Source organism: Agrobacterium deltaense RV3, from assembly GCF_900013505.1.
Taxonomy (GTDB): Bacteria; Pseudomonadota; Alphaproteobacteria; order Rhizobiales; family Rhizobiaceae; genus Agrobacterium; species Agrobacterium leguminum.
Map to the genome: position 1 here is coordinate 1044940 of NZ_LT009745.1, position 57243 is coordinate 1102182.

Here is a 57243-nt window from a genome sequence, read left to right on the forward strand (position 1 = left end):
TGCCGCCTTCCTTGGTCTTCTCCACCAGCGCCTTCCAGTCTTCCGGCAGCTCCGGCGCCAGAATGCGGCCAAGGTCCTTGATCGCCACATCACGCATGGTCGCGGCGAAGCTCATGGCCTGGTCGCAGCCGGGATAACGCTTGCGCGAGGCCTCAGCCTCGGCCTTGCGCTTGCCGGTAATGGCGTTGCGTTTCGATTCCGGGATGACGAAGATGACCTGCTGCAGGAAATATTCCGTGGTGACGGGCTTGTCGCCGCGTTCCTTCAGTCGGGTAACGAGATCCTGCGTCGACATCTTGCCGCGTGCGCCATAACGGGCGTTGACAAGGCGCGGCCAGCTCATCTGAACGGCGATGAAGGCCTTGAAATGATCGGCGCCGACACCCGCCTGCGCAAGCACCTTCGTCAATTGCTGCGGGGTCATCTTGTTGTTGCCGGCAAAGCGTGCGAAGGCCGCATCGACATCGTCGGTGCTGACCGACATCTTAACGCGGCCGATTTCCTCGCGCTTCAGCGCCTCGTCGACAAGCTGCTCACGCGCCTTTTCATTGAGATTACCGGACTGGCGCTGCAGCTTGAGGAAGGCGACGCGCTTGGCAATATCGTCATTGGTGATGGGTGTCTTGTTGACGACGATCTTGACGGTGCTATCGGCGAAGGCCTGGCCGGCATAGGGCACAACGGCCATGGGAACGGCGAATATCGCAAAGGCGAAAGCAGCGCCACGCAAAGCCGTCTTTCCGAAATTCATCATATCCTTCTCCCTTTCGTCGGGCAGGGTCCTGTTGCCCTGTCCCGCCAATCTGTTTTGCCTGATGAGGGGAATATTGAATTGTCCCGCTTTTCAGACCTGCAACTGTGCATCCGCACCGCGAATTTGCCACGTATATATCATCGCGATCCGCAAGACGGCAATGTGTCGGTTTGTTGAAAGAAAACCCGATAGGTTCCATGCGCGGCCGGACATTGGCGTGTTGTTGCGGCGAAACCGTGGCTTTACTGGCCAAATGGTAAAAAGGCAGGTCACGATGCTGCGTAACCTGCCTCTAAACTCAGTAGTTGTTTGGCTTCCAGCCAATATCCATATCGTTCCAGTCCTCATTGGCTGAACCGACGCTGATATCGCCGAGCGTACGGAAGGCCAGACGGGCATTGATTGACCAGTCATTGGCGGCCTGACGGCTGGAATTGATATTGCCTTCGTCGGAATAGCTGACCGTCAGGATCGTGCACTCATCCTGATAGGCAATGCCGATGCGGCGTTCGGCGGCAAACTTCCCGTTGAGATCGTAATTGATCGAACCGAACAGCGACCAGTTGTCGTCCATGCGCAGCGAACCGGACGCCTGGATGATATCGCGGTCTTCGTTATAGCCGTATTTCGGCTGCGCCTTGACCTGCGTATAGCTGAGCTTGCCGGTAAGGCGACGGTCCGAATAGCTGATACCGGTTTCCGAGCGGTTGATGTCGAAATCGTCCTTGTCGAGACGCAGGCTCGACGACAGCGAAAGTCCGATCGGCGCATCGAAAGCGGCCATGGCGACGTAATCCGAACGGTCGGATTCGAGGCCCGAATTGGCGCCTGCATTGACGAGATCGTAGGAGGCGAAGGAATTGTCGCCCGCCAGATGGAAGGACTGGCCGGCAATGGCGCGAACGCCGTAGCCATTGTCGAACGTACCGTTATAGCGGAAGCCGATATTGGCGCGCGTGCCGCCTTCGATCCGGTCGAAACCGGAGAATTTGTCGCGTTCGAACAGGTTGGTCGCGTCGAAGACGAATGCCTGTGCATCCTCGTTCGGAAGGCGGCCGGCATATTGTTCGTTCGGGCGCACGAAAATCTGTGCGATTGGCTCAATCACGTGGCTGCTGTTGAGCGCCGTGAACAGCCAGGGATAACGCACTTCCAGACCACCGGTGACCATGCCGCGGAAAGCCGCGCCGTCATGCATCATGCCCTCATAGGCATAGGAGGTCCCGCCCGAGGTGAAGGCCGCAGGAGACATGTCCGTCCAGAGCGCGTCGCTGCGCGCAGCAAGGATAGGCGTGATCTGCAGGCCGCTGTCCATCGTGAAGGTGCGCTTCCACTCGGCTTCGGTGGAAAGGCGCGTATAGTCGCCCTCAAGCCCGCTGAAACGCGGATAACCGCCGAGCGCGTAAGCATCCTGCCGCAGGCGCGTGATGCTCGTCAGGTTGGTGGTCAGCAAAAGTTCGCCGCCATAAACCGGATCCGGCACGAAATAACGGTAGTCGACAACCGGGTGGACGATTGCCTGTTTGCGTTCCTTGGCTTCGGTATTGTCCGTATCCTGAACGTTGAAATAATAACCGCGGGCTTCGAAGCTGTTACGCTCACTCGCACCGTTCAGATAGATCTGGTTGGTCTGAACGTCGTTTTTATAACCCTTCAGCCCGTAGGTGCGCGAAAAGTTATTGTCGGTCTGCACCATGGCATCCCAGCCGAACGCCCAGCGCGGGTTGATCGAGAAATCACCCTTGCTTGCGATCATGCCGCGATTGTCGTTGAGGGCGTCGCTGGTGCCGGCCGTGAAGGTTTCGGACTTTTGCTGGCTGATGCCCGCGATCGTGACCGTGTGCATGCCGGTTTCGAAGCGCTGGCGCAGTTCTGCCTGCAGCAGCAGACCCTGCGTCGTGTAATAGGTCGGCGTGACGGTCACGTCCGAGGTGTCGGACAGAACGTGGAAATAGGGGACGCCGATACCGAAACCGAGATTGTCGGTAATGCTCATCTGCGGGAACAGGAAGCCGGATTTACGCTTCACCGTATTGTCCGGAACCGTAAGGAACGGCAGATAGGCGATCGAATGGCCGAAAAGCTGCAGGCGGGCCTTTTCCAAGCGCACCGTATGGGTCTTGCCGTCCTGAACGACGCGCTCGGCCTTGACCTGCCACAGCGGCGCCTTTTCGGGCCGCTCGGCGCAGGGCAGACATGCGGTGTAGACACCGTTGTTGAGCACCATCAGGTCGCCTTCGAGACGCTCGGCGCTTTCACCGGCAATACGGGTATTGTCCGTGGTCTCGACGCGCAGCGCATTGACGAAGCCCTGACCGAAATCGTCGGTCACGTCCATCTCGTCGGCATAGATCTTGTTGCCGCCCGGCTCGATCAGCTCGATGTTGCCATGGGCGATCACGCGGCCGGTCTGCTGGTTATATTCCACTTGCTGGGCCACCATGCGGTAGCCCGAATATTTCATGCGAACCACGCCCTTCGCGATCACACGCTGGGAATCGCGATTATAGGTCAGTTCATTTGCTGTAAGCAGGAGTTTCGAATCGTCTTGGCTTGCCGACGCAAGCAAACCATCCTGGCCGATAGCGACCGGGCTGGATGCCAAATACGCGCACACAGCGGCACCTGTCAGAAGGGCCGTCCAAAGCCGCCTGATATTCCCGCGGTCATATACCGCCACTAGCCGTCCTCCTGATGAAGCAGAATGGTTGCCCCCAAAGCCAACGCCACGATGACTGGAACCCAGACCGCGACGGTGGGAGGGACAACGCCACCACTCCCGAATGCCCTTACGAGCACGGTTACTACATAAAGCACGAAGCCGGAAACGATTCCACCCAGAATCACGGAGCGCGATTGGGCGAAGCGGCTGAACTTTAATGAAACGGTCGCGGCGATCAAGGTCATCGCGACCAGAAGCAGGGGCGTCGATAGCAGGAAATGATACTGCGTCTCAAGCGCCTTCGAAGATAGTCCAAAGGACTTTGCAACTTCGATCTTGTGAGAAAGGTCAAAGAAAGCAACGGTTTCCGTCTGCGTCATGCGCTCCTGGACGAATTCCCGTCTCAGATTGGTACTGATCCGCGTGCTTTCTTGCCGAACTGGCACATGCCCGGCGCGCGTTTCCGAAACGCCGTTAAGAAGCCAGTAACCATCTTCCAATTTAGCCGACTTCGCATCCTTACGGGAGACGATGTTTCCGTCCTTGTCGATGTCGATCAGAACCACGTCGAGAAGCAGCGTTCCATTGTCCTCGAAGCTCTTGGCGCCGATGATCGTATCCTGGCCGCCGCTTGCCTGGCGCATCCACGGAATGATCTCCTGCTGGCGGCCGCCGCCCGCTTCGTTGCGCAGGCCGGCTTCCATCGCCAGCGACTTGTTCTGGCCCCATGCCGCGATGGGGTTGAGGATAGTGACCGACAGGATGCCGATGAAAACCGCGCCGAGCACGAAGGGAAGGATGAACTGCCATGCGGAAATGCCGGCGGCGCGCGTCACCACCAGTTCGTAACGCCGGTTGAGCGAGATCAGCGTCGTCATGCCGACGAAAAGCGCAATGAAGGGCACAGTCTGTTGCAGGATCAGCGGCAGGCGAAGCGCCGTCAGGCCAAGGGCGGCCGGAACGGAATAGCCGGGCAGGCCGGACATGCGCCGTGCCGTTTCGCTGAAGTCGGCGAGGTAAATGATCGAGGATACACCGAGCAGGAACCAGATGGCGGTGATCAGATATCGCTTCAGGAAATACCGGGAGAGCGTGTTGAAAATCATGCGTTGCCGCTCCCAGAGCTTTTCGCCATCCGGCTGGAGAAGAGACGGCGCAGACGACCCATCGCATCGGCGATGATTTTCGGCATTTTCGGCTTGCGACCGGTCAGCAGAATGAAGGCGGCGGCCCCGCCGCTAAGGCCCGGAACGGCATAGACCAGCGGAATGAAGGCCGCGCTCTGCTTGATCTGATTGGTGACGTAAAAACCAAGCCACCGCAGCATGAAGGCCGTCACCAGTGCGGCGACCATCGGATGCAGGCGCGCTTCGCGGTGCGAACGGGCATCGGCGGCGATGACCAGCGAAATCAGCGCGAAGGAGAAGGCGAACATCCAGTCCGACAGGCGCTTGTGCAGCTCGCTGCGGAAGGCTTCCGGCGAGCGCTTGTAGCTCGCATTGTTCTCGTCGGGCGAGAGAAGGAAACCGAGGCTGGCATCGCCCGGAGAGAGCGACGGCTCGGAATCCTGCTTTTCCGACATGGTCGAAAGGTCGAAGGCATAGGACAGGAACTTGACGATCGAGACCTTGCCGTCCGGCGTCTTCTGCTGCACTTCGCCGTCGCGCATGGTCAGCGACGTGCCGCTTTCATCGATCATGCCTTCCTTGGCATAATAGATGAGGTCGAAATTCGGATCGCGGCGGTCGGCGACGAACAGGCCCTTGAGGATACGGCCCTGCCGCTGGGCGATCTGCACGTAAAGACCGTCCTGAATGGTGCGGAAAGTCTTTTCTTCAATCACCGAGGACAGAAGGTCGGCATATGCGGCGGCCACCATCTGCCGGGCGGAGCTGCGGGCGGGCGGCTCGATGAAATTGGTGATGGTGAAGGAAAGCGCGCTCAGAATGGCGGCCAGAATGAGAACCGGGCGATACATGATCGAACGGGGCGATCCGGCCGCATCGATGATGGCAAGCTCGGAATCGTTGTTCATCGTGGTGAAGATCTGGGTGATGCCGATCACCAGCGCGAAAGGCAGGACGACCGGGATCAGCGTCGGCAGGATCATCGTCGCGAGCGCCATGAAGGAACCCATCGACTGGCCGGTATCGGTGACGAGATTGATTCTCTGGAGAACCTGGATGGTCCAGATGATGGCCAGCACCGGCAGCAGCGCGACCAGAAACATCTGCGTTGTCCGCCGCAGGATATAGTTCTCGAGAAGCTTCATACGGCCCTGTTCGACATTGTTTTTCCGTGCGATCGCTCGCCGAGTTTCCGCCTATCTAATCGCATCATTTGCAATTGGCTATTCCGGCGTGCTCACAAATATGTTTTGCGCGATGATTTTTCCATCGCCTGTGTCTTTTTGTGGAACAAGCTGTCGGTTTCATGACGCGACTTCGCATTCCACAAAAATGCCTTTCCTTTAACGACTGTAGGCCTTTAAAGAATGCGGGGTTGCGCCCGGGGCCGAAAAGGCCATGATCATGCGCATCGTGCAAGTCATAGAAGAAGAGCAGGAAAACATGTCCGCCAAATTCGATATTTCTTTCGCCAATTCCGCCGCGCTTGAAAACGCGCTCGCCGTTGTGCTGCAGGCCTCGGGTGAGGCGCAGGCAGTCGCCGGCGCCTCCGAGGCCGATCCGGGCGGTGTGATCGAAAGGGCGGCGAAGATTTCGGGCTTTTCCGCAAAGTCCATGACGACGCTCGACGTGATCGCGCCGCAGGGTTCCGCCGCCGACAGGCTGCTCGTCATCGGCCTCGGCAAGCCGTCGAAACTGGTCGCTCATGACTGGCTGCGCGCCGGCGGCACCGCCGCCGCCAGTTTCAAGAAAGCGGACAGGGTCGTCATCTATCTCGATGCGCCGGGCGTAGAGGTCGGTGCGCAGGCGGCTGCGGATTTCGCGCTTGGCCTGCTGCTGCGCGCCTATAGCTTCGATGCTTATAAGACCAAGAAAAAGTCCGACGAAGAGAAGACGCCGAAGAAGGTGGAGATTGTCATCGTCACGGCCGCCCATCAGGAAGCGGAAAAGGCTTTTGCCGTCTCCGAGGCCGTTGCGGGCGGTGTTACCCTGGCGCGCGATCTCGTCAACCTGCCGCCGAACGCTCTCGGTCCCGTCGAATTTGCCGAGAAGGCGGAGGAGCTGCGCAAGCTCGGCGTCGAGGTGGAAGTCCTCGGCGAGAGGGAGCTGAAGAAGCTCGGCATGAATGCGCTTCTCGGTGTGGCGCAGGGATCGGCGCGCCCGCCCAGACTTGCGGTGATGCAGTGGAACGGCGGCAACAAGAAGGATGAGCCGATTGCCTTCGTCGGCAAGGGTGTCGTTTTCGATACCGGCGGCATTTCGCTGAAGCCCGGCCTCAATATGGAGGATATGAAGGGCGACATGGGCGGGGCCGCCGCCGTCACCGGCCTGATGCATGCGCTGGCCGCCCGCAAGGCCAAGGCGAATGTGATCGGCGTCATCGGCCTCGTGGAAAACATGCCTGACGGCAATGCCCAGCGTCCAGGCGATATCGTCACCTCCATGTCCGGCCAGACCATCGAGATCATTAATACCGATGCCGAAGGCCGGCTGGTTCTGGCCGACGCGCTCTGGTACACCAAGGATCGCTTCAACCCGAAATTCATGGTGAACCTTGCCACGCTGACGGGCGCGATCACGGTGGCGCTCGGCAATCTTCAGGCCGGTCTATTCTCCAATGACGACGAGCTTGCAGCGCGCCTCACGCAGGCGGGCGATGTGACGGCCGAAAAACTGTGGCGCATGCCGCTCGGCAAGGATTACGACAAGATCATCGATTCCAAATTCGCCGACATGAAGAACAGCTCGGGCCGTCTGGCGGGTTCCGTCACCGCTGCGCAGTTCCTCAAGCGTTTCGTGGGCGAAACTTCCTGGGCGCATCTCGATATCGCCGGCACCGCCATGGGGTCGCCGCTGACCGAGATCAACCAGTCCTGGGGATCGGGCTACGGCGTCCGGCTGCTGAACGAACTCGTTCGCGCCCATTACGAAGATTGAAGCGAGCGGAGCGGCACGTCTGCGGATGACTGAAATTCTGTTTTACCATCTGACGGAATCGAAGCTGGAGGATGCGTTGCCGCCCTTGCTTGAGAAATCGCTGGAACGCGGCTGGAAGGTCGCGATCCAGACGGTGGGCGAAGAGCGCCGTGATTTCCTCGATACGCACCTGTGGACCTTTCGTGACGACAGTTTCCTGCCGCACGCCACCGATACTTCGCCCGCACCGCAAAACCAGCCGATTCTCCTGACGGCGTCCGACGAGAACGCCAACGCGGCAAGTGTCCGCTTTCTCGTCGATGGCGCCGAGCCGCCGGCGGTTGAGGCCTACGAACGTATCGTGTTCATGTTCGACGGATACGATGCCTACCAGCTCGAAATGGCGCGGAATCACTGGAAAAGACTGAAAACAGAGGGACATTCCCTGACCTACTGGCAGCAGTCACCTGAAGGCCGCTGGCAGAAGAAGGCCTGATCGCACCCCCCGATTGTGCATCCCGACGATTGGTTCCATACGCAAACAGACCGGCAAAAATTCGCACGTGGCGTCAATTGCGGGTTTTTGCATTATGCGCTCGAAGGAATCCCGGGGGAATGGGCTTTCGCTTCGAGCGAGGCGGCTGGTTTGACCTGCTCTGCCTCGGGCGGCTTCCTGTAACGCAACAGCAGAAGGACATGAGTATGGGACAGGCGATATCGCGACCGGAGGGAGAAACCGAGCGTCTGGTCGCGGTGCGGTCGATCATGTCTTTCAAGAATGCCGAGATGCCGGAGCTGAAAGTGCTGTCGCAACTGGGGCAGGGGGTTTTTGGCGTGGCGCGTGCGGCGGTCAGTATTATCGATGAGGATTGGCTTCATATCGCTGAGCAGGCGGGAATGCAGCTGTCGGAATGCTCGCGCGATCTGTCGATCTGCAACCGCGTCATCGCCAAGCAGGATGTGGTGGTGATACCCGATCTCACCGAGCATCCGCATTTCCGCTTCATGCCCTATGTGAAAGAGGGGCCGGAGCTGCGTTCCTATGCGGGTGCGCCGATCGAACTTGAGCCTGGTCTTGTTGTTGGCGCCTTTTGCCTGGTCGATACGGTGCCGAGAAATTTTTCCCGCATCGAAATCGACAATCTCAGACATTTCGCGTTGCTGGCGGCTGCATTGCTGCGGCTTCAGAAAGCCAATTTCACCATGAGTCTGGCCGAACGCGAATTGCGCGATGCGGCGATGACCGATCCGCTGACCGGGTTTTATAATCGCAAGGCGCTAGAGGCGATTGTCGACGGCCAGCTCGGCGCGGCCCTGCGTGCAAACGAGGCCTTCGGTGTGCTCTATCTTGATCTGGACGGTTTCAAGACCATCAACGACACGTTCGGCCATCCTGCCGGTGACCGCGTTCTGACCGCTGCCGCCGGACGTATCCGCAAGGCAATCCGCAAGGAGGATATCGTCGTGCGCATGGGCGGCGATGAATTCGCGATCTTTATACCGCGGCCCCGCAGCCCAGATGTCATGAGCGGAATGGCGGACCGGCTTCTGGCCGCTTTCCGAAACCCCTTTGACGTGGACGGGCAGGAGGTGGACGCCCGTCTCAGCATCGGCGGCGCGCTTGCTCCGCAGGCGGGTGCCGACCGGGCAACGCTGCTATCCAGCGTCGACGAAGCGTTGTATCAGGCCAAAAAATCAGGGCGCGACCGTTTCGTCAGCCGCGCCCTTTGAGGCATTGTCCTTCGGGAAGCGCTTCTGCTTCTCAGTCGTAGAAGGAATCCACGAATTTGTGGCGGCCGAGCAGGAAGGCGTCGGCTACGTGGGTCAGCGGCGCGAGATCGACATCGGAAAGGCCAGCCTTGATGATTTCCGAGAAACGCTCGTAAAGGGCAGGATATTCCCGCTCCGGCTGGGAGAGTTTTTCTTCGCCGTTGATCGAAAGCTTGGCGCCGCCTTCCGAAAGCACCATCCGTCCCGCTGCCGTCTCGGCAACGATATCCCAGCTCTGCTTGCCGGTCTGGCGCCAGTCGAATTCGGCATGGACGGGCGTTTTCGCCACATCGGAAAAATGCAGGTCGGCAGCGATCGGGGCGTCGCGGTTTTCCGGGAACTCAAGCGTCGCCTTGGTCAGGAACAGCGCGCGCGGCAGGATATGGGTGATGATCGAAAGCGCGTTGATGCCGGGATCGAACACGCCGAGACCGCCCGCCTGCCAGATCCAGGCCTGGTTCGGGTGCCAGTGGCGCACATCTTCTTTCCAGATGACATGCACGCTCTCGATTTTGGTGGAAGCCAGAAACACCTTCGCAGCCTCGACCGCCGGTGCATAACGCGAATGCCAGCTTGCAAAGAGCGAAAGGCCCTTCGAATCCGCCAGCCGGACGAGATCCTGCACCTCCGAAAGGGTGGCGCCCGGCGGCTTTTCGAGGAAAACGTGCTTGCCCGCATTCAGCGCCGCGTAAGCCGCCTCGTAACGATATTGCGGCGGCATGCACAGCGATACCGCGTCGATGGCAGGCACGGCCTCCAGCATGGCCTCGATGGTGCCATAGGAAGCGACGCCGTCCACGGTGCCGTGGCGGCTTGCGGTGCAGATCAATTCAAAATCCGGATTGCCTGCAATGGCGGGAAGATGCTGGTCGCGAACGATTTTGCCGACGCCGACGATGGCAAGCTTGGTGGCTGACATGAAGTGGAACCCGTGTGTGAGTGCTGTCTGAGATAAAGTGTGATTTTTACAGGTTTTTAGCAGAAACGCCCGAAGGAGCAAGGCGATCGTTTCGGCGCGAATGGTCTTTCCAGAAAGCGCGACGTCTCGACAGTATCCGACAGTGACTTCGCATTTCCACGCGACCTAAAATATATAAATTAATATTGCATTTTTATTGGAATTTTTCCTTTTTTCGGCTATTGAGATGCGGATTTTGATGTATATCTTGGTATTAATATAATTTATTTATTCTAATATAGTTATTTCAAAGATCGGATTGTGGTGGTTTTGTTTAAATCTGACCGATTTTCTGGCTTCGTTCAGAAAGTCAACGAAAGCAACCACCAATTCAATACATATGGGCTGATTTTCGGCGTCGTCCTCTACAATCTCTACATATTGGTGGATCTCAGTCTGGTGCCCGAGATCATCTGGCTTGATCTGGTCGTCCGCCTGATTATTGTAACGCCGATTTTATTTCTTTATTTTCCGGTGCGATATTATGCGATCGGGCTGCGGCCGGATGCGGTCGCCCATGAGGTGCTTCACGGGCTGGGCTGCATGTTGGTCGTCGCATCGATCATGTTCATCTATGCCAATGCTCGGACGTCATCCGCGAGCGAATATTACATCGGTATCGTTACCGTCGTCATTTACATGAATACGATCCATCGCAAACCGTTTCCGCTCGCCGTCATGGGTACGGTCGGGTGCATGATAGTATTCATTGTCGTCATGCGGTATGTCACGGTGACGAGCGAGGTCGCGAAGCTGCCCGCGATCATGTGTTCCGTTGGCATCAGCGTCGTTTCGCTTTTTGCGGCCTATCGTATCGAGCAGGTGGAAAGACGGGACTATCTGGCGTCGCTGCGCGAAAAAATGTTGTTGCAACAAATTCAAAGTGCAAACCAGGAACTTCAGCAGCTCTCCAATACCGATCAGCTCACCGGTATCCGCAATCGCCGCAGCTTCGACGAGGCGGCGAGCGAGGCTTCTGCCGGCAGCGGCAGGCCGCGGGCTCTCATCCTTCTCGATGTCGACTATTTCAAAAACTATAATGATTCCGAAGGCCATATTGCCGGCGATGACTGCCTGCGCAGGATCGCCGGACGTCTTCGCAGCGCCCTGCGCAGGGACGATGGCGACAGAAGTTTCGTCGCGCGTTACGGGGGCGAGGAATTCGTCGTCCTGCTCGACGATTGCGTCACTTCCGCTGCACTGGCGATAGGGGAAAGACTGAGATTGGCTGTGATCGACGAGGCAATACCCCATCTTAACCGCCCCGACGGGCGGGAAATCGTCACCGTCAGCCTCGGGATCGCAGTCTCCGGTGACGGCGGGGAAGTTATCTACGACATGGTCAACCGGGCCGATACCGCGCTTTACGAGGCCAAGCGCCATGGAAGAGACCGGCTGGTGTTGGCCTCCGGCCCTACGGAAGCGATTGCCGGGCCAACAGGACCTTATGACGCCGAAGCCGCAATGTCGGCATAGGCGGCTCAAGGCTGGGCGATGTTTGATAAGTCCTGCATGGAGCGGGAGTTGTGAAGTCCATGAACCGGAATTCCGGTGCCGCAACACATGACGACAGGTAATGCAGATGATGGAATTGATCGCCGCACAAGCGGCAGCATCCGCTGCCGAACTTCCCTTCCTCCTGCTTCAGGCGGCAGCCGTTGTCGGCATGGTGTCCGTGCTGATTCTCCTCCGGCGAAACATCGCCCTCGAGGATCCCCGCTATAAGATCTATTATGGCATCGTGTTCGGCATGGCAGGGTTTCTGCTCGCGATGCTGGTTTCCGAATTCATCAAACTTCCCTCCAAACCCTATATCCGCACGGAATTGCTGTTTCTTGCCGGGGTGCTGGGCTCATGGCAGGGCGGGTTGATCACCCTGGTTTTCGTGGCGGTCGGGCGATATGTCTTTGGCGGTCCCGCGCTGTTTCTTGCGGCCTTGCAGGACATGGTCGTCATTTCGGCCTGCGGCATCGCCATGTATGGCTGGATGCGCAACCGGCGCCTCGCCGATATCGGAAATCGGGATATTCTTATCGTCTGTGCGGCCAGATTCATGACCGCACTGCTGGCCATCACAATTTCGTTCGCCCTGGGTTTAATCGATCACGCACTGTTCGTAAGCGCACTCGGTCGCCGGACAATAGGCGCCGCCTCCATTGGTTTGCCGATGATCGTGTGCCTGTTCATCCTCTTGCGCAGCGAAGCGCGGGCCCGGGAAGAGGCAAGGAAACGAGAGGAGGCAGCAAGAACGGATTCGTTGACCGGTCTACCCAACACGCGGGCGCTTAAGGACCATATGGAAAAAGTCATGCGGCCGGAACCGGCGGTTCCCCACGCCCTTGTTCTGATCGAGATCGTCAATATAGCCGATGTCGCCGCCTGCGAGGGAGAAGACTGGAGCGATCTTTTCTGGCCCCGGCTTGCGCGGGAGATCTGCGACGGGGACTACGGCGTCCTTTGCGACACCAATGCGCCCTGTAGCTTCATGTTCGGCGATACGACACTCGCAGTCGTCATGCAGGGGATTTCGCTTGAAAAGTCCGAAAGTACGAAACTCATAATGCGTCTGCATGAGGGTTTGAGCACGTTTTGTCGCTCGGCGGAGGCAGGGCCGGTCCCGCATCTCAAAATCGGCGCGGCAAATCTGGACAAGCTTTCGCAACGGAACGTCGCCTCATTCCTCAGGCACCTCAGCCTGGCGCTCAAGGGCAGCGATCATCCGGTGCAGATTTTCCCCTTCTCCTTTGCCGAGAAAGCGACACTGGACGAGGCGGTGCGGCAGATGCTGGTCAACTGGATCAAATCCGGCACGCCGCCCATTTGTTATCAGCCGAAATTCGAAATGCGCAATCGCCGCATGATCGGCGCCGAAGCGCTCCTGCGCGCGGTCGACGCGCGGGGGCAGGCGCTTTCGCCTTATTATGTGCTGGAAATCGCCGAACGCCATCGGCTGCTGGTGGAATTCGAATGGTCGACGATCGAGGCCGTCGTGCGCGATCTTCGCGACCTGCACGGCCTCGAGGCGGATTTTCATCTGGCGGTGAATATTTCCGCTTCGTCCTTTGCGAGCGCGCATTTCGCAGACCGGGTCGTGGCGCTGCTGCACGAAATGGCGGTGCCGGCGTATCGCCTCTCAATCGAAGTGACGGAGATGAGCAGGATACCGACCACCGATGTCGTACAGCAGAATTTCGATACGCTGATTGCCGAAGGCGTCCGGCTGGCGCTCGATGATTTCGGTACCGGTTATGCCGCCCTTACGTTGCTGGCGCGGTTCCCGTTCGAAGAGGTCAAGATCGATCACTGGATGACATCGAGGCTCGACCAGTCGCGGTTCAGGGAGGCCATTGCGCTCGCCTTCGAGAGTGCGGAGCGTTACGGCGCAAAGCTGGTAACGGAAGGCATAGAAACCGAGGAGCAGAGCCGGCTCCTCATGCAGATGGGCATTCGCTTCGGGCAGGGTTATCTTTATTCCCCCGCCGTACCGCTCGACCGCCTGCAACCGCGCAGGGCATGCGCCTAGGACATATCCAGTTTAACCGAAAGCGCAGTCGCGCATCACCCCGCCATTGCTTCTTCATATTCACTCGAAAGCAGCAGCCATTGCTCCTCCGCATCCGAAAGCTTCGCGGCGGCCTCGCCACGCTCCTTCACTTTCTGTGCGGCCTTGGCGGGCGCTTTTTCGTATAGGACGGGATCCGCCAGCTCGGCGTCGAGCAACTGAATCGTTTTCTCAAGCTTCGCCGTCAGGGATTCGATTTCGTTGATCTTTTTCTTGAGCGGCGCAAGCTGGGCGCGCTTTTCCGCACTGGCCTTGCGTTGATCGGCTTTGGAAGCCTGTTCGGCCACGGCGTCGGTCTTGTCTTCCTTTTTCTTGCCGGAGGAAACGACGAGATCGCGATATTCCTCCATGTCGCCTTCGAAGGTCTTGACCGTGCCGTCAGCCACCAGCCACAGCCGGTCCACCGTCGCCTCGATGAGATGGCGGTCGTGCGAGATGAGGATGACCGCGCCGCTGTAATCGTTCAGCGCCTCGATCAGCGCCCTGCGGCTGTCGATATCGAGATGGTTGGTCGGTTCGTCGAGGATGAGCAGGTTCGGCGCGTGGAAGGCCGCCAGTCCCATCAGAAGACGGGCCTTTTCGCCACCGGAAAGGTCCTTTGCCGCCGTCGCCATCTTTTCGGTTGCGAGACCCATCTGCGCCACGCGGGAGCGCACCTGCGCCTCTGGCGCCAGAGGCATCAGCTTGCGCACATGTTCGACCGGTGTTTCATCCGGCACGAGGTCATCGAGCTGGTGCTGCGCGAAGAAACCGATCTTCAGGCCAGGGGCGACGCGAAGATCGCCCGCCTGCGGCGCAAGCCGGCCGGAAATGAATTTCGCGAAGGTGGATTTGCCGTTGCCGTTGGAGCCGAGCAGCGCAATGCGGTCGTCATTGTCGATCCTGAGATTGAGCTGCTTCAGGATCGATTTGCCCGGCTCGTAACCCACAGCCCCGCCATTGATGGCGACGATGGGGGAGGCGGGCTGCTTTTCCGGCTCCGGGAAGGTGATCGGCTGGACGTGATCCTCAATCACGGCGGCGACGGTGCCCATGCGCTCCAGCGCCTTGATGCGGCTCTGCGCCTGCCGCGCCTTGGTGGCCTTGGCGCGGAAACGGTCGATGAAGCTTTGCAGGTGTTTGCGCGCGGCGTCATTTTTTGCCTTCGCCTTCATCTGCAATTCGTCGTTTTCGGCCTTCTGGCGCTCGAACTGATCGTAGCCGCCGCGATAGAAGGTCAGCTTCTTCTGGTCCAGATGCACGATGGAGTTGACGGCATTGTTGAGAAGATCGCGGTCGTGGCTGATGATGATGACGGTGTGCGGATAACGCCGGATATAATCCTCAAGCCAGAGCGTGCCTTCGAGGTCGAGATAGTTGGTCGGCTCGTCGAGCAGCAAAAGGTCGGGCTCTGCAAACAGCACGGAGGCGAGCGCCACGCGCATGCGCCAGCCGCCGGAGAAGGAGGAGGCCGGGCGAAGCTGCGCTTCGTGATCGAAACCGAGACCGGCAAGAATGCTGGAGGCGCGCGCTTCCGCCGAATGGGCGTCGATATCGACGAGCCGCATCTGGATTTCGGCGATACGGTGCGGATCGGTCGCGGTTTCCGCCTCGGCCAGAAGCGCGCTGCGCTCCTTGTCGGCCGAAAGCACAATGGAAATCAGCGATTCTTCGGTACCCGGCGCTTCCTGCGCCACTTGGCCGATGCGCGCCTGTTTCGGGATTGTCACCGAACCGCTTTCCGCCGAGAAATCGCCGGTGATAACCCGGAACAGGGTGGATTTGCCGGCGCCATTGCGGCCAACAAGGCCCGCCTTCACACCGGCGGGAAGCGTCACGCTGGCATGGTCGAGAAGCAGACGCCCGGCGATACGGGCGGAAAGATCGGTAATCGTAATCATGGCGCCGTTTTGGCCGAACTGTCTGGCCAAGGCAAGAGCGCCCGCGCCACATCGGGCGAGATTAAACTGTCAATCGCCGAGCTGCGCCAGATAGCTGCTGCGGCTATGCTGCGCCACCTCCCGCGAATAACCGACGACGCAGTTGCGCGTGCCGCAGCGGGCCGAAAGCAGAGCGAGTTCGGCATGGCTGAAAAATTCGGCGGGCGTTGCGGTTCCGTCCACCGCGGCGACGCCGATCGAAACGGTCAGATGTTCGCCATCTCCTTCCTGCGTCACGAAACGCAGCGCCTCCACGCTTTGCCGCAACCGCTCGGCAATGGCCTCGGCCGTGTTCTGCGGCACGCCGGCAAACAGGAAGGCGAATTCATCGCCACCGATACGGGCGACGAAATCGTCCTTCTTGATGGTTTTGCGAAACAGGGCGGCGAGACGCCGTAATGCCTTGTTGCCGGCGGCGGAGCCATATTTGCCGTTGATCTCCCGGAAATGGTCGATATCCAGCAGCACCAGCGAGGTGGCGGATGCGGCCCGGTCCTTTGGAAAAAGAGCGCCAAGCTTTTCGAGAAAGGCCGCGCGGTTTGGCAGTGCCGTCAGCGCATCGCGCAGCGAGGCGGCCTGAAGTTCCCCACGGTTTCTTTCAACCTCGCGGATTTTCACCAGTCCCATGGCGATGAAATGCCGAAGGCTCGTCTGTTCTTCGTGGATATCGCCCAGCAACTCCACGAAGCGCTCCGTTGCGGGCGGCTCGCCATCCTCATGCTGCTCTAGGCTGGCCAGAAAAGTTTCGGTGCGCTGAAGGCTCGCCTCCAGCCGCGCGGAAATCTGCGTGAGTGTATCGAAGGCGTCGCTTGCCATCTGTTCGGCTTCGATGCGCGAAAAGCCGGGCAGATTGTGCCGCTGGCCGATGAGGTCGATTTCATGCTGCTGCGGCGCATTGCCAAGAGCGAGAATGTCACGGCCCATGGCCGGATTGTGTCCGGACAATATTTCATAGATCAATTCATAATTGCGCGGCAAAGGTGCAATGTTCATCTTGGCGATGAACTGCGTGATCTTGGTAACGACCAGAGCGCTTCTTGCCTGCTCGCGTTTTTTATCGCCCGCCGATGTCGTCACTGACAGCCCCAATAGCAATGGATTATTATGAATGGACGGCGATAACCGATTGTTGAACGGCGTTATTCTTACAAGCGACGGTTTAAAATAGAATAAATCCACACAGAATTTTGCCGTCCCGAAGCATAGATTCCGCGTTGCGGAAGGCGGGTGTGCCCCAAGCGTTCCTTGATCGATAATATGACAAATCCTGATTTGATTTCGGGCGACGACCGTTTTTATATCGCTCCATCGATGTTGCAGAAGAGGGGCAGCCCATGACGACTTCCAGAACGCTCTATTCGCTATGCGGAAGCGACACTTCCCGGCCATTTTCTCCCCATTGCTGGAAAACCGTGCTTTCGCTGGCGCATAAGGGGCTGGATTTCGAGGAGCGGCCTTTACCCTTCACGGTGATCCCGACGGTGGAGGACGGTTTTTCGAAGACCGTGCCGATCCTGCGCGATGGCGACGAGCTGATAAGCGACAGTTTCGAAATCGCGCTTTACCTGGACGAGGCTTACCCGGAGCGGCCGTCGCTGTTCAACGGCGAGGGCGGCAAGGCCATGGCCCGTTTCGTCGAAAGCTGGTCGCAGACGGTGCTTCACCCGGCCATCGTGCGTATCGCCGTGCTCGATATCCACAATATGCTGGATGAGCCGGACCGCCGTTATTTCCGCGATAGCCGCACGAAAGCGCTCGGCCGTCCGCTCGAGGATGTGGTGGCGAACCGCGAGGCGGAAATCGCAGCCTTTCCGGCATTGCTTGCGCCGATCCGGCGTATGCTGAGCTTCCAGCCTTTCATCGGCGGCACATCGCCGCTCTTTGCGGATTACATCGTGTTCGGCGCGCTGCAATGGGCGCGGATCACCACCGGGGCGGATTTGTTCGCTGATAATGACCCCGTGCGGGACTGGTTCGAAGGCTGCCTCGATCTCTACGATGCGAGAGGCCGCAGTGTGACAGCGGCGTGAAATGTCTGGCATCATTGCCGCAATCTCGTCGATCCCCCTTGTTTTCGGGCCTTTGGGCGGTTAAAGACCGCCCACTTTCTCTGAAGGAAAAGGAAACGGACATATGGCGATTGAACGCACATTTTCGATGATCAAGCCGGACGCAACCAAGCGTAACCTGACGGGCGCGATCACCAAGGTATTTGAAGACAACGGCCTGCGCGTCGTCGCCTCCAAGCGCGTCTGGATGAGCAAGCGCGAAGCCGAAGGCTTCTACGCCGTTCACAAAGAGCGTCCCTTCTTCGGCGAGCTCGTTGAAGGCATGACTTCCGGCCCGACCATCGTTCAGGTTCTGGAAGGCGAAAACGCCATCCTCAAGAACCGCGAAATCATGGGCGCCACCAACCCGGCCCAGGCCGCGGAAGGCACCATCCGCAAGACCTTCGCGCTCTCCATCGGCGAAAACTCCGTTCACGGTTCCGACGCTCCGGAAACCGCCGCACAGGAAATCGCCTACTGGTTCGCCGAAACCGAAATCGTCGGCTGATTCAAAATCTCAACGGCTTGAATCGCTGTCGCAGGCGATTGTGTGAAGCTGCTGAAAAGACTCGAAGAAACGGAGCCGAAAGGTTCCGTTTTTTTGTTTTGGAGCGCTGCCTGCAAGACGGTGCGTTTCTGCGGAGACCTCACTCCATACTCCGTCACCCCGGACTGGATCCGGGGTCCAGCGCGATCAAGTCCTTGATCGCAAAGACTCTTACGCCACGCAGACGCGCGGCGGCTGGATGCCGGGTCAAGCCCGGCATGACGGAAGTGAGGTTTGCCACCCCCTACAGAGAACTGAGCCTAAGGCTGCAATTTTTTGTTAGGACGCCGGACACCCCTGAACAGGTCGCATATCCGTCGTGCCATCCGGTTTGAACACCTCCGGATTGGGCGTATAAAGCGGGCCGACCACCAGCGGCTTGGCGGGAAGAAGCGACTGGTCGGTGTCGGAGCGGATCGTGGTTTCGATGGTCTGGAGAATGTCGCCTTCCGGCCCCTTGATGCGGATGGTGACCTTATAGGGCCGGTCCTGCTTCACGCATTCCACCGGCGGGCTCTGAACCGTGATCTTTTCGTCTTTCGGGAAAATCTTCTCGCGGCTGGTAAGGTCTGGACCGCCGCGCGGGTTTTCGAACGTCGCTTCCACCGTGCTGCCATCGCGAATGGGGGCGATGCGCTGGAGGGTTACCAGATAGGTGGCGATGGCGACGCGATAGTTGAAAACGAACATTCGGCCGGAAATCTTCGCCACTTCGCGCGGTTCGTCCCGCTGGCAGCCGGAAAAAGCGAGCATTCCCGCAATCGCCAGCAAGGGAAGGGCAATTCTTTTCATGATCGCACGTCCTTCTTCCGGTGATAGTGCCGGCTGGCTTTCTGCCGATTGCCGCACACAGCCATATCGCACCAGATACGGCTTCTGTTCTTGCTGCGGTCGATGAAAAGCCAGCCGCAATTGCCGCAGATCCGCAGCCGCTCCCGTGTCTCGCCGGCAAGCAGTAAGAGGGCGGAATGGGCGGTGGCGTTGCCCAGGCTTTCGGCAAGCGGAAACGTCCGCAGCGCTGTGCCGCAGGCGAAGAGAAGCCCGGCCAGCCTGCCGTCGCCATCGTCGCCGCCGGTAATGGCGGCGCGGAAATAATCGTCGACGGCCTCGCGAAGATCGAGAAAAACCGCCTGCTTTTCCGCCTCGGGCGCGATGAGCGTGGGAAACCTGTCACGTTCAGCACCGAGCCTTGTGGCCGCTTCGGCAAAGGCCGCGATCTGCGCCGGCACGGCAAAACGGTCGACCGATTTTGCCGCATCCGAGCGCAGGATCACGCTGTTGGCGACATCCAGCGCCAATGCGCCGCCTGCGAAACGATGTTCTGTCCAGCGAAAGGTCATACCGCACATTATAACTGTCAAAATGAGTTTTAACAGTTATAATCATGGCGGGAGGACGCGCTTGGCCTATTTCCTGCAACAATCGCTGAATGCTGTGCCGGTCGCCTCGCTTTATGCGGTTCTGGCCTTTGGTTATGCCATCGCCTTTTCGGTCACCAAACGCGCCGATGTCACCTATGGCGCCATATTCGCCTTTGCCGGCCAGACCTGCCTATTATTTGCGGATTTCGGCTGGAACCGGCTGTGGCTGGTTTTGCCGGCAACATTGGCGCTCGGGGCAGGGGCAGGCCTGTTCGGCGGGCTGTGGGCGGCGGGTTTTGTCGGCCGGGCGGTGATGCGCCCGCTGGCGAAAGCCTCTCCCAATGCCGTGACCGTCGCCTCTGTCGGCGTGCTGATTGCGCTGACCGAAAGCGCGAGGCTGGCCGCCGACACAAGGCAATTATGGCTGCCGCCGCTTCTGTCTCAGCCGGTGCGCTTCTGGGCCGATGGCGGCTTTGCCGTGACCCTGACGCCGATGCAGATGCTGAACACGGCGGCGTTCTGCCTGCTCATTCTCGCAGGGTCGTTTTATCTTGGCCGTTCCGCTTTCGGCAGGCGCTGGAAATCGGTCTCGGACGATGCTTTCGCCGCCGCATTATGCGGGGTGAATGCGGGCCGGATATTTCTCGTCTCCTATTGTGCGGCGGGCCTCGTCGCCGCCATCGCCGGCGTGCTGGCCACATTCTATTACGGCACCATGGATTTCGGCGCCGGTCTGGTCTTTGGCCTGAAGGTGGTGCTGATTTCGGCGGCGGGCGGTTATGCCAGTCCGCTCATCTGCGGCCTTGGGGCCGCCGCCGTCGGCTTTGCGGAAACTTTCTGGGTCGGTTACGGCCCGGCCGCCTGGCGCGATGCGGTGGTTCTGGCGATGCTGGTCGGCTGGCTGATTGTCATGCGCAGCAGGGTGGAAGCGCCCTGAGTCTGGCCACTAGAGCGTCTTTCGTCGTTTCTTCGAATCGACGAAGCGCTCTAACTCTTGTTTCGTCGCATTTCCGGACGGAAAACCGGGCTCCACTTTTCCTGGAAATGCTCTATCGCCACTTGTCCTTGGCCGCGTCGTCGGTTGTTTTTGCCGCAACCCAGTCGCCCGCCGAGCCATCCTTGCCATGTTCCTTTTTCCAGAACGGGGCGGATGTCTTGAGATAATCCATCACGAAATTGGCGCCATCGAAGGCGGCCTGTCGATGCGATGAAGCTGCGATGACGAGGACGATGTTTTCGCCGGTGGCGATCTTGCCGTGGCGGTGGATGGCGGTGAGGCCGAGAAGGCCGAAGCGCTCCATGGCAAGTGTGGCGATGCGGGTTATTTCCGCCTCGGCCATGCCGGGATAGTGTTCAAGCTCCAGCGCCGCAAGCGTGCCGCCATCATCCCGACAGAGCCCGGTGAAGGCCACGACCGCGCCGATGCTCCTGTCCCCTTCCGTCAGCCGGCGGGTTTCTTCCGCAGCGTCGAAATCCTCTGCCTGCACGCGGACCGTCGGCTGCATCCGCTCATCCCCCCGTCATCGGCGGGAAAATGCCGATCTCGCGCGCGCCGACGATGCTTTCATCATGCTCGACATGCTCCTGATTGACGGCGACGCGGATCACATTGGGAAACTCGAAGGCGGCTTCGTAATTCTCGCCGCGCGTCGCAAGCCAGGCGATCAGCTCGCCGGCGGTGGTGACGGAGGAGGGGATGTCCAGCTCTTCTTCATCCGTGCCGATCTTCTCGCGAACCCAGGCGAAATAAACGATCCGTGTCATCAGTCTTCGTCCACAATGTGCTTCAGGCCGGCCTTGAAGTAATCATAGCCGGTATACATGGTCAGCGCCGCCGCGATCCACAGCAGGGTAATGCCCATTTCGGTCGTGTAGGGCAGAACCTTGTCGCCCGCAGGACCCGCGAGCAGGAAGGCGATGGCGACCATCTGGATGGTGGTCTTCCATTTGGCGATGCGGGTGACGGGAACGCTGACCTTCAGCGCCGCCAGATATTCGCGCAGGCCCGAGACCAGAATTTCGCGGCAGAGAATGGTGATGGCCGCCCAGAGCGACCAGCCGGCAATGGTGCCATCCGCCGCCATCAGAAGCAGGACGGAGGCGACCAGCAGCTTGTCGGCGATCGGGTCCAGCATGCGGCCGATATTCGACGTCTGGTTCCAGATACGCGCGAGATAACCATCGAGGAAATCGGTCAGCGAGGCGATGATGAACAGCCACAATGCCGTCCAGCGCGCGAAATCCGAGCTTTCCAGTTTCCCTTCGATGTAAAAGCACAAAACGATGACAGGAACCGCGAGGATGCGGCCATAGGTGAGTAGGTTGGGAATGCTGTATGCGCGCGAAGCCATGGGAAACCTGTCAGTCTAAGATTAGCTGCCTTGATGCCGCCGCCAGGGCATAGCGTCAACACGGGATTATGTTTTTTTAGCAGTTCGCCACGACGGCACGGCGTCAATCGCCGCCGCTCTCGTGGAAGTGATTGTAGATTTGCCGCGCAACCGTCTCCGAAATGCCGCTGACAGCCATCAGGTCGTTGAGACCGGCGCGGGAAACCGCCTTGGCCGTGCCGAAATGCTGCAGCAGGGAGCGCTTGCGGCCCGGACCGATTCCCGAGATTTCGTCGAGCGGATTGCGCACCATTTCCTTCTTGCGCCGCGCCCGGTGCGAGCCGATGGCGAAGCGGTGCGCTTCGTCGCGCATGCGCTGAATGAAATAGAGCACGGGATCGCGCGGCGGCAGCGAAAAATCGCTGCGCCCATCCGCAAAGAAGCGTTCGCGGCCCGCCTCGCGGTCCACACCCTTGGCGACGCCGATGGCGGTCACACAGTCGCGAATGCCGAGTTCATCGAGAATGGCCCGTACCGCCGTCATCTGCCCCTGACCGCCATCGATCAGGATCACATCGGGCCAGGCGGGGAAGGGCATATCGGCGGCTTCCTCCGGCGTCGGCGTCTGCGTCTGTCCACGGTCGGGCTTTCCCTCTTCCTTCAACAGACGCGAGAAGCGGCGGGTCATCACCTCGCGCATCATGCCGAAGTCGTCGCCGGGGGTGATGTCGGTCGATTTGATGTTGAACTTGCGGTACTGGTTCTTCACGAAACCTTCCGGCCCCGCCACGACCATGCCGCCCACGGCATTGGTGCCCATGATATGGGAGTTATCGTAAATCTCGATCCGGCGCGGCACATAGGAAAGACCGAAGGTTTCCGCAAAACCCTTCAGCAGCCGCGCCTGAGACGAGGTTTCCGCCAGCTTGCGGCCATGCGCCTCTCGGGCATTGGCAAGCACATGGTCGGTGATGTCCTTCTTCTCGCCACGCTGCGGCACGCTGATTGTCACCTTGTGCCCGGCCTTTTCGCCGAGTGCTGCGGCCAGCAGCTCCTGCTCCTCCACCGTTTCGGAAAGCAGGATTTGCTTAGGCACCGGCTTGTCGTCATAAAACTGCGCCAGGAATGCATTGAGGATTTCCGAGCCGGGCAGCGAAGGGTCGGCCTTCGGGAAATAGGCGCGGTTGCCCCAGTTCTGCCCGGTGCGGAAAAAGAACACCTGAATGCAGGAGATGCCGCCTTCATGGTGGATGGCGAAGACATCCGCCTCCTCGATGCCGGCGGGGTTGATGCCCTGATGGCTCTGGACATGCGACAGTGCGGCCAGCCGGTCGCGATAGACGGCGGCGCGCTCGAAATCGAGGTCCTCGGCCGCCTCGTTCATCTGCCGCGCAATCGCGGTCTTGACGCTCTGGCTCTTGCCGGACAGGAAATCCTTGGCTTCCTTGACGAGTTCTTCATACCCCTGATCGCTGATCTCATGCGTGCAGGGGCCGGAACAGCGCTTGATCTGGTAAAGAAGACAGGGACGCGTGCGGGTTTCGAACACGCTGTCGGTGCAGGTGCGGATCAAAAAGGCGCGTTGCAGAGAATTGATGGTGCGGCCGACTGCGCCGGCCGACGCAAAGGGGCCGAAATAATCGCCCTTGCGCGCCCGCGCTCCACGGTGTTTGAAAATCGCCGGCGCGCGATTGTCTGCGGTAATGAGAATATAGGGAAAAGACTTGTCGTCGCGCAAAAGCACATTAAAGCGCGGCCGCAAGCGCTTGATGAGATTCGCTTCCAGTAGAAGCGCCTCTGTTTCCGTGCGGGTGGTGACGAATTCCATATGGGCGGTCAGCCGCACCATCTGGGCAATGCGGTTGGAATGCACGCGGCCCTGCGCGTAATTGCCGACACGCTTCTTCAGCGAGCGCGCCTTGCCGACATAAAGAACGTCGTTCGCCTCGTTGAACATGCGATAGACGCCCGGCGCATTCGGCAGGTGTTTGACGAATTCGCCGATCAGATCCATGCCCTTCAGGCCGGATTCGTTCTTCCAGCCCGCATTCCAATCCATGCCGGCAACGTCGCTCGATGCCTCGGTCGCATCGGTTGCGGCAAGGTTTGCATCGTCGTCTTCGTCGTCGGTTTCATCGAAGAGAATACCGCCATCAGGCAGCTTCTTTCCGTTCATTCATTTATCTCCGCCACGTCAGGGGTTTCCCAGCCAAGATGCTGGCCGCCGTCGAGCGCGATCATTTGTCCGGTGACCGACGGCGTGTCGAAAAGAAAGCGAATCGTCCGCCCGAACTCGTCCGGTGCGGGACCACGCTTTAATATAAGGCCGTCGATCTGCGCCTGAAAGTCCTCGGGCGCCTGTCTTTCGCTTTTGAAGGTGGGACCCGGCCCAATGGCGTTGACCCGCACACGCGGCGCAAAGCTTTGCGCCATCGTCCGCGTGGCCGTCCAGAGCGCCGATTTCGAAAGCGTATAGGAATAAAACCGTGGCGTGAGCGCAAGCACGCGCTGGTCGATGATATTGACGATCAGCCCGGATTTATCGGCAGGCAGTTGCTCGACAAAGGCGGCGGCGATGAGGGAGGGCGCCCGCACATGCACGGCGAAATGTGCGTCGAAGATCGCCGGATCGGGCTTGTCCGCCGAGTCGTCGAGAAAAACCGACGCATTGTTGATAACGACGCCGATAGGCCCCAGTGCTGACGCAGCCTGTTCGATGAGCCCCGAGGCAGGGCCGGATTGTGTCAGATCCGCCTGAACGGCTACGGCCTTGCCACCTTTCTGCCTTATTTCGTTAGCGAATTCCTCGGCGCTGGCCATGGATGCATTGGCATGGACGGCGATGGCGAAGCCATGGGCGGCCAGATCGGTGGCGATTGCCCGCCCCAGCCGCCGGGCGGCTCCCGTTATCAAGACTGTCTTTTGTATATTTTCTTTCACGGCTGACCTGCATTTGCTCATATCCGTCCTATTTGCTGGATATAAATGCAAATCGCAAGCTGTCCATCGGCCCCAAAAGAATTGGGCGATTTTTTATTCACAATGCAATTTCGGTTTAATTTGAATATAACTAAGTTTAAAGGCAATCTATTGCTGGTTAGGCTTCTGTTAGGGTTAATAAACCCCTTGTGGCAATTAGGCAACGTCTAATTCTAGTCACGTCGCCGCCCCAAACAATTCACATTTTGGCTCTTTGATCTCCGCATTCTCCTATCAAATTCAGTTTCCAGAGGGGCGATTAACCCGACGAGTTTACACCGCGTCTGAGAACAATGTTTTGAGTACAGAGCGGTCCTGAAAGGAGAATAGCATGCGTATTTTCGTAGCAACCCTTATGGCTTCGACCATGGCAGCCGCCGGCTTTTCGGCTGCTCACGCCGCTGACGCCGTAAACGAAGTGCCGCAGGCACCGGTTTCCTACGACCAGCCCGCGCCGGTCAAGGATTGGTCCGGTGCGTACCTCGGTGGTACGGTCAACTACGATTGGGGCCGTTTCAGCTCCAGCAACGACGGTCGTGACGCCAAGGGCGCTGGCGGCGGTCTCTACGGCGGTTACAACTGGCAGAACGGCCAGCTGGTTTACGGTGCGGAAGCAGACGTCAACCTCGGTGACGAGCGCGGTTCCGCCGGTACGGTCGCAGGTCGCGCCGTCGAAGGCAAGCAGGGCGTCAACGGCTCGCTGCGTGGCCGCGTCGGTTACGACATGAACCCGTTCCTGCTCTACGGTACGGCCGGTCTTGCTGTTTCCGACAACAAGGTTCGTGACGGCGTCAACAAGGACAGCGCCACGGCTCTCGGATACACGGTTGGTGCCGGTGTTGAAGCCATGGTTACAGACAACATCACCGCTCGTCTGGAATATCGCTACAGCGACTACCAGAAGAAGGACTACACGCTCGGCAACGACGCCTTCTCGCGTGGTTATGATGACCACTCCGTCAAGGCCGGTATCGGCGTCAAGTTCTGATCCCTCAAGGATCGCTATTGGAAAAGCCGGGGTTTTGCCCCGGCTTTTTTGTTTTTCGCTCTTAAGCGTCGGCATGAGTGCCCGGCCTTCCGGCCAGGCGTCCTTCTGCATCCCACTCAGGCGGCGGCCTTCATTTCCGCATAGGCTTCGAAACGCTTGCCGAAGGTTTCCGGCCAGCCGGCCAGCGCATCGCGCCCTTCGGCCCATTCGCCGGCGAAACGCAGGTCGAGATAACCGATCATCGCGGCAAGGGCGAAATGGCCGCCATGCAGCTTCTTGCCGGTTTTCGGCAGGTTGGTGTTGAGATAATCAAGCCCGCGGACCACCTTGCTCCACTGCTTGTCGATCCAGGGCTGGTGGATCTTTTCTTCCGGGCGGAAACGGCGCTCGTAAACGATGGCGAGCAGGCAATCCATGATGCCGTCGCACAGCGCTTCGAGAATTTCCACATCCGTGCGCTTGCCGTTCTTTTTCGGGTAGAGCTTGCCGCCCGAAAGACGGTCGAGATAATGCATGATCGCCACGCTGTCATAGACCGAGCCGCCTTCATCCAGAAGCAGGACCGGAATCTTGCCGAGCGGATTGTTGTCCATCAGCGTTGCGGGCTCGGCACTGGTGTCGACACGCACGGAGGTAATGTCGATGCCGAGATGGCGCGCGGCCATACGGACCTTGGCGGAGTAGGGGGAGGCGGGCGAGTAGAGCAGTTCCATGGTCGTGTCCTGTGGGTTGTCGTCTGGGGACTGGAATAGTCAATAAAGCTGCATAGCGGTTTTATGTCTGGAAAATGTGTAGAAGAGTGCAATCGAGAGCATTCGATGCGCTCTAGCGAATGGGGATGATTTCCGTGGCGTTGGCGCGGCAGCCCTTGCGGTCAAGCTCGGGGCAGTCGCGGAATGTCATGTCCCTGTTGAGGCAGATGCGCACTTCCTCAAGGCGCCTGCCGTCGCAGCTGATGGAGATGCCGCGTTTCGACAGGCCGGGATTGGCGTCGGTGAAGGCGGTTTCTATGGCGTCGGCGGAGAGAGTGGCGGCTTCGGCGCCGGAGGCGATCTTTCCCGGCAGCCGGATGGCTTCGAAGGCGGCCCGTGTCGCCGAGAAATAGTCCCTCTGCGACAGGCCGGAGCAGGAGCCGTGCTTGCGCCACTGGTGGCCGATCAGGCCCATGGACGGCATGATATCGAACATGGTGCGGCCGATCGCGTCCGGAACACGGTCGGGCTCACCGCTCTGGCAGAATTCAGGATAACCGTTTTCGTTCTGCGGCCACAGCCCGTGCACCACGAAACCGTAACGTCTGTCGCTGCCGCATTGCTGGCGGTTGCCCGAGCCTTCGGAACTGGCGCAGAATGCCGGTGACCAGGAGAGCGACAGCACGTAAAAATCGAATCCGCTTCCGCGGGACGCAGGGTTCTTGCCCGTCTCCTGTCGGGAAACGTCGCGCCCTGGAGCGTCCGGCCGGGAGTTGCCGACGGTCTGCGATTGGGATTGTGTCTGCCGGTTGCCGGCGGGGCTGGTCGGAGCCGGATTTTCCCGCGCGAACCACAATGCGCCGAGCGACAGAAGGCCCAGGGCGATGAAACCGGCATAACGCTTCATTCCGTGTACGTTCTCCGGAAAGTGGACGACCTCACATCGCCGGCGGGCGACGATCCGGTCTTACATCAACTTGTGAACGGGGCAAACCGCCAATCTTTGATGAAAAGGTTGAAAGCTTTGCCGCATAACGAATAAAGTTGAACGAATCTTCCGCAAAGACGGAACAGGGCTGGGGTGAGGCTGGAGGAAATAGGCGGGCATGACCGCATGAAATTCAAGAAATATATCTGGCCCGTCGTTGGCTTCGCGACGATCGGTTTTTCCGCCTGGTTGCTCTTTCACGAATTGCGCGGCCTGTCGCTCGATGATCTCTGGGACAGTCTGAAAGCCATTCGCGTGCGGGACTGGCTGTGTTCGGGCCTTGCTACCCTGCTGGCCTATGCCGCGCTCGCCGGTTACGACCGCATCGCGTTGCAGCATCTTGGCCGCAAAGTGAACTGGTTCTTCATCACGCTCACCTCTTTCACTACCTATGCGCTGTCCCACAATGTCGGGGCCTCGGTATTCTCCGGCGCCGTGGTGCGATATAGGGCCTATACGTCCAAGGGGCTGAGTGTGGCGGAAGTGGGCGTGCTTGTCGGCCTCTGCTCCTTCACTTTCCTCATCGGCACGATCATGCTCATCGGGCTGGTGCTGCTTTACGAGCCTGACATCACCGAACGGTTTACCGGCATTCTGCCCGTCGAAGCCTCCACCACCACAGGTGTGGTGCTGCTTCTTTTCGTCGGTCTTTATATTCTTGGCAGCCTGCTAAGGCTGAAGCCCCTGAAAATCGGTTCCTTCGTGCTGCCATACCCCGCGCCGAAGCTTGTTGCGCAGCAACTCGTCATCGGCCCGATCGAACTGATCGGCGCGGCGGGCATCATCTATTTTGCGCTGCCGGAAGCCGGAAATCCTGGTTATATGGTCATTCTCGGCATATTTCTGGTTTCCTTCTCGGCGGCGCTCATCTCGCACGCGCCGGGAGGTCTGGGGGTGCTGGAACTGGTCTTCGTCACCGGCCTGCCGGACATGAACCCGGCGGATGTCATCGCGGCGCTTCTGGTCTTCCGGCTGTTCTACCTCATCATTCCCTTCATCATGGCCCTGTTCGTGATCCTGTTCTTCGAACGGTCACAGCTGGCGCAGGCGCAGAGGCGGGAAGGGCTGAGATAGCCCTTTCAAATCTCTTCCGATTTTTCCTCGCCGCGCAGCCAGAAGGCGCGCTGCGAGGCGAACCTGTCCTGCGCCAGCATTGTCTTCAGGTAGGGCAGCAGCGTATGCAACTCGTCCTTTAGCGTATAAGGCGGATTGACGATGATGAGGCCGGAGCCGCTCAGGCCATCCAGCCGGTCGCTTCTGACGGAAAGCTCCGCGCACAGCATCTTCGGAATGTCGAAGGATTGCAGCCGCTCGTGGAAGTCCTTGATAGGAGCGCCTTTCTTCAAGGGATACCACAGGCAATAGGTGCCGGTGGAAAAACGCCGATAGGCCTTGTTCAAGCCATCGGCCAGACGCTGATATTCATTCTCAAGCTCGAAAGGCGGATCGACGAGGATCAGGCCACGCTTTTCCTTCGGCGGCAGATGCGCGCCGAGCGACAGCCAGCCATCCAGCTCGGTAACTCGCACCTGATAGTCCCCCTCGAAGAGGCGCGCGAGCGCCCGGCTGTCATCCGGGTGCAGTTCCATGGCCGAAAGCCGGTCCTGCGGGCGAAACAGCATGCGCGCTAGTTTCGGTGAGCCGGGATAGAATTTCACGCCACCTTCCGGATTGAGCTCCTTCACGGCGTCAAGATAAGGCTCCAGCAGTTCGGCGATGGGGGCGGGCAGATCGGCCTCCATCAGCTTGCCGATGCCGGTCTGCCATTCGCCGGTCTTCTGCGCCTCTTCCGAGGTCAGGTCGTAAAGCCCGATGCCGGCATGGGTGTCCAGCACGCGAAAGGCCTTGTCCTTGTTCTGCAGGTAACGCACGAGGCGGGCGAGAACGGCATGTTTGAGGACATCCGCGAAATTGCCGGCGTGATAGATGTGGCGGTAGTTCATGGATGTGTCTCGCTTGCCGTTTATCCGGATGAATGGTCAGGATGAATATTCTTGATGGACGTCACTTCGGCCTTTTTGCCGCATCGTTGATGCAATATACAAAAGACATGAACGTTGCGACCCCGATTTCCGCTGAAAAAGCCGCCCCGAAGTCCGAAGTCCGTATCGGACACACGGTCTGCCCGCATGACTGTCCGAGCGCCTGCGCGCTCGAGGTCGACATCAATGCCGATGGCCGCATCGGCCGCGTGCGTGGGGCTAACGCCAATACTTATACCGCCGGCGTGATCTGCGCCAAGGTGGCGCGTTATTCCGAGCGCATCTACCATCCCGGCCGTTTGCTGACGCCGAAGCGCCGCAAAGGCGCAAAGGGTGCCGGCGACTGGCAGGAGATTTCCTGGGAAGCGGCTCTGGACGAGGTGGCGGACGCTTTTGTCAAGGCCGAGGCGCGGCATGGTACTGAGGCCATCTGGCCCTATTTCTATGCCGGCACCATGGGGCAGGTGCAGCGCGATTCCATCGAGCGGCTGCGCCACGCCAAGAAATATTCCGGCTTTTTCGGCTCGATCTGCACCAACATGGCCTGGACCGGTTATGTGATGGGCACCGGCGCACTGCGCGGCCCGGATCCGCGCGAGATCGCCAAGGCCGATGTCGTCGTCATCTGGGGCACCAACGCGGTCGCCACACAGGTCAATGTCATGACCCATGCGGTGAAAGCCCGCAAGGAACGCGGTGCGAAGATCGTCGTCGTCGATATCTACGACAATCCGACTATGAAGCAGGCGGATATGCGCCTCGTCGTCCGCCCCGGCACGGATGCCGCACTTGCCTGCGCCGTCATGCACATCGCCTTCCGCGACGGTTACGCCGACCGTGATTATATGGCGCGCTTCGCCGACGATCCGGCCGGGCTCGAGGCGCATCTGAAGACGAAGACACCGCAATGGGCATCCGAAATCACCGGCCTTTCCGTCGACGAAATCGAGGATTTCGCAAGGCTGGTCGGCGCCACCAAGAAGACCTTCTTCCGGCTCGGATATGGTTTTGCCCGCCAGCGCAACGGCGCGGTCGCCATGCATGCGGCGCTTTCCATCGCCACGGTTCTCGGCTCCTGGCAATATGAGGGCGGCGGCGCGTTCCACAACAATGGCGATATCTTCCGGCTCAACAAGGCGGAGCTGATGGGCAGTTCTTACGCCGACCCCGAGGTGCGCCAGCTCGACCAGTCGCAGATCGGCCGCGTGTTGACGGGGAACGCGGAAGCGCTGCGCCACGGCGACCCGGTGACGGCGCTGCTCATCCAGAACACCAATCCCGTCAATGTCGCGCCCGAACAGCGACTGGTAAAACAGGGTTTCCTGCGCGACGATCTCTTCGTCGCCGTGCATGAGCAGTTCATGACCGAAACGGCCGATGTGGCCGATATCGTGCTGCCCGCGACCATGTTCCTCGAACATGACGACATCTACCGCGCCGGCGGCCAGAACCACATTCTGCTTGGGCCCAAACTGGTGGAGCCGCCGGAAACGGTGCGCACCAATCTCTTCGTCATCGAGGAACTGGCAAAGCGCCTCGGCGTCGACCACATGCCGGGCTTCGGCCTTTCGGCCCGCGACCATGTCGACCGTATGCTCAAAGTCAGCGGCTGGGGCGATTTCGACACGCTGGCTGAAGAAAAGTGGATCGATGCGCAGCCGTCCTTCGAGGTGGCGCATTATCTCCAAGGCTTCGGTTACGGCGATGGCAAATTCCGCTTCAGCCCCGAATGGGCGACTGGACCGTCTCCGAACAAGCCGCCGAAAAATATCGGTGTGATGGGGCCTGTTGCACAATTTCCGAAATTCCCGGATCAGGTCGACGTCATCGAAACCGTGGACGGTGACCATCCCTTCCGGCTGGCGACATCGCCGGCGCGCAACTTCCTGAACTCCACCTTCGCGGAAACGAAGACCTCCGTGCAGAAGGAAGGCCGTCCGGAATTGATGATCTGTCCCGAGGATGCGAGCGGCAACGGCATCGCCGATGGCGACATCGTCCGCATTGGCAATGCGCGCGGCGAAGTGCGCCTCCATGCGAAAATCGTGGAGGGTGCGAGACCGGGTGTGCTGATCGCCGAAGGGCTGTGGCCAAACAGGGCGCATCTCGATGGCGAAGGCATCAATGTGTTGACCGGCGCCGATGCCGTCGCTCCCTACGGCGGTGCGGCTTTTCACGACAACAAGGTGTGGCTCCGCCGCGATGACGAGGCCCGCGAGGCTTGATATTGCGCCGCAACACGGGCAGGCTGAAATTCCACGACATGCAAGGACATATCCGGTGACACAGACGCAGGCGAAAAACATTCCGGCTGACACGGATGCGGGCAGAATCCGGCTGGTGGAAAAAGAAACCGTCTGGAAGGGCTTCGTGCATATGCAGAAGCTCGTTTTCGACCAGCGCATGCCGGATGGCAAAACCATCCGTATCGTCCGGGAAGTCCACGACCATGGCAGCGCCGCCGCCATTCTTCTTTATGACCCGAAGCGCGACAGCGTGGTGATGGTGCGCCAGTTCCGCCCCGCCGCCTTCGTGAACGGCGATCAAAGCTTCATGATCGAGGTACCGGCGGGGCTTCTCGACGACGACGACGCAGCCGTCGCCATCCGCCGTGAGGCAATGGAAGAATCCGGTTACGCTGTTGAGAAGGTCGAGTATCTCTTCGACATGTATGCAAGCCCCGGCACGCTGACGGAGAAAGTCAGCCTCTTCGTCGCCCGCATTGATCTTGACGTGCAGGCCGGCAGCGGCGGCGGACTGGAGGACGAAGGCGAGGATCTGGAGGTTCTGACCTACGGGCTGGACGAAGCCTTCGCGATGATCGCATCGGGTGAAATCACCGATTCCAAGACGATCATTCTCCTGCAATGGGCGATGTTGAATCGCGATCGGCTTTGAGGGCAGGGTTATTCGAACGCATCTGGTAAATTCGTACATCGAGTAAAACCGCCGAAATCAGAAGCGTCCTCTCACACCCATCCCCACGAAAATCGACTGCAAGTCACCGCCGCCGGCATTCTTTTCCGATGACAGGTTTCCGGCGCCTGCGCCGCTGTAATGTGTGTCTCCGCGCCCGAGGCTGGTATAGTCATATGCGCCGTCGAGATAGATCGAGGCATTCTCGGTCAGGTCATAGGCGACGCCGGCCTTGACCCCGAACATGCCGGCGACGTCGAATTTGTCGGTGAAGCGCATGTCACGCAGCCAGTGATCGTCGGTCGCCTTGCCGTAGACCATGGCGCCACCTTCGAGGCCCAGATTGAGCGACCAGTTGCCGAACCTCTGGCCGCCCGTCAGGTTGCCGTAGAAAACCGGGATTTGCTGGCGATAGGTGATGCCCTTGAGGCCATCCTTGAATTTGCCGGAGAAATCGCGGGGGGAGAAAACGCTGTAAACGGCGTTGCCGCCATAAGCCGACCATTGAACATCCGTATAACGAAAACCCACACCGGCGCTGAGATATTGCTGCGGATCGTCCAGCAACATGCGATTGAGTTCGAGGCTTCCCGAAAAATAATGGTCGAGCCGCGTGTCGTCATGCTGGGAACGGTGGCTCCAATTGTCCTTGGAGCTATCTCTGGAAAAAGGCCAAACCCAGTCATAGTCGGTCATGTAGCCGTCGCCCTCGAAGCCGACGCGGCCTTCCGCCTTGACGCGCCAGCCGGGCGCAAGTTCAAGCCCGAGCGAGCCGCGCAATGCTACCGCGTTTTTGGTTTCCCATTCGAGTTCGCTCAGCTTGCGACCACCGATATGGACGGTTTCCGTCGCTCGAAGATTGAGAACGCCGGCATCCACTGAGGCTGTAATGCCGCTTTGCTCAGCCGCGACGGGCAGGCTGGCGCCCGCCATCAGAACAGCCGAAAGCGGCAGGGAAAATCTCGACAATGGCATAATCGCTCCTGAATGACCGGAGGGCCCGAAATAAGGGCCGTTGCGGGCATTAAAGATGATTATGGTAAACGATCGGTTTATTTTCCGAAAAATACCATTATGATTGTTTTTGTACTTTAGTTATAGCTTTATCAGGAGGCGGAGATGAGGTTGGAATACTCAGTTTTACTGTCGCCATCCGTGGAGACCGCCTTGCCATCTTCCATTCGAACCTTGCCTTCGGCAAGCCGCTTCAGGGTAAGCGGGTAGAGCTGATGCTCAACTGTCAGGATCCGCGACGCCAGAGTTTCGGCCGTATCGCCGGAAATGACCGGCACCGCACCCTGCGCGATGGTCGGACCTTCATCCATGCCTTCGGTGACGAAATGCACGGTGCAGCCGGAAATCTTCATGCCGCTGTCAATGGCGCGCTGATGGGTGTTGAGGCCGGGGAAAAGCGGCAGCAGGGAAGGGTGGATATTGATGATGCGCCCTTCATAGGGAGCAATGAAATCCCCCGATATCAGCCGCATGTAACCGGCGAGACAAATGATATCGGGCGCGATTTCACCAAGTGCGGCCAGAATGGCGCCCTCATGCTCGGCCTTGCTGGCATAGGTCTTGCGCTCGAACACCAGCGTGGGAATGCCCATGCCCCGTGCCTTTTCCAGCCCGCCCGCAGACGCCCTGTCCGAGATGACGCAGACGATTTCCGCCGGAAAATCCGCCGCCTGACAGGCCTTGGCCAGCGACACCATGTTGGAGCCGCTGCCGGAAATGAAAACGACGACGCGTTTGCGGCCGGACGGGAAGGCGGCGCTCATCATAGGCCGAGAGCGCCCTTATAGATGGTGCCATGCGCGCCTTCTTCGCGGGCGACCATGCGGCCGAGCGGGAAGACGGTCTCGCCTTCGGCGGTCAGAACCTCGGTGACCTTTTCGGCATTTTCAGCCGAAACGACGACGATCATGCCGACGCCGCAATTGAAGGTGCGCAGCATTTCCTTCGCTTCGACGCCGCCGGTTTTCGCCAGCCATGAGAAGACGGCGGGAACCTTGATCGCGTCGAGATCGATTTCGGCAGCGAGATGCTTGGGCAGAACGCGCGGAATATTCTCCGGGAAACCGCCGCCGGTAATATGCGCCAGGGCCTTCAGCGCGCCGGTCTCGCGGATCGCCTTCAAAAGCGGCTTCACATAGATGCGGGTCGGCGTCAGCAGCGCTTCGCCGAGCTTCTTGCCGTCCGCGAAGGGGGCAGGGGCGTTCCAGTCGAGGCCGGAGATCGACACGATCTTGCGCACCAACGAAAAGCCGTTGGAGTGAACGCCGGAAGAGGAGAGGCCGAGAATGACGTCGCCTTCGGAAATATCGCCGGCCGGCAGAAGCTGGCCGCGTTCGGCCGCACCCACGGCAAAGCCCGCGAGATCGTAATCACCATCGGAATACATGCCGGGCATTTCAGCGGTTTCGCCGCCGATCAGCGCACAGCCGGATTCGCGGCAGCCGGCGGCAATGCCGGAAACGATGGCCGCACCCTGGTCCGGATCCAGCTTGCCGGTCGCGAAATAATCGAGGAAGAACAGCGGTTCTGCGCCCTGGACGACGAGATCGTTGACGCACATGGCGACGAGATCGATGCCGACGGTGTCGTGATAGTCAGCATCGATGGCGATCTTCAGCTTGGTGCCGACGCCGTCATTGGCGGCCACCAGAACCGGATCGGTGAAGCCTGCGGCTTTCAGATCGAACAGGCCGCCGAAGCCGCCGATTTCGCCATCCGCGCCGGGACGCCGCGTCGAGCGCACCGCCGGTTTGATCTTTTCGACCATCAGGTTGCCGGCGTCGATATCCACACCTGCATCACTATAGGTAAGACCGTTCTTGCCCGACTGGCTCATGGCTCTCGTCTCCGCTGGTTCCTTTGGCGTCGCCATTCGCACGGGACGGGGCCTGATGCAAGGGTTTGAGTGGCAAAAGCTCCGGTTTTTAACGGCTTTGGCGGGGCTGGCCGGATTGGGTGCTTACGATGGCTGCGGCGCGGCGCGACAGACGAGATTGAGCAGGCCGTCATTGGACGTATCGGAATTTTCCTCTATCGGCCGTCCGTTCTCGCCATAACGCGCGGCGATCTCAAAGCCCGCCGCTTCCAGCTGGCGGGTCTGGGCGGCAAGGTCGATGAAATAAAACAGGCCGCTCCAGCGATGCGCCTGATCCGCGAGAATGGCATATTCCGGCGTCCGCCGTGTCGAAGGTTGCAGTCGCAGATAGTTGATCCAGCTTTGCGGATGCAGCGAATTCACCACCTCGCGCGGGTGCCAGGAGCGGCGGTGCAGCGGCATGCCGCCGGCCCGCTTCCATTGGCGATTGTGAAACGAAAAGATGAAATATCCGCCGGGCGCAAGAATGCTTCGCACGGCATGGATGATGGCAAGCCGGTCCTCATGGTCGAAGGCGCTTAGAATCGCGAGCGCGCCCAGCACGCAATCGAAACGCTCCGCACCGAACTGGCCGATCGCCCGCACATCCATATCGAGAAACGTGGCGGCTGGAAAATTGCGCCGCGCCAGCGCAAGCATAGGCTGCGAACGGTCGATGCCGATATAGTCTCCCACCAGCGGCAGAAGCGGCTTCGTCGTTCGGCCGGTGCCGACGCCGAGGTCAAGCAGCCGCTTGCCCGCATAGGCATGGCGGAACTGGTCGAGAATGATGCGTTCGGCCGGGTAAAGCTGCTGGTTGTCATACCATTCGGCAACTTCGGGATTATCGAAGAGACCGGCATTATATTCCGCGATGCCATTTTCACTGGTGCTCTGCATCGTGCCCCCCCGGCCGCCGGAGATGAAGGAGCGCCGCTGGCCCGCCCGGCAATATTTGATAGTTGTCTAATATTTACCGTCGGTCAACCTGCCGTTGCGAGGGGTTGGCCGGAAATGAGGGATTTTGCCGCTGTGCGGGCAGCCTCCTTCTGCCCATGCGCGAAAGCGCCGGTCTTGACCATGTGCATGTACGCATCCTATCTCCATCACGGGCGGTGACGGTGCGGCGATAAAGGATGAACGGATGCAACCCCATGTAAGCGGTACGAGCCTGCGCCGGCAGGTTTTTTTCTGGATCGGCGTGCTTGCCGTCTTTGTCCTTTTCCTGATGGTCTTCAGCTCCATTCTCCTGCCTTTCGTGGCGGGCATGGCGCTTGCCTATTTTCTCGATCCGGTTGCCGACTGGCTGGAACGGCGCGGCTTGAGCCGGTTGATGGCGACCGTCGTCATCCTCGTCTCCTTTGTGCTGATCTTTGCGCTGTCGCTCATCATCATCATCCCGCTGATCGCCGCCCAGGCCTCGGAATTCATCACGCGCATCCCGCAATATATCTCGTCATTGCAGCAGCTGATTGCCGGCGCCGACACCAATCTCCTGCCGGATTGGGTCAGCAGCCAGATCGACGCCGTGAAGGAGAATTTTTCAAAGCTCTTGACCGAAGGTGCCGGTTTCATCGGCACGTTGCTGACGCAGATATGGAATTCCGGCAAATCGCTGGTCGATGTCATGTCGCTGCTGGTCGTTACGCCCGTGGTCGCCTTCTATCTGCTGCTCGACTGGGACCGGATGATCGACAAGGTCGATAGCTGGATACCGCGCGACTATGTCCATACCGTCCGGCAGATCGCCCGCGACATGGACAAGACCATTGCCGGTTTCGTGCGCGGGCAGGGGTCGCTCTGCATCATTCTCGGCGTTTATTATGCCGTCGGCCTGTCACTGGTTGGCTTGAATTTCGGCCTGCTGATCGGCCTTTTTTCAGGCCTCATCAGTTTCATTCCCTATATCGGCTCCATGGTCGGCCTCATCCTCGCCGTCGGCGTCGCCATCGTGCAGTTCTGGCCGGATTACATCTATGTGTTTCTGACGCTCGTCGTGTTCTTTTCCGGCCAGTTCATCGAAGGCAACATCCTGCAGCCGAAGCTTGTCGGCAAAAGCGTAGGCCTGCATCCGGTCTGGCTGATGTTCGCCCTTTTCGCCTTCGGTGCACTTTTCGGTTTCGTCGGGCTTCTCGTCGCGGTGCCAGCTGCGGCGGCGGTCGGTGTGCTTGTCCGCTTCGCCTTGTCGCGGTATCTTGAAAGCGATCTTTACCATGGGCATGCCGCCAACCTTCCCTGGGACACAAACCCTGCCCTGGAAGAAGGGAAAACGTCCTCCGGCAAGGTTGACTCTCAGAGCTGACGATGACTGACCAAATCAAAACCGACAACGCCCGGTCGAAGGCCGAGCAGCTGCCGCTCGCATTCTCGCACCAGTCCGCTTCCGGCAGGGATGATCTCCTCGTCTCCGCCTCGCTTGCGGCTGCCGTCAGCCTCATCGATGAATGGCCGAACTGGCGCTCGCCCGTCGTCGTGCTGGCCGGGCCGCCGGGTTCGGGAAAATCGCATCTCGCCAATATCTGGAAAAATATCAGCGACGCGCGCGACATTCACCCCCAGACGGGCTCCGATGCCGCGCGTGCGGCCGAAACGGGACCGGTTCTTTTCGAGGACGCCGACCGGCGCGGTTTTAACGAAACGGAACTCTTCCACGTCATCAACAGCGTGCGCCAGCACGGCACCACGCTTTTGATGACGAGCCGGCAATGGCCGGCCGCATGGCCGGTGACGCTGCCCGATCTGCGCTCGCGCCTCAAAGCCGTAACGGTGGTGGAAACCGGCGAGCCGGACGAGGGGCTTTTGGCGCAGGTGCTGGTGAAACTCTTCGCCGACCGGCAGCTTTACATGGATGACAAACTCATAGGTTACATCGTCAATAGAATGGAACGTTCGCTCGATACGGCCCAGACGATCGTGGACCGTATCGACCGGCTGGCGCTTTCGCGTGGAACGAGAATTACACGTCCTCTGGTGGCGGAGGTCCTCAATGCGATGGACAACGCAGCGGCGGGCAGCGGACTGGATGTCGATTGACTGTCACAGTTCCGTCGTCAAACTGTTATACGGGCAAGAAGGACGATCGCGCGATGCAGCAGGATCACGGGACGGAAATCGGTCAGGGGATGGAACAAGGAATGGACGCTATCGCGCAGGAAGACTTCAACAAGGTTCAGCCGGTGACCGAAGGCGAAAGCCTGTGGGACAGCCCGGCGCGTTTCATCAACCGCGAATTCTCCTGGCTCCAGTTCAACCGCCGCGTTCTCGAAGAAACGCTGAACACGGATCACCCGCTGCTGGAGCGGCTGCGTTTTCTCTCCATCTCGGCCGCCAACCTCGATGAATTCTTCATGGTCCGCGTCGCCGGCCTCGAAGGGCAGGTGCGCCAGAAGATCACCGTCAAAACGCCGGACGGCAAGACGCCGGCCGAGCAGCTCGAAGATATTCTGAAGGAAATCGACAATCTGCAGATGGAGCAGCAGGCATCGCTTGCCGTTCTGCAACAATATCTCGCCAAGGAAGAAATCTTCATCGTGCGCCCCGCCGCACTTTCGGATGCGGACCGCATCTGGCTGGAAACGGAGTTCGAGGAACGTATGTTCCCCGTTCTGACGCCGCTCTCCATCGACCCGGCGCACCCGTTCCCCTTCATTCCCAATCTCGGCTTTTCCATGGGCCTGCAGCTCGATAGCGTCAACGGCCGCGAGCCGATGACGGCGCTCTTGCGCCTGCCGCCCGCGCTCGACCGTTTCGTGCGCCTGCCTGACGAAAAGAACGCCATCCGATACATCACCCTTGAAGATGTGGTCGGCCTTTTCATCCACCGGCTCTATCCCGGTTACACCGTGCGCGGTTCCGGTACGTTCCGCATCATCCGCGACAGCGATATCGAGGTTGAGGAAGAGGCGGAAGATCTGGTCCGTTTCTTCGAGAGCGCGCTGAAGCGCCGCCGCCGGGGTTCCGTTATCCGCATCGAGACTGACAGCGAAATGCCGCAGTCGCTGCGCCAGTTCGTCGTGCATGAGCTTGGCGTGCCTGATAATCGTGTTGCCGTTCTGCCCGGCCTTCTCGCGCTCAACACCATCTCGGAAATCGTCCGCGCGCCGCGCGACGACCTGAAATTCGAACCATACAACGCCCGTTTCCCCGAGCGCGTGCGCGAACATGCCGGCGATTGCCTCGCCGCCATCCGCGAAAAAGACATGGTGGTTCACCACCCCTATGAAAGCTTCGACGTGGTGGTGCAGTTCCTGCTGCAGGCCGCGCGCGATCCCGAAGTGCTCGCCATCAAGCAGACGCTTTACCGCACCTCCAATGACAGCCCGATCGTTCGCGCGCTGATCGATGCGGCCGAAGCCGGTAAATCCGTCACCGCGCTGGTCGAGCTTAAGGCGCGTTTCGACGAAGAGGCGAATATCCGCTGGGCGCGCGATCTGGAGCGCGCCGGCGTGCAGGTCGTCTTCGGCTTCATCGAACTCAAGACCCACGCCAAGATGTCGATGGTTGTGCGCCGCGAGGATGGCAAGCTCAGAACCTATTGCCATCTCGGCACCGGCAACTATCACCCGATTACTGCCAAGATTTATACAGACCTGTCCTTCTTCACCTGCAACCCGAAGATCGCCCATGACATGGCTAATATCTTCAACTTCATCACGGGCTACGGCGAACCGGAAGAGGGCATGAAGCTGGCCGTTTCGCCCTATACGCTGCGCGCCCGCATCGTGAAGCACATCAACGAAGAGATCGAACATGCCAAGCGTGGCGCGCCGGCGGCGATCTGGATGAAGATGAATTCGCTGGTCGATCCTGAAATCATCGATACGCTCTATCGCGCCAGCGCGGCGGGCGTGGAGGTCGATCTCGTCGTGCGCGGCATCTGCTGCCTGCGCCCGCAGGTGCCCGGTCTGTCGGATAATATCCGCGTTAAATCCATCGTCGGCCGCTTCCTCGAACACAGCCGCATCTTCTGCTTTGGCAATGGTTTCGGCCTGCCGTCGGACAAGGCGCTGGTCTATATCGGCTCGGCCGACATGATGCCGCGCAACCTTGATCGGCGCGTGGAAACGCTGGTTCCGCTCACCAATCCCACCGTGCATGAGCAGGTTCTTTCACAGATTATGCTTGGCAATCTCATTGACAACCAGCAGAGCTACGAGATACTTGCGGACGGAACGTCGAGGCGCATCGAGGTGCGTAAAGGCGAAGAACCGTTCAACGCGCAGCACTATTTCATGACCAATCCCAGCCTTTCCGGACGTGGTGAAGCCTTGAAATCCAGTGCGCCCAAATTGATTGCCGGGTTGATTTCGTCCCGCAAGAAACAGGCTGAATGACTCGATCAGAAGCACAGGGGCGGCTGACCGGCCTTGCCCCCGTTTCCGTCATAGATATTGGTTCGAACTCCGTTCGTCTCGTCGTATATGAAGGTCTTTCCCGCGCGCCTGCGGTGCTGTTCAATGAAAAGGTCCTGTGTGGCCTCGGCAAGGGACTGGCGCTGACGGGCCGTATGCATGAGGAAGGCGTCAGCCGGGCGCTGATGGCGCTTCGGCGTTTCCATGTCCTTTCCGAGCAGGCGCAGGCGCAGAAGCTCTATGTGCTGGCGACGGCTGCGGCGCGTGAGGCGGAAAACGGCCCGGATTTCATCCGCGAGGCAGAAGCCATTCTCGGCTGCGAGATCGAGGTACTGTCAGGCGAAAAGGAAGCGCTTTATTCCGCCTATGGCGTGATCAGCGGTTTCCATGATCCAGACGGCATCGCCGGCGATTTGGGCGGCGGTTCGCTCGAGCTCATCGACATCAAGGGCAAGAGCTGCGGCGAGGGCATCACCCTGCCGCTCGGCGGCCTGCGGCTGTCGGAGCAGTCGGACGGCTCGCTGGAAAAAGCGGCGACGATTGCCAGAAAACACGTCAAATCCTTCGCCAAGCTTCTGGCGGCGGGTGAGGGGCGCACCTTTTACGCGGTGGGCGGCACCTGGCGAAACATCGCCAAGCTGCATATGGAGATATCGGGCTATCCGCTGCATATGATGCAGGGCTATGAATTGCCGCTGGAGGAGATGTTGAATTTTCTCGAGGAGGTCATCGTCTCCCGGGATAGCAAGGACCCGGCCTGGCAGGCGGTCTCCAAGAACCGCCGCTCGCTTCTGCCCTTCGGCGCCATCGCCATGCGCGAAGTTCTGAAAATGATGAAGCCGGCCAGGATCGCCTTCTCGGCGCAGGGCGTGCGCGAAGGTTATCTCTATTCGCTGTTGACGGAAGAAGAGCGGAATTCCGATCCGCTGCTGGTTGCCGCCGATGAACTTGCCATTCTGCGCGCCCGCTCGCCGGAACATGCGCGCGAACTGGCGGACTGGAGCGGCCGCACCTTCCCGGTCTTCGGCGTTGATGAGACCGAAGAGGAGAGCCGTTACCGGCAGGCGGCCTGCCTTCTCGCCGATATCAGCTGGCGCGCCCATCCCGATTATCGCGGATTGCAGGCGCTCAACATCATCGCCCATTCCTCCTTCGTGGCGATCACCCATCCCGGCCGCGCCTATATTGCACTCGCCAATTATTATCGCTTCGAAGGTCTGAACGACAACGGCACCACACAGCCGCTCGCCGTCATGGCGGGTGACCGGTTGCAGGAGCTCGGTAAATTGCTCGGCGGCCTGCTGCGCGTCGTCTATCTCTTCTCGGCCTCGATGCCGGGCGTCGTCGACCACCTCAAATTCCGCAAATCCAGCAATCCCGATCTCGATCTGGAATTCGTCGTGCCGCACGATTATTGCGATTTCGCCGGCGAGCGGCTGGACGGGCGTTTGCAGCAACTGGCGAAGCTGACGGGCAAGCGGCTGGCATTCGTGTTCGAATAACGAACGGCGCGTTTCTGTTTCGCGACAGGACGGTTCTTGCGTCCGCTAGGACCAGCGCTCGCAAAAGGCTTCTATGTCGCTCGACTGAAAGTCGGAAAGCCGCGCCATGATCGTTTCGAATGGCCAATCCCACCATGCGATTGATGCAAGCTTTTCCGCGATGGGCCGCGAAAATCGTTCGCGAATGATTTTTGCGGGAACGCCGCCGACGATGGTGTAGGGCGGCACGTCTCTGGTGACGACCGCGCCGGCGGCGAGCACTGCCCCGTCTCCAACCGTGACACCCGGCAAGACGATAACGCCGTGACCGATCCAGACATCGTGACCGATGACGGCGCAGTCCTCCCTGCGCCGGTCGAAAAAGGCGTCATCGCGCACGGCATCCGCAGAATAATATTCAGGGCAATAGCTGAAACGGTGCATGGATGGCCGGTCCATCGGATGGTTCGGAGCGCCTATCCTGACCTCTGCGGCGATGGCGCAGAATTTTCCGATCGTTGCATCGCCCACCATGCAACGGGGGCCAAGATAGGAGTAATTGCCGAGCTCGGCATTGTGCAGGGAGGTGTCAGCCAGAATTTCGCAGCATTCGCCGATGCTTGAATCTCTTATGCTCGCCGTCGCATGGACGACGGTCTCCGCAATTTTCGGGCGCTTGATCTGTGCGGTCGAATCCATTCCAGCCTCCGGATTTGCGCCTGCTTAAACGGCGATGATGAAGGTGCTGTGACGTGAAATGGCGATAGGGGTCCGGCCGGGCTGGGCATCCTCTCTAAAACGCAGATCGCGCGCGATGCCGCGTGACGCGAAATCCTGTCTTCACTCGGAATGTATCACTTGCCGGGGACATCCGCCGCGGCAGGCGTTTTCTTCCAGTAGTGGTCGGATATGTTTTGCGCATTCCGAATGATGTGGCCGGCGATTTCGGGGTCTCCGCCCTCGAAGGTTTTCGGGTCCGCCCCGCATAACATCAGGAAGAGCTGCTGATGGGCGACAGCGGTAAAATAGTCGTGGGGCGGCGGCTGCATGTCTGAATCGACGGCCCGGAATGCATCAGCGACCTCTTTGCTGGCACGTTCGAGCGCTGCGTGAATGGTGGCCATCATCACTGCCCCCGTGCGCTCCAATATGGCCTGTACCTGCCGTTCCGCCGGTGTCAGGACCGGGCAACTTTCACTCATCGAATATCTCTCCTGCCGGTGCAACCATTCCACCTGGCGATATTATCGCAAGGAATGTGTCCGCTTTGCGGGAAAGATTGACATCGTGGTCTCGGAGCGTGACACCCTGGCTGGCCACCGTGCCGCGATGCGCTTTTGCTAACGGCTCAGCCGTGCCCGAGCGCCTTGCGGATGCAGGCGCTGAGATAGGCATATTGCAGCGGCGTTATCGTCGCCATGGCTTCCGTGCGGCTGGCAAGCCTGTCCTGATAGCCGACCGGAATATCGAACTGGCTGAAGGTGAAATCCCAGCGGGTGCCTTCGACGATATTGTAAAAATGGTCGGCACCGCTGACAGCGGTTTTGGCAAGCTCTCCGCCGAAAATATCCTGTACCACCAGCGCGGTGACGCTGCCTTGGCCCTTGGCGGGGTTTTCGCGCGACCAGAGGCCGCTCGTCTCGCCCGACCAGCTTTTCTTCAGGGCGTAATAAAGTCTTTCTGCGTGGTCCTGCATGAAACGTCTTCTTTTCCGCAAGCATGTTTCGGTCAAAGCATTTCCAGCGAAAGTGCGCTCGGTTTTGCGTCCGGAAATGCATAAAAACAGAGAGTTAGAGCAATGGAGGTGAACCGGTGCTCACCGAAATTGCTCTAGCTCTGGAAAATCGGAACGGAGCGCCATGCAGACATTTGTGTCTGCCGGGCGCTCCGTCTGGATCATTCGCAGCCGTCAAAGCAAGTGACAGCAGCCTTCGTCTTATTTCGCCTCAAGCAGGTCCTTGACCTCCAACAGGACGAATTCGTTGTCGTCAGCCTTGTCCAGCGCACGGCCGGCCGAGAAGGGCAGGTTGTTGTCGTTGCCGACGACGATATGGGTGGCATCGACGCGGTCGACATTCTCGATGGTGACGAAAGGCATGTCGTAATAACCGTTGCCGCCGCCCTGACGTTTCTTGTTGTCAGGATCGGAGATCTTCAGAAGATCGATATAGCCGATCTTGCGGGCGGCCTTGCCGACATTGGCGTCATTGAACTCGATCTTGTAGATGCGCTTGACCTTGGAAGGCACGGCAAAGCAGTTTGCTTCCGGCTTCTTCGGATCGGCGCAGGCCTTGTCGGACGTGCCGGCGCCGTTGTCGCGCTCAATGACGAGCGCGGTGGTGTCATCCAGCATGTTGAAGTCGCCGATTGCCTCGCCGCCTTCCGCCAGCGGATAAAGCCAGCTGCGGCCGGTCCACGCCTTCTTGGCGGTGTCGAGTTCGATGATGCGCAGCGCGGTCGCGCCGTCATCGGTTTTTTCCACCTGGCCGTCGGCCATGTAGAGCGGGCCTTCCAGCAGGCCATAGAGCTTCGAGCCGTCCTTGGAGAGCGCCATGCCCTCATAACCGCCGGAGCGCTTCAGGTTGAAAGCCGGCATTTTCTGCGTGGGGTTGCCGGGCAGGGCAAGAGCCGGATGGTCGGGAGATTTTACCTCGATGTCGCCGGCCTTGGTCGAGATCACATCGGTCAGCTTGCCGTCGCGGGTGAATTTCAGAATGTAGGGGCCGAATTCCTCGCCGACCCAGAAACCGTCAGCGACCGGCTGAATGGATTCGACGTCGAAATCCGCACCCGTCAGGTAACGCTTGCTCGAGCCTTCCAGAACGATGGGGAAGGGCGCCTTCATGTCGGGATCGGAGAGGAACACGGTTTCAAGCGCGTTGACCTTGCCCGCGTCCCAGTCGAACTTCAGATGGTGAAGCATCAGCATGGCGTCGCTGGAATTGAGCTTGGAACCGAAACCGTTGTCGGAAAGGCTCCAGAAGCTGCCGTCCGGCATCGCCCGGATGCCGGAAAAGCCCTGCATCGGCTGGCCGTTGAACGGCATGGAAAGGCCGGTCAGGCGCAGGCCGTCCTTGCCGGGCACGGTGCCGAGGCCCTCGGCGCGCTTGCGGTCGGCCGTGGTGAATTTGGCGGAGGTCTTGAGGTGCTCCGGCGCATCGGCAGGTGCGGCGATCATGGTGTTGGCAGGCAGAATGGCGTGCGAAACGAGCTTTGCCGGAAACTCCTTTTCCGCCGCATGTGCCGCGCCGGCGAGCGCGAGAACCGCGAAAGGTGCAAAAACAATGTGCTTCATGATGGAGACCCCTCTCAATACATGTTGAAGACAGGATTGACGCGATAGGGTCGTCGCATGACAGGCAGGTGATTGCCGTTTGAAGCTTTGATGAATTTTGATGACGGCCATCGTCGGCAGATGGGCCGCACGGCTTTTTTCCGTCGATTGCCCTTATGCGGCGGGCGTCTGATATTGGCTGAGCGTGCAGACGCCCAGCGTCTGGCCACGGCCTTTGACGGCATGTTCGCCCAGATATTCGCTGCGCACGCCCTTCGGAAGCACCAGCTGATGGGCAAGATCAGCGGAAATCAGCACCGGGTGGCCGAGCATCTTGCTCAGCGATTCGAGCCGCGAGGTTGTGTTCACCGTATCGCCGAAATAGGTAATCTTGTGATGATCGACACCGATTTCCGCGGTGATGACCGGCCCGCCATGAATGGCGAAGCGCAGGCGCGGCACCTCGCCGAAGCGGGCGAGCCACATGTCGCGGGTGTTTTCAATGGTCGCCTGAATATCGAAGACGCAGCGCACGCAGGCCGCCCGCCGGATCGCCATGTGATAGGGCCAGGTGATAATGGCGGCGTCGCCGATATAGTCGTCGATGACGCCGCCGTGTTTTCTGACCGGTGCGGCATAACTTGCAAAGATTTCGCCGAGAAATTCCTGGGCCTTCAGGTCGCCATGGGTTTCGGCGAAGGAGGTGGAGCCGACGAGATCGATAAAGATGAAGACGCGGTCTTCGCTGACCGGCCGGCGGTAACGCCCCAGGATGAGGTCGATGAAGATATCGCGGCCGAGAAGCTCGCGCACCCGCATGATGAAGACGATGATGCCGCAGACAATGAGGGTAAAGATCAGCGTCTGCACCTCGGCATGGACGGCGCGTTTCCAGGTGCCGGGAAATATCCCGCTCAACCACAGGATCGTGCCGCCAAGCCCGAAGCCGCAAAAGACGAGGATGGCATAGATGACGAGGCCGACGGCGATATAGGCCGGCGTCGGCAGGGCGCTCACCTGCCGCGACAGGCCGGGCATGATATAACCACGCTCGAAGGCGAGGATGGGTGCGCAGGCAAACAGCGCATAGGTAGCGCCAATCAATGCACCGCCGCCATATTCCAGAAAGGCGTAGGCCACGCCGCTGCCGGCCACGGCAACGAAGAGCACCACGTAATCCAGAATGGGCAGCAATTTTCTCATGTCGGTTCTTGGGTCTCGGGAAGGGGAGGCTTTGGTCTTGGGAAAGAAGGGCAGGCCGCTCCCTTCGGTCGAAGCTTCTGTTCAGGTCATATGCGACATTAATGTGGAAAAAGCGCCGCAAAAAGTGAGCAATCGGTAAGGTTGCATGAAGGATTGGTGAGGCTGTTGCGCTGTTGCAGCAAAATCGGCGTTGCCGCCGTTCTACGCCTGATAGGATGTTCGGTAATAGACGGTTTCAAGCGGGGATTGCGGCCGGTCATTTGGCGAGCGGTTCGACCATTTGACGGGGAAGGCGGAAAAACGCAGCCGGTTGCCGTCGATCCAGGCCCGGTCGAACCGAGTTTCTCCCTTGCGGGCGAAGATGATGGCGGCGCAGGTGCGGCCATCAACGTCGAAGGGAGTGTTCTCCCTCCAGCCGCTCAAGCCGCAGCCCATGCCTTTCGGGTCGCGATTATAGCGGCCGACGACGTGGCCGTTGGCGTGGAAAGCGGCGGGCCGTTACGGCTCGCCTGCCGCAACCTCCACCGCCTCGACCTTCTTGCCAGCGAAACGCAGCGCCACTTCGCCATTGATGAGCTTCAGGGCCACATCGCCGAAGAGTTCCCGCCGCCAGCCGGTCAGCGCCGCCACGGTTGCCTTTTCGCCCTCGGCGGCGATCTTGTCCAGATCGTCGCTATTGGCGATGACCTTGGCGGCGACGCCATGCTTGTCCGCCGTCAGCTTCAGCAGAACTTTCAGAAGTTCCACGGCAGCACCGGAGCCTTCCGGTGCGTGGCTGTGACGCGGCGCCTTCGGCATTTCCTCTTTCGGCAGCGCCAGCGCCGCATTCACCGTTTCGACGATGGCGGTGCCGGAGGCGGAGCGCTCCCAGCCCTTGGGGATGGTGCGAAGCCGCGACAGCGCCTCGGCGTCCTTCGGCTGCTGCTGGGCGATTTCGAAGATCGCATCGTCCTTCAGCACGCGTGAGCGCGGAACGTTGCGGGAGCGCGCCTCACGCTCGCGCCAGGCGGCGATGAATTTGAGGATCGCAAGTTCCGTCGGTTTGCGCAGGCGCGATTTCAGCCGCAGCCAGGCATCGTCGGGATGCATGTCATAGGTGTCGCGAGACTCGAGAATGTCCATCTCTTCGGTCAGCCACAGCGAGCGGCCTTCGCGCTCGAGCTGGGCTTTCAGCGAGAGATAGACATCCCGCAGATGGGTCACGTCGGCCAGCGCGTAATCCAGCTGCTTTTCGGTCAGCGGACGGCGGCTCCAGTCGGTGAAACGCGAGGATTTGTCGATCTGGACGTTTTTGATCTTCTGCACCAGCTGGTCGTAGGAGATCGAATCGCCGAAACCGCAGACCATGGCGGCAACCTGCGTGTCGAAGATCGGGTGCGGAATAAGCCCGCCGAGATGGTAGATGATCTCGATATCCTGTCGCGCCGCATGGAAAACCTTCACGACAGCAGGATTGGCCATCAGTTCGAAAAGAGGGGTCAGGTCGAGACCCTTCGCCAGCGGATCGACCAGCACTTCGAGCGTCGGGCTTGCCATCTGCACCAGGCAGAGTTCCGGCCAGAAGGTCGTTTCCCGCAGAAATTCGGTGTCGATGGTGATGAATTCCGATTTCGCCAGTTCCGTGCAGGCTTCGGCGAGGGCGGCAGTCGTTTCAATCATTGTTATTGGCCAATCGTGAAAATTATCCGTCTTACTTTCCCTTTGCCGGGCGCATGTCAATACAAAGCCCGCTTTTGAAGGCTCAAGGATCGTTTTTCTCGGGCGGATGGGGCTCCGCTTCATCCTTTTTGGGTGGCGGAGCCGCGGCGAGCTTCTGGAAATAGGCTGAGGTGCGCAAAAGCGAGCTGAACCGCCAGTTCCGCTCCTCCACGGGCACACCTTCGCGCACCTGGAGCCGGTAGATGGTATAGGCGATGAAAACGATCTGGATCGCTGCCGTATAGCTGAACAGCGCCTTCGGGCCGAACTGGTCGATCAGCACGGAGGCGAGCAGCGGCCCGACGGTTGCGCCCACCGACCAGAAGAACAGCAGTCCGGCCGACATCATCGCATGTTCGCCTTCCCTGGCATGATCGTTGCCATGGGCGGAACTCAGCGAATAGAGCGGCAGGGCGAAGGCGCCGAAGATGAAGACGCCGATGATGTTGCTCCACTCATCGGTTCCGGCGAAGAAGGCGAGAAACAGGCCGACGACGACCGAGCCCGCCGTGGTGGCGAGAATGATGATGCGCCGGTCATAACGGTCGGAATAGACGCCGAGCGGATATTGCAGCACCACGCCGCCAATGATGCCGGCGCTCATGAAGGTGGCGATGGCGGTGACGGAAAGGCCGATCTGTTCGGCATAGATCGGGCCGATATTGCGAAACGCCGCCATGCTGAGACCAACGGCCACGCAGCCGACCACGGCAAGCGGCGAGATGCGCCACACCGCGAAGAGATTGAAGGCTATCTGTTTCGGCGGCGCAGGGTTGGATTTGTCGGCAAGCGAGATCGGCACCAGCGACAGCGTCAGCGCCATGGCGATCAGCGAAAACACCACGGGTCCGTCGATGCCGGCGACGGGAATGATATATTGTGCGAGCGTGACGGAGCCGAGATCGACGAAACGATAGATGGAGAGCGTGCGCGCCCGATTGGAATTGGTGACCTGCGCGTTGATCCAGCTTTCGATGGCCGCGAAAAGACAGGCGACGGCAATGCCGGTGACGAAGCGCATCAGCATCCAGAACAGGGGATGGATAAGGAGCGGCATGGCGATCGCTGCGGCGGATGCGACGGCCGCCATGGTGGCGAAGGTGCGGATATGGCCGATCTTGCGCAGAAGCCGTGTCACCGAAATGCAGCCAAGCGCGAAACCGAAGCTGTAGGCGGCGCTGATGAGGCCGATGGTGCTGGCGGAAAACCCTTCGGAGAGACCACGCAGTGCTATATAGGTTCCCTGCAGGCCGTTGCCGCCGATCAGGATGCCGGCGGTGACGAGAAGCGGGATAAGAGGTCTGATCTGGCTCATTGCGGGCCGACTCGGTTTGGCGGGCTGGATTAGTCCTATCTAAAGCGAAGGCAGGGGAAAGGACAGGCTGAAGGCGACATTGTTGTGCTTTGCCTTGACAAATCAGGCTGGCCATGCGCTTTTCCGGCAAATTTCGACAGTGCCGCCCATCTGGCCTCGATCAGGCCCACGACACGTTCCAGGATAAAAAAATGCATCGTTACCGCAGCCACACCTGTGCCGCTCTCCGCAAGTCCGACGTCGGCGAAACCGTTCGCCTTTCCGGTTGGGTTCATCGCGTGCGAGATCATGGCGGCGTTCTCTTCATCGACCTTCGCGACCATTACGGCATCACCCAGGTGGTGGCCGATCCGGACAGCCCGGCCTTCAAGGTTGCCGAGACGGTTCGCGGCGAATGGGTCATCCGCATCGATGGCCTCGTCAAGGCGCGTTCGGAAGACACCGTCAACAAGGGCATGGCGACCGGCGAGATCGAGCTTTACGCTCAGGAAATCGAGGTTCTTGGCGTCGCCAAGGAACTGCCGCTGCCGGTCTTCGGTGAGCCTGATTATCCTGAAGACGTTCGCCTGAAGTACCGCTTCCTCGACCTGCGCCGCGAAACGCTGCACAAGAACATCGTCAAGCGCACGCAGATCATCTCCGCCATGCGCACCGGCATGGCCGATGCCGGCTTTGCCGAATATACGACGCCGATCCTCACCGCTTCCTCGCCGGAAGGCGCGCGCGACTTCCTCGTGCCGTCGCGTATCCATGAAGGCAAGTTCTTCGCGCTGCCGCAGGCGCCGCAGCAGTACAAGCAGCTTCTGATGGTGGCCGGTTTCGACCGTTATTTCCAGATCGCGCCGTGCTTCCGCGATGAAGACCCGCGCGCCGACCGCCTGCCGGGCGAATTCTACCAGCTCGACGTCGAAATGAGCTTCGTGACCCAGGAAGATGTCTGGACCACGATGGAGCCGATGATGACGGCCGTGTTCGAGAAATTCGCCGAAGGCAAGCCAGTTACCAAACAGTGGCCGCGCATTCCCTATGACGAGGCGATCCGCAAATATGGTTCCGACAAGCCGGACCTGCGCAACCCGATCGTCATGGAAGCCGTGACCGAACATTTCGACGGTTCGGGCTTCAAGGTCTTCGCTAACATGATCGCTTCCAACCCCAAGGTTCAGGTCTGGGCCATCCCGGCCAAGACCGGTGGTTCGCGCGCTTTCTGCGACCGCATGAACGCATGGGCACAGTCTCAGGGCCAGCCCGGCCTCGGCTACATCTTCTGGAAGGAAGAGGACGGCAAGGTCGGAGGTTCCGGCCCGCTCGCCAAGAACATCGGCGAGGAACGCACCGAGGCGCTGCGCCAGCAGCTCGGCCTTGAGGCGGGCGATGCCTGCTTCTTCGTCGCCGGCGATCCCGCCAAGTTCTACAAATTCGCTGGCGAGGCGCGCACCCGCGCTGCCGACGAACTGAACCTGATCGACCGCGACCGTTTCGAAATGTGCTGGATCGTCGATTTCCCCTTCTTCGAATATAACGAAGAAGAAAAGAAGATCGACTTCGCCCACAACCCCTTCTCCATGCCGCAGGGCGGTCTGGAAGCGCTGGAAGGGCAGGATCCGCTCTCCATCAAGGCGTTCCAGTATGACGCGGTCTGCAACGGCTTCGAAATCGCCTCCGGCTCGATCCGTAACCAGTCGCCCGAGCTGATGGTCAAGGCCTTCGAAAAGGTTGGCCTGTCGCAGACCGACGTTGAAGAGCGCTTCGGCGGTCTCTATCGCGCCTTCCAGTACGGCGCGCCTCCGCATGGCGGCTGCGCATTCGGTATCGACCGCGTGGTCATGCTGCTGGTTGGCGCGAAGAACCTGCGCGAAATCACGCTGTTCCCGATGAACCAGCAGGCGCAGGACTTGCTGATGAACGCGCCGTCGCCGGCAACGCCGACCCAGCTTCGTGAGCTGGCGCTGCGCGTCGTTCCGTCCAAGAAGGACTGATATGGTGCAGACGCTGCTCGACCGGGTTCGCGCAGCCTTCACCCGTGCATTGGCGGCCGCTCTTGCGGCCGCTTTTGCGTTCTGGGTCGCGCATCGGTGGCTGGGCCACCCGCAACCCGTCTTTGCCGCAATCAGCGCGCTTATCTGCCTTGCTCCGGGAATTCCAAGCCATGTTCGTCAGGGCCTAGGCCTGATGGTTGGTGTCACCATCGGCATTCTCGTAGGAGAGATTGCGCTCCTTGTCCCGCATGACTTCGCTGAAATCCGGCTGGCGTCGGCGACCTTCATCGCCATGATCCTTGCGTCCATGTTCGGCCTGCCGCCGGTCGTGCCGATACAGGCAGGCGCTTCAGCCATGCTGGTGCTCTTGATGGGGCCGCAGGCTGCCGGTTTTGTCCGTTTTGTCGATGTGATCGTGGGCGTGGCGACCGGTGTGGCCGTAGCGCTCGTCTTCTTTCGCGAGCGGCTGAAGCTCTAGCGGTCTTGCGCAAAGCGGCATGAGGCATACGATCGCAGACATCGAAAGCGGGCGCGCAACTTGCGGCCCGCTTTTTTGCTGTTTATAGGTGAATTACTCACCACGGACCCGGTGAAATTCCGGGTGGCTCTTCTGGCCGCCGATCCGCCAGACAACGCAAAGCACCGACATTTCATTTCAATCTACCGGACATGGCTCCGGCCGGTGCGTCATTCTTTGCGAAAAAATCAGATGAACAGATTTCAGACTTACAGACGTGAGTGGTTTTCCAATATTCGCGGCGATCTCCTTTCCGGCATCGTCGTGGCACTCGCACTCATTCCCGAAGCCATCGGCTTTTCCGTCATCGCCGGGGTCGATCCGAAGGTGGGATTGTTCGCCTCCTTTGCGATTGCCTGCGTTTCCGCCTTCACCGGCGGCAGACCGGGCATGATCTCGGCGGCAACCGCCGCCACGGCCGTCCTGATGGTTACGCTCGTCAAGGAACACGGGCTGCAATATCTCTTCGCCGCCACCATCCTCATGGGCGTGCTGCAAATTCTGGCGGGCCTTCTAAAACTCGGCCGGGTGATGCGCTTCGTCTCGCGTTCGGTCATGACCGGCTTCGTCAATGCGCTGGCGATCCTGATCTTCACGGCGCAATTGCCGGAACTGATCGGCGTCCCGGTCGAAACCTATGTCATGATCGCGGCCGGCCTTGCGATCATCTATCTTTTCCCGCTGTTCACGAAGATCGTGCCGTCGCCGCTGGTCGCCATCATCGCTCTCACCTGTGTCGCCGTCTTCTCCGGCATGGATATCCGCACGGTCGGCGATCTCGGTGAGTTGCCCTCGACGCTGCCGATATTCGCGCTGCCGCAGGTACCACTGACCTTCGAGACGTTACAGATCATCTTTCCCTATTCCGTCGCACTCGCCGCCGTCGGTCTGCTGGAATCGCTGCTGACAGCGCAGATCGTCGACGACATGACGGATACGGGCAGCAACAAGAGCCGGGAATGCATCGGGCAGGGGACGAGCAACATCGCCTCCGCCCTCATCGGCGGCATGGGCGGCTGCGCCATGATCGGCCAGTCCGTCATCAATGTCAGTTCGGGCGGTCGGGGCCGCTTGTCCACTTTCGTCGCGGGCGCGTTCCTGCTCTTCCTCATACTGGTGCTGGATGATCTCGTGCGCATCATTCCCATGGCCGCGCTGGTGTCGGTGATGATCATGGTCTCCATCGGCACATTCTCGTGGCGATCCATCCTCGATCTGCGCCGCAACCCGCCATCCTCCAGCATCGTCATGCTGGTCACGGTCGGCACGGTGCTTGCGACCCACGATCTTGCAAAGGGCGTGTTGGCCGGCGTCCTTCTCTCCGGCGTGTTTTTCGCAGGCAAGGTTTCAAAGCTTTTCCATGTCCGGCCGGAGCTTTCAGCCGATGGCCGGGAGCGGATTTATCGTGTCGACGGCCAGATTTTCTTCGCCTCGACGGAAAGCTTCATTGCCGCCTTCGATTTCGCCGAGGAGGTTGAGGCGGTGACGATCGATGTCACGCAGGCGCATCTGTGGGATATTTCCGCAGTCGGCGCTCTGGACAAGGTGGTGCTGAAATTCCGCAAGGCCGGCAGGCGGGTCGAGGTGATCGGTGTCAACGAGGCGAGCGCCCACATGATCGACCGCTTCGCCCTGCACGATAAACAGGATGGCGCTGCCGCGCCGCTGCACTGAGCGCAAAAGAAAAGCCCCGGCATGACCGGGGCTTTTTTAGTTTTATTCGTTTGCCGTCACCGTGACGCCGAGCATTTTCGGCAGAGTGTTCGGCGCGCCCATCGCAGCGCCCATGATCATCGGGAACGGAACCGGCTTTTCCGGCTCTGCCGTGATCGAGAAGTTCTTCGGATTGTCGACATAGGCGTTGACGGCCGCCGACACCATGTTCTGCAATTCCGGCACGTTGAGCGAGGCCATCATGATCGGGGCCATGCCCTTGATGGTCTGGGCAAGCTGATCGCCCGTCATGCCCTGCTGGCTCGCCGCATAGTCGATGGCGCGCTTGGTGATGCTGGCGTCTTCGAAGCTGATTTCAGCGTTGATGAAGGAGAGCTGCTGCATCAGGCCGAGCATGGCAAGGCTTGCCGCCTGGTCCGCCTGTTCCTTGTTCGGATTGGCGGCCTGCGCCTTCACCGTCTCCTGCATCGACTTGATGAAGGCGAGCGTGTAGCCGGAGAAACCGAACGACATATTCAGGCGGCCGACATCATCGAGGTCGATGGCATATTCTTCAACATCGATAGTACCGGAGGCCACTTCCCAGCTACCGCTCATGGTCATGTCGCCGGAGAGCGCCTGCAGCTTCAGCTTTTCGATCGCGTCCTTGGTCGCAGGATCGGTCACTTCGCTGAGATCGGCCTTGAAACCGGAAGCGTCGAGTTCAAAGCCGATAGAGTTCTTGTCATCGCTGACCGACATCGTCGCGCTGGTTTCCTCAAGCGAGAAAGCCGGCTTGCCGTCGATGGAAACGGAAACCGGACCGCTATGTGCTTCGTCGTAGAACATCAGCGCATCGACGGTGCCAGTGGTGGAGTCTGCGGGAATGACGAGACCGGACATGTAAATGTCGCTTGCCTTGATCTCCACGTTTTCCTGTTTGTAGTCGATGTTGTCGAAGCGGGCGTTCTTGATCTTGTAGCCGCCGTTGTTTTCCTCGACGCCTTCGAGCGTCACATTGCCGACCGGGATCTTCTTGGCCGGATCTGCGGCCGCGTTGAAGGTCACGTCGTTCAGGGTCACCGTCGAGCCGTTGACGGCGACGGAACCGGCGGCGATCTCACCGCCCTGCGCGGCATAGGCCGCATTGATCTTCTTCAGCACATCCCCGCCATCCAGCGCGAAAGCCGGCGCCGAAAGCGTAAGAAGCGCGGCACTCGCGAAAAGAACCTGCCGGGTGGATTTCAGTCTCATGATGTTTCTTCCCTCAACGTACGGCTGTGCACCGTGTTCGAATTCGAATGCTGATACTTATATTCGCGATTATTCAAAGGTCTATAGGATTTAGATCGATTCCCATGACGGCGGCATTGCGGCATTTGCAACGCGGTTAACAAAAAACAGCATGAAAGGGTTGCGTTCATCCACAGGCGCGACCCCCGAATTTCTTGCCGGGAATCGGCATTTCCGCTAGTCAAGCACCATGGGAAAAAATCTTGTACCTCCGTCCGGCGGAGACGATAACATTCATCCGGTCGATTTGAAGGCGGCGCTTGAAGAGCGCTACCTCGCTTATGCCTTGTCCACGATCATGCATCGTGCGCTGCCGGATGTGCGCGACGGCCTGAAGCCGGTTCACCGCCGCATCATTCACGCCATGAGCGAAATGGGCATTCGCCCCAACTCGGCCTTCAAGAAATGCGCCCGTATCGTCGGTGACGTGATCGGTAAATTCCACCCGCATGGCGACCAGTCTGTCTATGACGCGCTGGTGCGTCTCGCACAGGATTTCTCCCAGCGTTATCCCATCGTCGACGGGCAGGGCAATTTCGGCAATATCGATGGCGACGGCGCCGCCGCCTATCGTTACACCGAAGCGCGCATGACCGAGGTTGCGGCGCTGCTGCTTGAAGGCATCGGCGAGGATGCGGTGGATTTCCGCGCCACCTATAACGAGGAAGACGAGGAACCGGTCGTCCTGCCGGGCGCTTTCCCCAATCTGCTCGCCAACGGCGCCTCCGGCATCGCAGTGGGCATGGCGACGTCGATCCCGCCACATAACGCCCATGAGATTTGCGACGCGGCGCTTTACCTCATCAAGCATCCCGATGCGACGGTTGAAAAGCTGGTGGAATTCATTCCCGGCCCCGACCTGCCGACGGGCGGCGTGATCGTTGAGAGCCGCGAGAATATTCTCGATGCCTATAAGACCGGCCGCGGCGGTTTCCGTGTGCGCGCCAAGTGGGAAACGGAAGATCTCGGCCGTGGCGGTTACCAGATCGTCATCACCGAAATTCCCTTCCAGGTTCAGAAATCGCGCCTGATAGAGAAGATCGCCGAGCTGCTGATTGCCCGCAAGCTGCCGCTTCTCGAGGATATTCGCGACGAATCGGCCGAAGACGTGCGCATCGTGCTGGTGCCGAAGAGCCGTACCGTCGATGCGACGCTGCTGATGGAATCGCTGTTCCGCCTGTCGGACCTCGAAAGCCGCCTGCCGCTCAACATGAACGTGCTGTCGCTCGGCAAGGTGCCGAAGGTGATGGCGCTGAACGAGGTGCTGAGCGAGTGGCTGGCGCACCGCAAGGATGTGCTGGTCCGCCGTTCCCGCCATCGTCTGGCCGCCATCGACCGCAGGCTGGAAATCCTGGGCGGCCTGCTTGTGGCCTACCTCAATCTCGATGAGGTCATCCGCATCATCCGCGAGGAGGATGAGCCGAAACAGGTGATGATGGCCAAGTGGTCGCTCACCGACAATCAGGCCGAAGCCATCCTCAACATGCGGCTGCGCAACCTGCGCAAACTTGAGGAATTCGAAATCCGCAAGGAATTCGATGACCTCAGCAACGAGAAGGCTGAAATCGAGGGGCTGCTCGCCTCCGATGACAAGCAATGGCAGACCGTCGCCTGGGAAATCGGCGAGGTCAAAAAGAAATATGCCAAGGCAACCGAGATCGGCCGCCGCCGCACGCAATTCGCGGATGCGCCGGATGCCGATATCGAGGCCATCCAGCAGGCGATGATCGAGAAAGAACCGGTCACTATCGTCATCTCGCAGAAGGGCTGGATCCGGGCGCTTAAGGGGCACATGTCCGATACCTCGTCGCTGACCTTCAAGGAAGGCGACGGACCGAAACTCGCTTTCCCGGCGCAGACGACCGACAAGCTGCTACTGCTGACGACGGGCGGCAAGGCCTATACGCTTGGCGCCGACAAGCTGCCGGGCGGTCGCGGCCATGGCGAGCCGATCCGCATCATGGTCGACATGGAGAACGATCAGGACATCCTGACCGCCTTCGTGCACGACCCATCGCGCAAGCTGCTGCTCGTCTCCACGGCCGGCAACGGTTTCATCGTGGCCGAGAGCGAAATGGTCGCGAATACCCGCAAGGGCAAGCAGATCATGA

At 59.7% G+C, this 57243-nt stretch carries 49 protein-coding genes, 1 pseudogene and 1 other annotated feature (2 of these 51 cut by a window edge); of the genes and pseudogenes, 20 read left to right on the forward strand and 30 right to left on the reverse strand.

Translation table 11 applies throughout. The features are described 5' to 3' along the window. The 4 genes from AGR7B_RS05350 to AGR7B_RS05365 form a co-directional block, all read right to left on the reverse strand. A protein-coding gene (locus AGR7B_RS05350; protein ID WP_003520739.1) for a SurA N-terminal domain-containing protein crosses the window boundary here: on the reverse strand, positions 1-754 show its 5' portion. The gene continues 194 nt to the left of window position 1, outside the view; only the first 754 of its 948 coding nucleotides appear in the window; the start codon lies at positions 752-754; its stop codon lies off the left edge, out of view. Between the two features lie 298 nt (positions 755-1052). Then, positions 1053-3434 carry an LPS-assembly protein LptD gene (locus tag AGR7B_RS05355; RefSeq protein WP_080856197.1) on the reverse strand — a complete coding sequence of 794 codons (2382 nt, stop codon included), beginning with the start codon at positions 3432-3434 and terminating at the stop codon, positions 1053-1055. Further along, positions 3434-4522 (reverse strand): LPS export ABC transporter permease LptG, encoded by a 1089-nt coding sequence (gene lptG, locus AGR7B_RS05360; protein ID WP_078054093.1) that lies wholly within the window; start codon positions 4520-4522, stop codon positions 3434-3436. The genes AGR7B_RS05355 and lptG overlap by 1 nt, the downstream gene beginning before the upstream one ends. Then, a complete protein-coding gene (locus AGR7B_RS05365) occupies positions 4519-5688 on the reverse strand; it encodes an LptF/LptG family permease (RefSeq protein WP_078054092.1) in 1170 nt (389 codons plus the stop codon). The genes lptG and AGR7B_RS05365 overlap by 4 nt, the downstream gene beginning before the upstream one ends. Before the next feature lie 298 nt (positions 5689-5986). Between AGR7B_RS05365 and AGR7B_RS05370 the strand changes: the two genes are divergently transcribed. From AGR7B_RS05370 to AGR7B_RS05380, 3 genes are all read left to right on the forward strand, one after another. Further along, positions 5987-7480, forward strand: a complete 1494-nt coding sequence (locus AGR7B_RS05370) for a leucyl aminopeptidase (protein ID WP_065654808.1) — start codon at positions 5987-5989, stop codon at positions 7478-7480. Positions 7481-7505: 25 nt separating this feature from the next. Continuing rightward, positions 7506-7955 carry a DNA polymerase III subunit chi gene (locus tag AGR7B_RS05375; protein WP_003520745.1) on the forward strand — a complete coding sequence of 150 codons (450 nt, stop codon included), beginning with the start codon at positions 7506-7508 and terminating at the stop codon, positions 7953-7955. 206 nt (positions 7956-8161) lie between these two features. Continuing rightward, the gene (locus AGR7B_RS05380; protein WP_065654078.1) at positions 8162-9190 is read left to right on the forward strand and encodes a sensor domain-containing diguanylate cyclase; all 1029 of its coding nucleotides are present in this window, start codon (positions 8162-8164) and stop codon (positions 9188-9190) included. 31 nt (positions 9191-9221) lie between these two features. Here AGR7B_RS05380 and AGR7B_RS05385 read toward each other — a convergent pair whose 3' ends face one another. Next, entirely contained in the window at positions 9222-10148 is a 927-nt protein-coding gene (locus AGR7B_RS05385) for a Gfo/Idh/MocA family protein (RefSeq protein ID WP_080856198.1), read from the reverse strand. Between the two features lie 438 nt (positions 10149-10586). Here AGR7B_RS05385 and AGR7B_RS05390 point away from each other — a divergent pair, with 438 nt between their 5' ends. Together AGR7B_RS05390 and AGR7B_RS05395 are read left to right on the forward strand one after the other, a co-directional pair. After that, positions 10587-11663, forward strand: a complete 1077-nt coding sequence (locus AGR7B_RS05390; RefSeq protein WP_245317689.1) for a GGDEF domain-containing protein — start codon at positions 10587-10589, stop codon at positions 11661-11663. Positions 11664-11769: 106 nt separating this feature from the next. Continuing rightward, complete coding sequence (locus AGR7B_RS05395) at positions 11770-13710, forward strand: EAL domain-containing protein (protein WP_080856997.1); 1941 nt, start codon at positions 11770-11772, stop codon at positions 13708-13710. A gap of 35 nt (positions 13711-13745) precedes the next feature. Here the strand turns inward: AGR7B_RS05395 and AGR7B_RS05400 are convergent, their stop codons facing one another. Further along, positions 13746-15629, reverse strand: a complete 1884-nt coding sequence (locus AGR7B_RS05400; RefSeq protein ID WP_080856200.1) for an ABC-F family ATP-binding cassette domain-containing protein — start codon at positions 15627-15629, stop codon at positions 13746-13748. 69 nt (positions 15630-15698) lie between these two features. Next, on the reverse strand, positions 15699-16745 hold the full coding sequence (locus tag AGR7B_RS05405) for a GGDEF domain-containing protein (protein WP_162934059.1): 1047 nt from the start codon (positions 16743-16745) through the stop codon (positions 15699-15701). A 257-nt stretch (positions 16746-17002) separates the two neighbouring features. Here AGR7B_RS05405 and AGR7B_RS05410 point away from each other — a divergent pair, with 257 nt between their 5' ends. Both AGR7B_RS05410 and ndk read left to right on the forward strand, forming a co-directional pair. Next, complete coding sequence (locus AGR7B_RS05410; RefSeq protein WP_065654073.1) at positions 17003-17698, forward strand: glutathione S-transferase family protein; 696 nt, start codon at positions 17003-17005, stop codon at positions 17696-17698. 103 nt (positions 17699-17801) lie between these two features. Then, the gene (gene ndk / locus AGR7B_RS05415) at positions 17802-18224 is read left to right on the forward strand and encodes a nucleoside-diphosphate kinase (protein ID WP_003496769.1); all 423 of its coding nucleotides are present in this window, start codon (positions 17802-17804) and stop codon (positions 18222-18224) included. Positions 18225-18542: 318 nt separating this feature from the next. Here the strand turns inward: ndk and AGR7B_RS05420 are convergent, their stop codons facing one another. Beyond that, positions 18543-19055: a hypothetical protein gene (locus tag AGR7B_RS05420; protein ID WP_080856201.1), complete on the reverse strand. Its 513-nt coding sequence runs from the start codon at positions 19053-19055 to the stop codon at positions 18543-18545. Beyond that, complete coding sequence (locus AGR7B_RS05425; RefSeq protein ID WP_208616015.1) at positions 19052-19612, reverse strand: CGNR zinc finger domain-containing protein; 561 nt, start codon at positions 19610-19612, stop codon at positions 19052-19054. The genes AGR7B_RS05420 and AGR7B_RS05425 overlap by 4 nt, the downstream gene beginning before the upstream one ends. 52 nt (positions 19613-19664) lie before the next feature. Here AGR7B_RS05425 and AGR7B_RS05430 point away from each other — a divergent pair, with 52 nt between their 5' ends. After that, positions 19665-20561 carry a branched-chain amino acid ABC transporter permease gene (locus AGR7B_RS05430; RefSeq protein ID WP_080856202.1) on the forward strand — a complete coding sequence of 299 codons (897 nt, stop codon included), beginning with the start codon at positions 19665-19667 and terminating at the stop codon, positions 20559-20561. Positions 20562-20673: 112 nt separating this feature from the next. Here AGR7B_RS05430 and AGR7B_RS05435 read toward each other — a convergent pair whose 3' ends face one another. The 5 genes from AGR7B_RS05435 to AGR7B_RS05455 form a co-directional block, all read right to left on the reverse strand. Next, positions 20674-21129, reverse strand: a complete 456-nt coding sequence (locus tag AGR7B_RS05435; protein WP_080856203.1) for a molybdenum cofactor biosynthesis protein MoaE — start codon at positions 21127-21129, stop codon at positions 20674-20676. Between the two features lie 4 nt (positions 21130-21133). After that, positions 21134-21388, reverse strand: coding sequence for a molybdopterin converting factor subunit 1 (gene moaD / locus AGR7B_RS05440; RefSeq protein WP_065654069.1), 255 nt, complete (start codon positions 21386-21388; stop codon positions 21134-21136). Further along, positions 21388-21975, reverse strand: coding sequence for a CDP-diacylglycerol--glycerol-3-phosphate 3-phosphatidyltransferase (pgsA, locus tag AGR7B_RS05445; RefSeq protein WP_003520759.1), 588 nt, complete (start codon positions 21973-21975; stop codon positions 21388-21390). The genes moaD and pgsA overlap by 1 nt, the downstream gene beginning before the upstream one ends. Before the next feature lie 103 nt (positions 21976-22078). Then, a complete protein-coding gene (gene uvrC / locus AGR7B_RS05450; protein WP_162934060.1) occupies positions 22079-24130 on the reverse strand; it encodes an excinuclease ABC subunit UvrC in 2052 nt (683 codons plus the stop codon). Beyond that, complete coding sequence (locus tag AGR7B_RS05455) at positions 24127-24915, reverse strand: SDR family oxidoreductase (protein ID WP_035237093.1); 789 nt, start codon at positions 24913-24915, stop codon at positions 24127-24129. Before AGR7B_RS05455 ends, uvrC begins: the two co-directional genes overlap by 4 nt. A 349-nt stretch (positions 24916-25264) precedes the next feature. Here AGR7B_RS05455 and AGR7B_RS05460 point away from each other — a divergent pair, with 349 nt between their 5' ends. Beyond that, complete coding sequence (locus AGR7B_RS05460) at positions 25265-25921, forward strand: outer membrane protein (protein WP_035261664.1); 657 nt, start codon at positions 25265-25267, stop codon at positions 25919-25921. A 116-nt stretch (positions 25922-26037) separates the two neighbouring features. Here AGR7B_RS05460 and AGR7B_RS05465 read toward each other — a convergent pair whose 3' ends face one another. Both AGR7B_RS05465 and AGR7B_RS05470 read right to left on the reverse strand, forming a co-directional pair. After that, the gene (locus AGR7B_RS05465; RefSeq protein WP_078054082.1) at positions 26038-26634 is read right to left on the reverse strand and encodes a glutathione S-transferase; all 597 of its coding nucleotides are present in this window, start codon (positions 26632-26634) and stop codon (positions 26038-26040) included. Between the two features lie 112 nt (positions 26635-26746). Then, positions 26747-27520, reverse strand: coding sequence for a ribonuclease T2 family protein (locus AGR7B_RS05470; RefSeq protein ID WP_078054081.1), 774 nt, complete (start codon positions 27518-27520; stop codon positions 26747-26749). Between the two features lie 207 nt (positions 27521-27727). Here AGR7B_RS05470 and AGR7B_RS05475 point away from each other — a divergent pair, with 207 nt between their 5' ends. Beyond that, complete coding sequence (locus tag AGR7B_RS05475) at positions 27728-28675, forward strand: lysylphosphatidylglycerol synthase domain-containing protein (RefSeq protein ID WP_065654066.1); 948 nt, start codon at positions 27728-27730, stop codon at positions 28673-28675. 5 nt (positions 28676-28680) lie between these two features. Here the strand turns inward: AGR7B_RS05475 and AGR7B_RS05480 are convergent, their stop codons facing one another. Next, the gene (locus AGR7B_RS05480) at positions 28681-29544 is read right to left on the reverse strand and encodes a 23S rRNA (adenine(2030)-N(6))-methyltransferase RlmJ (RefSeq protein WP_078054080.1); all 864 of its coding nucleotides are present in this window, start codon (positions 29542-29544) and stop codon (positions 28681-28683) included. Positions 29545-29585: 41 nt separating this feature from the next. On the opposite strand from AGR7B_RS05480, the gene AGR7B_RS05485 reads away from it, so the two are divergent. Both AGR7B_RS05485 and AGR7B_RS05490 read left to right on the forward strand, forming a co-directional pair. Next, a complete protein-coding gene (locus AGR7B_RS05485; RefSeq protein ID WP_162934061.1) occupies positions 29586-31808 on the forward strand; it encodes a molybdopterin-containing oxidoreductase family protein in 2223 nt (740 codons plus the stop codon). A 55-nt stretch (positions 31809-31863) separates the two neighbouring features. Continuing rightward, complete coding sequence (locus tag AGR7B_RS05490) at positions 31864-32481, forward strand: NUDIX domain-containing protein (protein WP_080856204.1); 618 nt, start codon at positions 31864-31866, stop codon at positions 32479-32481. 57 nt (positions 32482-32538) lie between these two features. Here the strand turns inward: AGR7B_RS05490 and AGR7B_RS05495 are convergent, their stop codons facing one another. The 4 genes from AGR7B_RS05495 to AGR7B_RS05510 form a co-directional block, all read right to left on the reverse strand. Then, complete coding sequence (locus AGR7B_RS05495; RefSeq protein WP_080856205.1) at positions 32539-33474, reverse strand: omptin family outer membrane protease; 936 nt, start codon at positions 33472-33474, stop codon at positions 32539-32541. 131 nt (positions 33475-33605) lie between these two features. After that, positions 33606-34280, reverse strand: coding sequence for a phosphoribosylglycinamide formyltransferase (purN, locus tag AGR7B_RS05500; protein WP_080856206.1), 675 nt, complete (start codon positions 34278-34280; stop codon positions 33606-33608). Further along, positions 34277-35350 (reverse strand): phosphoribosylformylglycinamidine cyclo-ligase, encoded by a 1074-nt coding sequence (gene purM, locus AGR7B_RS05505; RefSeq protein WP_080856207.1) that lies wholly within the window; start codon positions 35348-35350, stop codon positions 34277-34279. Before purM ends, purN begins: the two co-directional genes overlap by 4 nt. 123 nt (positions 35351-35473) lie before the next feature. Beyond that, complete coding sequence (locus AGR7B_RS05510; RefSeq protein WP_020811533.1) at positions 35474-36268, reverse strand: class I SAM-dependent DNA methyltransferase; 795 nt, start codon at positions 36266-36268, stop codon at positions 35474-35476. Between the two features lie 244 nt (positions 36269-36512). Here AGR7B_RS05510 and AGR7B_RS05515 point away from each other — a divergent pair, with 244 nt between their 5' ends. From AGR7B_RS05515 to ppx, 4 genes are read left to right on the forward strand one after another with little or no spacing between them, the layout of a single operon-like run. Then, entirely contained in the window at positions 36513-37670 is a 1158-nt protein-coding gene (locus AGR7B_RS05515; protein WP_065654058.1) for an AI-2E family transporter, read from the forward strand. Between the two features lie 2 nt (positions 37671-37672). Then, the gene (hdaA, locus tag AGR7B_RS05520) at positions 37673-38401 is read left to right on the forward strand and encodes a DnaA regulatory inactivator HdaA (RefSeq protein WP_065654057.1); all 729 of its coding nucleotides are present in this window, start codon (positions 37673-37675) and stop codon (positions 38399-38401) included. Further along, the gene (locus AGR7B_RS05525) at positions 38398-40701 is read left to right on the forward strand and encodes an RNA degradosome polyphosphate kinase (protein ID WP_374996929.1); all 2304 of its coding nucleotides are present in this window, start codon (positions 38398-38400) and stop codon (positions 40699-40701) included. The genes hdaA and AGR7B_RS05525 overlap by 4 nt, the downstream gene beginning before the upstream one ends. Then, entirely contained in the window at positions 40698-42221 is a 1524-nt protein-coding gene (gene ppx, locus AGR7B_RS05530) for an exopolyphosphatase (RefSeq protein WP_080856208.1), read from the forward strand. The genes AGR7B_RS05525 and ppx overlap by 4 nt, the downstream gene beginning before the upstream one ends. 45 nt (positions 42222-42266) lie before the next feature. Here the strand turns inward: ppx and AGR7B_RS05535 are convergent, their stop codons facing one another. The 8 genes and pseudogenes from AGR7B_RS05535 to AGR7B_RS05570 all read right to left on the reverse strand — a co-directional run bounded on the left by AGR7B_RS05535 (position 42267) and on the right by AGR7B_RS05570 (position 49690). Beyond that, positions 42267-42899 carry a DapH/DapD/GlmU-related protein gene (locus AGR7B_RS05535; RefSeq protein ID WP_080856209.1) on the reverse strand — a complete coding sequence of 211 codons (633 nt, stop codon included), beginning with the start codon at positions 42897-42899 and terminating at the stop codon, positions 42267-42269. Between the two features lie 155 nt (positions 42900-43054). Then, entirely contained in the window at positions 43055-43402 is a 348-nt protein-coding gene (locus tag AGR7B_RS05540) for a hypothetical protein (protein WP_078054072.1), read from the reverse strand. Between the two features lie 146 nt (positions 43403-43548). After that, complete coding sequence (locus AGR7B_RS05545; protein WP_065654053.1) at positions 43549-43896, reverse strand: YunG family protein; 348 nt, start codon at positions 43894-43896, stop codon at positions 43549-43551. A gap of 240 nt (positions 43897-44136) precedes the next feature. After that, a complete protein-coding gene (locus AGR7B_RS05550) occupies positions 44137-45495 on the reverse strand; it encodes an esterase-like activity of phytase family protein (protein ID WP_080856210.1) in 1359 nt (452 codons plus the stop codon). Positions 45496-45648: 153 nt separating this feature from the next. Next, positions 45649-46677, reverse strand: coding sequence for an adenylate/guanylate cyclase domain-containing protein (locus tag AGR7B_RS05555; RefSeq protein WP_080856211.1), 1029 nt, complete (start codon positions 46675-46677; stop codon positions 45649-45651). Positions 46678-46878: 201 nt separating this feature from the next. Further along, positions 46879-47145 (reverse strand): annotated as a pseudogene (locus AGR7B_RS05560) (hypothetical protein); the annotation flags it as partial. Positions 47146-47175: 30 nt separating this feature from the next. Then, positions 47176-48336 (reverse strand): ribonuclease D, encoded by a 1161-nt coding sequence (rnd, locus tag AGR7B_RS05565; RefSeq protein ID WP_065654050.1) that lies wholly within the window; start codon positions 48334-48336, stop codon positions 47176-47178. A gap of 82 nt (positions 48337-48418) precedes the next feature. Next, complete coding sequence (locus AGR7B_RS05570) at positions 48419-49690, reverse strand: MFS transporter (RefSeq protein ID WP_080856212.1); 1272 nt, start codon at positions 49688-49690, stop codon at positions 48419-48421. A 191-nt stretch (positions 49691-49881) separates the two neighbouring features. Between AGR7B_RS05570 and aspS the strand changes: the two genes are divergently transcribed. The 3 genes from aspS to AGR7B_RS05585 all read left to right on the forward strand — a co-directional run bounded on the left by aspS (position 49882) and on the right by AGR7B_RS05585 (position 53860). Beyond that, on the forward strand, positions 49882-51669 hold the full coding sequence (aspS, locus tag AGR7B_RS05575; protein ID WP_080856213.1) for an aspartate--tRNA ligase: 1788 nt from the start codon (positions 49882-49884) through the stop codon (positions 51667-51669). 1 nt (position 51670) lies between these two features. Continuing rightward, positions 51671-52147, forward strand: a complete 477-nt coding sequence (locus AGR7B_RS05580) for an FUSC family protein (protein ID WP_080856214.1) — start codon at positions 51671-51673, stop codon at positions 52145-52147. 101 nt (positions 52148-52248) lie between these two features. Then, positions 52249-52304, forward strand: a sequence feature (sul1 is cis-regulatory element that is thought to sense ions involved in sulfur or methionine metabolism; They are found in Alphaproteobacteria). A 74-nt stretch (positions 52305-52378) separates the two neighbouring features. After that, positions 52379-53860: a SulP family inorganic anion transporter gene (locus AGR7B_RS05585; protein WP_080856215.1), complete on the forward strand. Its 1482-nt coding sequence runs from the start codon at positions 52379-52381 to the stop codon at positions 53858-53860. 42 nt (positions 53861-53902) lie between these two features. Here the strand turns inward: AGR7B_RS05585 and AGR7B_RS05590 are convergent, their stop codons facing one another. Then, complete coding sequence (locus AGR7B_RS05590) at positions 53903-55093, reverse strand: aq_1923 C-terminal domain (RefSeq protein WP_080856216.1); 1191 nt, start codon at positions 55091-55093, stop codon at positions 53903-53905. A gap of 229 nt (positions 55094-55322) precedes the next feature. Here AGR7B_RS05590 and parC point away from each other — a divergent pair, with 229 nt between their 5' ends. Then, positions 55323-57243, forward strand: the 5' portion of a protein-coding gene (gene parC, locus AGR7B_RS05595) for a DNA topoisomerase IV subunit A (protein WP_065654046.1). 332 nt of this gene lie beyond the right edge of the window; the window shows 1921 of its 2253 coding nt (coding positions 1-1921); its start codon is at positions 55323-55325; its stop codon lies beyond the right edge, outside the window.

Bases quoted from the DNA above. Each gene is read 5' to 3' on its own strand.
- purM (WP_080856207.1), bottom strand. From the start codon at position 35,350: ATGAGCCAGTCGGGCAAGAACGGTCTTACCTATAGTGATGCAGGTGTG.
- AGR7B_RS05580 (WP_080856214.1), top strand. From the start codon at position 51,671: ATGGTGCAGACGCTGCTCGACCGGGTTCGCGCAGCCTTCACCCGTGCA.
- ndk (WP_003496769.1), top strand. From the start codon at position 17,802: ATGGCGATTGAACGCACATTTTCGATGATCAAGCCGGACGCAACCAAG.
- AGR7B_RS05395 (WP_080856997.1), top strand. From the start codon at position 11,770: ATGATGGAATTGATCGCCGCACAAGCGGCAGCATCCGCTGCCGAACTT.
- AGR7B_RS05420 (WP_080856201.1), bottom strand. From the start codon at position 19,055: ATGAAAAGAATTGCCCTTCCCTTGCTGGCGATTGCGGGAATGCTCGCT.
- ppx (WP_080856208.1), top strand. From the start codon at position 40,698: ATGACTCGATCAGAAGCACAGGGGCGGCTGACCGGCCTTGCCCCCGTT.
- AGR7B_RS05570 (WP_080856212.1), bottom strand. From the start codon at position 49,690: ATGAGCCAGATCAGACCTCTTATCCCGCTTCTCGTCACCGCCGGCATC.
- uvrC (WP_162934060.1), bottom strand. From the start codon at position 24,130: ATGAACGGAAAGAAGCTGCCTGATGGCGGTATTCTCTTCGATGAAACC.
- AGR7B_RS05515 (WP_065654058.1), top strand. From the start codon at position 36,513: ATGCAACCCCATGTAAGCGGTACGAGCCTGCGCCGGCAGGTTTTTTTC.
- AGR7B_RS05550 (WP_080856210.1), bottom strand. From the start codon at position 45,495: ATGAAGCACATTGTTTTTGCACCTTTCGCGGTTCTCGCGCTCGCCGGC.
- aspS (WP_080856213.1), top strand. From the start codon at position 49,882: ATGCATCGTTACCGCAGCCACACCTGTGCCGCTCTCCGCAAGTCCGAC.
- AGR7B_RS05410 (WP_065654073.1), top strand. From the start codon at position 17,003: ATGACGACTTCCAGAACGCTCTATTCGCTATGCGGAAGCGACACTTCC.
- rnd (WP_065654050.1), bottom strand. From the start codon at position 48,336: ATGATTGAAACGACTGCCGCCCTCGCCGAAGCCTGCACGGAACTGGCG.
- AGR7B_RS05385 (WP_080856198.1), bottom strand. From the start codon at position 10,148: ATGTCAGCCACCAAGCTTGCCATCGTCGGCGTCGGCAAAATCGTTCGC.
- AGR7B_RS05375 (WP_003520745.1), top strand. From the start codon at position 7,506: ATGACTGAAATTCTGTTTTACCATCTGACGGAATCGAAGCTGGAGGAT.
- AGR7B_RS05510 (WP_020811533.1), bottom strand. From the start codon at position 36,268: ATGCAGAGCACCAGTGAAAATGGCATCGCGGAATATAATGCCGGTCTC.
- AGR7B_RS05590 (WP_080856216.1), bottom strand. From the start codon at position 55,093: ATGAGACTGAAATCCACCCGGCAGGTTCTTTTCGCGAGTGCCGCGCTT.
- AGR7B_RS05470 (WP_078054081.1), bottom strand. From the start codon at position 27,520: ATGAAGCGTTATGCCGGTTTCATCGCCCTGGGCCTTCTGTCGCTCGGC.
- AGR7B_RS05555 (WP_080856211.1), bottom strand. From the start codon at position 46,677: ATGAGAAAATTGCTGCCCATTCTGGATTACGTGGTGCTCTTCGTTGCC.
- moaD (WP_065654069.1), bottom strand. From the start codon at position 21,388: ATGACACGGATCGTTTATTTCGCCTGGGTTCGCGAGAAGATCGGCACG.
- AGR7B_RS05370 (WP_065654808.1), top strand. From the start codon at position 5,987: ATGTCCGCCAAATTCGATATTTCTTTCGCCAATTCCGCCGCGCTTGAA.
- lptG (WP_078054093.1), bottom strand. From the start codon at position 4,522: ATGATTTTCAACACGCTCTCCCGGTATTTCCTGAAGCGATATCTGATC.
- AGR7B_RS05435 (WP_080856203.1), bottom strand. From the start codon at position 21,129: ATGCAGCCGACGGTCCGCGTGCAGGCAGAGGATTTCGACGCTGCGGAA.
- AGR7B_RS05460 (WP_035261664.1), top strand. From the start codon at position 25,265: ATGCGTATTTTCGTAGCAACCCTTATGGCTTCGACCATGGCAGCCGCC.
- AGR7B_RS05425 (WP_208616015.1), bottom strand. From the start codon at position 19,612: ATGTGCGGTATGACCTTTCGCTGGACAGAACATCGTTTCGCAGGCGGC.
- AGR7B_RS05585 (WP_080856215.1), top strand. From the start codon at position 52,379: ATGAACAGATTTCAGACTTACAGACGTGAGTGGTTTTCCAATATTCGC.
- AGR7B_RS05465 (WP_078054082.1), bottom strand. From the start codon at position 26,634: ATGGAACTGCTCTACTCGCCCGCCTCCCCCTACTCCGCCAAGGTCCGT.
- purN (WP_080856206.1), bottom strand. From the start codon at position 34,280: ATGATGAGCGCCGCCTTCCCGTCCGGCCGCAAACGCGTCGTCGTTTTC.
- AGR7B_RS05380 (WP_065654078.1), top strand. From the start codon at position 8,162: ATGGGACAGGCGATATCGCGACCGGAGGGAGAAACCGAGCGTCTGGTC.
- pgsA (WP_003520759.1), bottom strand. From the start codon at position 21,975: ATGGCTTCGCGCGCATACAGCATTCCCAACCTACTCACCTATGGCCGC.
- AGR7B_RS05495 (WP_080856205.1), bottom strand. From the start codon at position 33,474: ATGCCATTGTCGAGATTTTCCCTGCCGCTTTCGGCTGTTCTGATGGCG.
- AGR7B_RS05540 (WP_078054072.1), bottom strand. From the start codon at position 43,402: ATGAGTGAAAGTTGCCCGGTCCTGACACCGGCGGAACGGCAGGTACAG.
- hdaA (WP_065654057.1), top strand. From the start codon at position 37,673: ATGACTGACCAAATCAAAACCGACAACGCCCGGTCGAAGGCCGAGCAG.
- AGR7B_RS05535 (WP_080856209.1), bottom strand. From the start codon at position 42,899: ATGGATTCGACCGCACAGATCAAGCGCCCGAAAATTGCGGAGACCGTC.
- AGR7B_RS05475 (WP_065654066.1), top strand. From the start codon at position 27,728: ATGAAATTCAAGAAATATATCTGGCCCGTCGTTGGCTTCGCGACGATC.
- AGR7B_RS05400 (WP_080856200.1), bottom strand. From the start codon at position 15,629: ATGATTACGATTACCGATCTTTCCGCCCGTATCGCCGGGCGTCTGCTT.
- AGR7B_RS05480 (WP_078054080.1), bottom strand. From the start codon at position 29,544: ATGAACTACCGCCACATCTATCACGCCGGCAATTTCGCGGATGTCCTC.
- AGR7B_RS05545 (WP_065654053.1), bottom strand. From the start codon at position 43,896: ATGCAGGACCACGCAGAAAGACTTTATTACGCCCTGAAGAAAAGCTGG.
- AGR7B_RS05365 (WP_078054092.1), bottom strand. From the start codon at position 5,688: ATGAAGCTTCTCGAGAACTATATCCTGCGGCGGACAACGCAGATGTTT.
- AGR7B_RS05485 (WP_162934061.1), top strand. From the start codon at position 29,586: ATGAATATTCTTGATGGACGTCACTTCGGCCTTTTTGCCGCATCGTTG.
- AGR7B_RS05455 (WP_035237093.1), bottom strand. From the start codon at position 24,915: ATGAGCAAATGCAGGTCAGCCGTGAAAGAAAATATACAAAAGACAGTC.